This window comes from Photobacterium sp. 53610, assembly GCF_036409375.1.
Taxonomy (GTDB): domain Bacteria; phylum Pseudomonadota; class Gammaproteobacteria; order Enterobacterales; family Vibrionaceae; genus Photobacterium.
This window is the reverse complement of the sequence record NZ_JAXOFS010000007.1, coordinates 1-57,671: the sequence shown is the minus strand read 5'-3', so window position 1 is coordinate 57,671 and position 57,671 is coordinate 1. Positions and strand designations below refer to the sequence as shown.

The 57,671-nt window shown below is 52.3% G+C and carries 51 protein-coding genes (1 of these 51 running past the window's edge); 33 read left to right on the top strand and 18 right to left on the bottom strand.

What is annotated here, in order from left to right; genetic code table 11:
* The 3 genes in view from SPK40_RS16630 to SPK40_RS16620 are tightly spaced (at most 5 nt apart) and all read left to right on the top strand, a layout consistent with a single transcriptional unit that may run on beyond the window.
* A protein-coding gene (locus tag SPK40_RS16630) for an ABC transporter ATP-binding protein (protein ID WP_330961234.1) crosses the window boundary here: on the top strand, nucleotides 1–299 show its 3' portion. 400 nt of this gene lie to the left of the window's left edge; the window shows 299 of its 699 coding nt (coding positions 401–699); its start codon lies beyond the left edge, outside the window; its stop codon occupies nucleotides 297–299.
* A 5-nt stretch (nucleotides 300–304) separates the two neighbouring features.
* Nucleotides 305–2,665: an ABC transporter permease gene (locus SPK40_RS16625; RefSeq protein WP_330961233.1), complete on the top strand. Its 2,361-nt coding sequence runs from the start codon at nucleotides 305–307 to the stop codon at nucleotides 2,663–2,665.
* 3 nt (nucleotides 2,666–2,668) lie between these two features.
* A complete protein-coding gene (locus SPK40_RS16620; protein WP_330961232.1) occupies nucleotides 2,669–3,871 on the top strand; it encodes an efflux RND transporter periplasmic adaptor subunit in 1,203 nt (400 codons plus the stop codon).
* Nucleotides 3,872–3,927: 56 nt separating this feature from the next.
* Here the strand turns inward: SPK40_RS16620 and SPK40_RS16615 are convergent, their stop codons facing one another.
* Complete coding sequence (locus SPK40_RS16615; protein ID WP_330961231.1) at nucleotides 3,928–4,446, bottom strand: GNAT family N-acetyltransferase; 519 nt, start codon at nucleotides 4,444–4,446, stop codon at nucleotides 3,928–3,930.
* Between the two features lie 386 nt (nucleotides 4,447–4,832).
* On the opposite strand from SPK40_RS16615, the gene SPK40_RS16610 reads away from it, so the two are divergent.
* Entirely contained in the window at nucleotides 4,833–5,909 is a 1,077-nt protein-coding gene (locus tag SPK40_RS16610; RefSeq protein WP_330961230.1) for a hypothetical protein, read from the top strand.
* Between the two features lie 176 nt (nucleotides 5,910–6,085).
* Here the strand turns inward: SPK40_RS16610 and SPK40_RS16605 are convergent, their stop codons facing one another.
* Nucleotides 6,086–6,496 carry a hypothetical protein gene (locus SPK40_RS16605; RefSeq protein ID WP_330961229.1) on the bottom strand — a complete coding sequence of 137 codons (411 nt, stop codon included), beginning with the start codon at nucleotides 6,494–6,496 and terminating at the stop codon, nucleotides 6,086–6,088.
* Between the two features lie 191 nt (nucleotides 6,497–6,687).
* On the bottom strand, nucleotides 6,688–7,563 hold the full coding sequence (locus SPK40_RS16600; protein WP_330961228.1) for a LysR family transcriptional regulator: 876 nt from the start codon (nucleotides 7,561–7,563) through the stop codon (nucleotides 6,688–6,690).
* Nucleotides 7,564–7,759: 196 nt separating this feature from the next.
* Here SPK40_RS16600 and SPK40_RS16595 point away from each other — a divergent pair, with 196 nt between their 5' ends.
* The 3 genes from SPK40_RS16595 to SPK40_RS16585 are packed head-to-tail and all read left to right on the top strand — an operon-like array spanning nucleotide 7,760 to nucleotide 8,987.
* On the top strand, nucleotides 7,760–8,374 hold the full coding sequence (locus SPK40_RS16595; protein WP_330961227.1) for a glutathione S-transferase family protein: 615 nt from the start codon (nucleotides 7,760–7,762) through the stop codon (nucleotides 8,372–8,374).
* A gap of 17 nt (nucleotides 8,375–8,391) precedes the next feature.
* Nucleotides 8,392–8,769 carry a nuclear transport factor 2 family protein gene (locus SPK40_RS16590; protein ID WP_248143182.1) on the top strand — a complete coding sequence of 126 codons (378 nt, stop codon included), beginning with the start codon at nucleotides 8,392–8,394 and terminating at the stop codon, nucleotides 8,767–8,769.
* Nucleotides 8,770–8,780: 11 nt separating this feature from the next.
* On the top strand, nucleotides 8,781–8,987 hold the full coding sequence (locus SPK40_RS16585; RefSeq protein ID WP_248143183.1) for a tautomerase family protein: 207 nt from the start codon (nucleotides 8,781–8,783) through the stop codon (nucleotides 8,985–8,987).
* Between the two features lie 328 nt (nucleotides 8,988–9,315).
* Here the strand turns inward: SPK40_RS16585 and SPK40_RS16580 are convergent, their stop codons facing one another.
* Nucleotides 9,316–9,702 (bottom strand): hypothetical protein, encoded by a 387-nt coding sequence (locus SPK40_RS16580; protein ID WP_248143185.1) that lies wholly within the window; start codon nucleotides 9,700–9,702, stop codon nucleotides 9,316–9,318.
* 401 nt (nucleotides 9,703–10,103) lie between these two features.
* Here SPK40_RS16580 and SPK40_RS16575 point away from each other — a divergent pair, with 401 nt between their 5' ends.
* On the top strand, nucleotides 10,104–10,352 hold the full coding sequence (locus SPK40_RS16575) for a hypothetical protein (RefSeq protein ID WP_330961226.1): 249 nt from the start codon (nucleotides 10,104–10,106) through the stop codon (nucleotides 10,350–10,352).
* A 432-nt stretch (nucleotides 10,353–10,784) separates the two neighbouring features.
* Here the strand turns inward: SPK40_RS16575 and SPK40_RS16570 are convergent, their stop codons facing one another.
* The 3 genes from SPK40_RS16570 to SPK40_RS16560 form a co-directional block, all read right to left on the bottom strand.
* Nucleotides 10,785–11,870, bottom strand: coding sequence for an extracellular catalytic domain type 2 short-chain-length polyhydroxyalkanoate depolymerase (locus SPK40_RS16570; RefSeq protein ID WP_248143187.1), 1,086 nt, complete (start codon nucleotides 11,868–11,870; stop codon nucleotides 10,785–10,787).
* Nucleotides 11,871–12,054: 184 nt separating this feature from the next.
* Complete coding sequence (locus tag SPK40_RS16565) at nucleotides 12,055–13,248, bottom strand: acyltransferase family protein (RefSeq protein ID WP_330961225.1); 1,194 nt, start codon at nucleotides 13,246–13,248, stop codon at nucleotides 12,055–12,057.
* 247 nt (nucleotides 13,249–13,495) lie between these two features.
* A complete protein-coding gene (locus tag SPK40_RS16560) occupies nucleotides 13,496–14,392 on the bottom strand; it encodes a LysR family transcriptional regulator (RefSeq protein ID WP_330961224.1) in 897 nt (298 codons plus the stop codon).
* Between the two features lie 98 nt (nucleotides 14,393–14,490).
* Between SPK40_RS16560 and SPK40_RS16555 the strand changes: the two genes are divergently transcribed.
* On the top strand, nucleotides 14,491–15,009 hold the full coding sequence (locus tag SPK40_RS16555) for a lactoylglutathione lyase family protein (RefSeq protein WP_248143190.1): 519 nt from the start codon (nucleotides 14,491–14,493) through the stop codon (nucleotides 15,007–15,009).
* Nucleotides 15,010–15,094: 85 nt separating this feature from the next.
* Here SPK40_RS16555 and SPK40_RS16550 read toward each other — a convergent pair whose 3' ends face one another.
* The 7 genes from SPK40_RS16550 to SPK40_RS16520 form a co-directional block, all read right to left on the bottom strand.
* Nucleotides 15,095–17,071: a BCCT family transporter gene (locus SPK40_RS16550; protein ID WP_330961223.1), complete on the bottom strand. Its 1,977-nt coding sequence runs from the start codon at nucleotides 17,069–17,071 to the stop codon at nucleotides 15,095–15,097.
* Between the two features lie 391 nt (nucleotides 17,072–17,462).
* A complete protein-coding gene (locus tag SPK40_RS16545) occupies nucleotides 17,463–18,092 on the bottom strand; it encodes a DUF1190 family protein (protein ID WP_248143193.1) in 630 nt (209 codons plus the stop codon).
* 10 nt (nucleotides 18,093–18,102) lie between these two features.
* On the bottom strand, nucleotides 18,103–18,519 hold the full coding sequence (locus tag SPK40_RS16540; protein ID WP_330961222.1) for a DUF350 domain-containing protein: 417 nt from the start codon (nucleotides 18,517–18,519) through the stop codon (nucleotides 18,103–18,105).
* 43 nt (nucleotides 18,520–18,562) lie between these two features.
* Nucleotides 18,563–19,198, bottom strand: a complete 636-nt coding sequence (locus SPK40_RS16535) for a YjfK family protein (protein WP_330961221.1) — start codon at nucleotides 19,196–19,198, stop codon at nucleotides 18,563–18,565.
* Between the two features lie 17 nt (nucleotides 19,199–19,215).
* Nucleotides 19,216–20,244: an ion channel gene (locus tag SPK40_RS16530; RefSeq protein WP_330961220.1), complete on the bottom strand. Its 1,029-nt coding sequence runs from the start codon at nucleotides 20,242–20,244 to the stop codon at nucleotides 19,216–19,218.
* Between the two features lie 36 nt (nucleotides 20,245–20,280).
* Nucleotides 20,281–20,970 (bottom strand): PspA/IM30 family protein, encoded by a 690-nt coding sequence (locus tag SPK40_RS16525; RefSeq protein ID WP_248143197.1) that lies wholly within the window; start codon nucleotides 20,968–20,970, stop codon nucleotides 20,281–20,283.
* Nucleotides 20,967–21,365 carry a DUF2170 family protein gene (locus SPK40_RS16520; RefSeq protein WP_330961219.1) on the bottom strand — a complete coding sequence of 133 codons (399 nt, stop codon included), beginning with the start codon at nucleotides 21,363–21,365 and terminating at the stop codon, nucleotides 20,967–20,969. The genes SPK40_RS16525 and SPK40_RS16520 overlap by 4 nt, the downstream gene beginning before the upstream one ends.
* A gap of 348 nt (nucleotides 21,366–21,713) precedes the next feature.
* Here SPK40_RS16520 and SPK40_RS16515 point away from each other — a divergent pair, with 348 nt between their 5' ends.
* A complete protein-coding gene (locus SPK40_RS16515) occupies nucleotides 21,714–22,703 on the top strand; it encodes a hypothetical protein (protein ID WP_330961218.1) in 990 nt (329 codons plus the stop codon).
* A gap of 98 nt (nucleotides 22,704–22,801) precedes the next feature.
* Here the strand turns inward: SPK40_RS16515 and SPK40_RS16510 are convergent, their stop codons facing one another.
* Nucleotides 22,802–23,701, bottom strand: coding sequence for a LysR substrate-binding domain-containing protein (locus SPK40_RS16510; RefSeq protein WP_330961217.1), 900 nt, complete (start codon nucleotides 23,699–23,701; stop codon nucleotides 22,802–22,804).
* 90 nt (nucleotides 23,702–23,791) lie between these two features.
* Between SPK40_RS16510 and SPK40_RS16505 the strand changes: the two genes are divergently transcribed.
* From SPK40_RS16505 to SPK40_RS16450, 12 genes are all read left to right on the top strand, one after another.
* Entirely contained in the window at nucleotides 23,792–24,721 is a 930-nt protein-coding gene (locus tag SPK40_RS16505) for a DMT family transporter (RefSeq protein WP_330961216.1), read from the top strand.
* 302 nt (nucleotides 24,722–25,023) lie between these two features.
* Nucleotides 25,024–27,756 carry a nitrate reductase gene (locus SPK40_RS16500; RefSeq protein WP_442957589.1) on the top strand — a complete coding sequence of 911 codons (2,733 nt, stop codon included), beginning with the start codon at nucleotides 25,024–25,026 and terminating at the stop codon, nucleotides 27,754–27,756.
* On the top strand, nucleotides 27,753–28,652 hold the full coding sequence (gene cobA, locus SPK40_RS16495) for a uroporphyrinogen-III C-methyltransferase (RefSeq protein ID WP_330961214.1): 900 nt from the start codon (nucleotides 27,753–27,755) through the stop codon (nucleotides 28,650–28,652). Before SPK40_RS16500 ends, cobA begins: the two co-directional genes overlap by 4 nt.
* A 95-nt stretch (nucleotides 28,653–28,747) precedes the next feature.
* Nucleotides 28,748–29,305 (top strand): ANTAR domain-containing response regulator, encoded by a 558-nt coding sequence (locus tag SPK40_RS16490; RefSeq protein ID WP_330961213.1) that lies wholly within the window; start codon nucleotides 28,748–28,750, stop codon nucleotides 29,303–29,305.
* A gap of 214 nt (nucleotides 29,306–29,519) precedes the next feature.
* Entirely contained in the window at nucleotides 29,520–30,863 is a 1,344-nt protein-coding gene (locus SPK40_RS16485) for a CmpA/NrtA family ABC transporter substrate-binding protein (protein ID WP_330961325.1), read from the top strand.
* A 12-nt stretch (nucleotides 30,864–30,875) separates the two neighbouring features.
* The gene (locus SPK40_RS16480; RefSeq protein ID WP_330961212.1) at nucleotides 30,876–31,847 is read left to right on the top strand and encodes an ABC transporter permease; all 972 of its coding nucleotides are present in this window, start codon (nucleotides 30,876–30,878) and stop codon (nucleotides 31,845–31,847) included.
* Between the two features lie 25 nt (nucleotides 31,848–31,872).
* Nucleotides 31,873–32,733 (top strand): ABC transporter ATP-binding protein, encoded by an 861-nt coding sequence (locus tag SPK40_RS16475; RefSeq protein ID WP_330961211.1) that lies wholly within the window; start codon nucleotides 31,873–31,875, stop codon nucleotides 32,731–32,733.
* Between the two features lie 38 nt (nucleotides 32,734–32,771).
* A complete protein-coding gene (gene nirB / locus SPK40_RS16470; RefSeq protein ID WP_330961324.1) occupies nucleotides 32,772–35,300 on the top strand; it encodes a nitrite reductase large subunit NirB in 2,529 nt (842 codons plus the stop codon).
* Nucleotides 35,297–35,638 carry a nitrite reductase small subunit NirD gene (gene nirD, locus SPK40_RS16465; protein ID WP_330961210.1) on the top strand — a complete coding sequence of 114 codons (342 nt, stop codon included), beginning with the start codon at nucleotides 35,297–35,299 and terminating at the stop codon, nucleotides 35,636–35,638. The genes nirB and nirD overlap by 4 nt, the downstream gene beginning before the upstream one ends.
* Before the next feature lie 292 nt (nucleotides 35,639–35,930).
* Nucleotides 35,931–38,009 carry an NHL repeat-containing protein gene (locus SPK40_RS16460; RefSeq protein ID WP_330961209.1) on the top strand — a complete coding sequence of 693 codons (2,079 nt, stop codon included), beginning with the start codon at nucleotides 35,931–35,933 and terminating at the stop codon, nucleotides 38,007–38,009.
* Nucleotides 38,006–38,260, top strand: coding sequence for a hypothetical protein (locus SPK40_RS16455; RefSeq protein ID WP_248143218.1), 255 nt, complete (start codon nucleotides 38,006–38,008; stop codon nucleotides 38,258–38,260). Before SPK40_RS16460 ends, SPK40_RS16455 begins: the two co-directional genes overlap by 4 nt.
* Nucleotides 38,261–38,303: 43 nt before the next feature.
* Nucleotides 38,304–39,941, top strand: coding sequence for a methyl-accepting chemotaxis protein (locus tag SPK40_RS16450; RefSeq protein ID WP_330961208.1), 1,638 nt, complete (start codon nucleotides 38,304–38,306; stop codon nucleotides 39,939–39,941).
* A gap of 34 nt (nucleotides 39,942–39,975) precedes the next feature.
* Here SPK40_RS16450 and SPK40_RS16445 read toward each other — a convergent pair whose 3' ends face one another.
* Nucleotides 39,976–40,881, bottom strand: coding sequence for a LysR family transcriptional regulator (locus SPK40_RS16445; protein ID WP_330961207.1), 906 nt, complete (start codon nucleotides 40,879–40,881; stop codon nucleotides 39,976–39,978).
* 194 nt (nucleotides 40,882–41,075) lie between these two features.
* Between SPK40_RS16445 and SPK40_RS16440 the strand changes: the two genes are divergently transcribed.
* Nucleotides 41,076–43,055, top strand: coding sequence for an alkyl/aryl-sulfatase (locus SPK40_RS16440; RefSeq protein WP_330961206.1), 1,980 nt, complete (start codon nucleotides 41,076–41,078; stop codon nucleotides 43,053–43,055).
* Nucleotides 43,056–43,141: 86 nt separating this feature from the next.
* Here the strand turns inward: SPK40_RS16440 and SPK40_RS16435 are convergent, their stop codons facing one another.
* Complete coding sequence (locus SPK40_RS16435) at nucleotides 43,142–43,627, bottom strand: DUF2938 domain-containing protein (protein WP_330961205.1); 486 nt, start codon at nucleotides 43,625–43,627, stop codon at nucleotides 43,142–43,144.
* Between the two features lie 144 nt (nucleotides 43,628–43,771).
* On the opposite strand from SPK40_RS16435, the gene SPK40_RS16430 reads away from it, so the two are divergent.
* The 10 genes from SPK40_RS16430 to SPK40_RS16385 all read left to right on the top strand — a co-directional run bounded on the left by SPK40_RS16430 (nucleotide 43,772) and on the right by SPK40_RS16385 (nucleotide 56,163).
* Nucleotides 43,772–44,434, top strand: coding sequence for an ArsR/SmtB family transcription factor (locus tag SPK40_RS16430; RefSeq protein ID WP_248143225.1), 663 nt, complete (start codon nucleotides 43,772–43,774; stop codon nucleotides 44,432–44,434).
* 213 nt (nucleotides 44,435–44,647) lie between these two features.
* Nucleotides 44,648–46,084 carry an MFS transporter gene (locus SPK40_RS16425; protein ID WP_330961204.1) on the top strand — a complete coding sequence of 479 codons (1,437 nt, stop codon included), beginning with the start codon at nucleotides 44,648–44,650 and terminating at the stop codon, nucleotides 46,082–46,084.
* Nucleotides 46,085–46,339: 255 nt separating this feature from the next.
* The gene (locus SPK40_RS16420; RefSeq protein WP_330961203.1) at nucleotides 46,340–49,714 is read left to right on the top strand and encodes a non-ribosomal peptide synthetase; all 3,375 of its coding nucleotides are present in this window, start codon (nucleotides 46,340–46,342) and stop codon (nucleotides 49,712–49,714) included.
* Complete coding sequence (locus tag SPK40_RS16415; protein WP_330961202.1) at nucleotides 49,714–51,360, top strand: GMC family oxidoreductase; 1,647 nt, start codon at nucleotides 49,714–49,716, stop codon at nucleotides 51,358–51,360. Before SPK40_RS16420 ends, SPK40_RS16415 begins: the two co-directional genes overlap by 1 nt.
* Complete coding sequence (locus tag SPK40_RS16410) at nucleotides 51,347–52,123, top strand: thioesterase II family protein (protein ID WP_330961201.1); 777 nt, start codon at nucleotides 51,347–51,349, stop codon at nucleotides 52,121–52,123. Before SPK40_RS16415 ends, SPK40_RS16410 begins: the two co-directional genes overlap by 14 nt.
* Complete coding sequence (locus SPK40_RS16405; protein WP_248143230.1) at nucleotides 52,120–53,256, top strand: acyl-CoA dehydrogenase family protein; 1,137 nt, start codon at nucleotides 52,120–52,122, stop codon at nucleotides 53,254–53,256. The genes SPK40_RS16410 and SPK40_RS16405 overlap by 4 nt, the downstream gene beginning before the upstream one ends.
* A 10-nt stretch (nucleotides 53,257–53,266) precedes the next feature.
* A complete protein-coding gene (locus SPK40_RS16400; protein ID WP_330961200.1) occupies nucleotides 53,267–54,145 on the top strand; it encodes a GNAT family N-acetyltransferase in 879 nt (292 codons plus the stop codon).
* Between the two features lie 20 nt (nucleotides 54,146–54,165).
* Nucleotides 54,166–54,669, top strand: coding sequence for a group II truncated hemoglobin (locus SPK40_RS16395; protein ID WP_248143233.1), 504 nt, complete (start codon nucleotides 54,166–54,168; stop codon nucleotides 54,667–54,669).
* Between the two features lie 17 nt (nucleotides 54,670–54,686).
* Nucleotides 54,687–55,511 carry a metallophosphoesterase family protein gene (locus SPK40_RS16390; protein WP_330961199.1) on the top strand — a complete coding sequence of 275 codons (825 nt, stop codon included), beginning with the start codon at nucleotides 54,687–54,689 and terminating at the stop codon, nucleotides 55,509–55,511.
* A 79-nt stretch (nucleotides 55,512–55,590) separates the two neighbouring features.
* Nucleotides 55,591–56,163: a flavoprotein gene (locus SPK40_RS16385; RefSeq protein WP_330961198.1), complete on the top strand. Its 573-nt coding sequence runs from the start codon at nucleotides 55,591–55,593 to the stop codon at nucleotides 56,161–56,163.
* A gap of 40 nt (nucleotides 56,164–56,203) precedes the next feature.
* Here SPK40_RS16385 and SPK40_RS16380 read toward each other — a convergent pair whose 3' ends face one another.
* Nucleotides 56,204–57,166, bottom strand: coding sequence for a LysR substrate-binding domain-containing protein (locus tag SPK40_RS16380; RefSeq protein WP_330961197.1), 963 nt, complete (start codon nucleotides 57,164–57,166; stop codon nucleotides 56,204–56,206).
* Nucleotides 57,167–57,671 lie beyond the last annotated feature (505 nt).

Genomic DNA, 57,671 nt, shown 5'->3' with positions numbered 1-57,671 from the left:
TTCCTTCACAGCTTTCTGGCGGTGAGCAGCAGCGTGTTGCCGTGGCCCGGGCGCTGGTGAAAAAACCGAAGGTGCTTTTGTGCGATGAGCCTACCGGTGCGCTCGACAGTACAACAGGGATTAAGGTGCTGGACGCGCTTGTCGGAGTCAATGAAACGCTGGGCGCCACAACGATCATCATCACGCATAATGCATCGATAGCGGCGATTGGCGACCGGGTGCTGCATTTTGCCGACGGCAGGATCGTCAAAGAAGAACGGAATGAAAAACGGCAGCCCGCTTCGGCGCTGATGTGGTAATCGCTATGCGTGCGTTGGAGAAAAAACTGATCCGCAATCTCTGGCAAATCCGGGGTCAGGTGCTGGCGATTGCCCTGGTCATTGCCGCTGCTGTTGCCATGATCGTGCTTTCCTCCGGGACTTACCGCTCCCTTGAGCTGACCCGAAACCTGTATTACGAGCAATACCGTTTTGCGGATGTCTTCGCCAGCCTCAAGCGTGCTCCGGACAGTACGCTGGCCGAAATCGGACAAATTTCCGGCGTGGTCAACGCAAGCACCAGCATCCGGGAATATGCGTTGCTGGACATGCCGGGGGTCATTGAACCTGTCCGGGGTCTGTTTATTTCCCTGCCGGAAGGGGTGAACCCACTCAATCAGCTGGTGCTGCGGTCTGGTCACTGGCCCGAGGCTGATTCAACGGAACAGGTGCTGGTGCATGAAGCCTTTGCTCAGGCCCACGATTTGCATCCGGGTGATCTGATCCATGCGACAATTTACGGAAAACAGCATCATTTTAAGGTCGCGGGTATCGCCTTATCCCCTGAGTTTGTCTATGCGCTCGGTCCCGGTGATTTGATTCCGGATAACAAACGTTTTGGGATTTTCTGGATGAACCGGGACGCGCTGGCGTCAGCAGGGAATCTGAAAGGTGCATTTAATGAAGTTGCGCTGAAACTCAGCCCCGCCGCCAATCCGGACGAAGTGGTTGCCGGGCTTGACCGGATCCTCAGGCGCTACGGGGGGACCGGCGCCTTCACCCGGGAAGATCAGCGATCTGATTCCTTTATCAGCAGTGAGCTGAAGGAACTGAAATCCATGACCCGCATTATGCCTCCGATTTTTTTGGGGACCGCGGTTTTTCTGCTGAACATTGCCATCGGCCGACTGGTGGAAACGGAGCGCGGACAGCTCGGTCTTCTGAAAGCCATCGGTTACAGTGATAACGCGATCGGATTTCACTATTTGCAAACGGCGCTGGTTATAGCCTGTGTCGGGATTCTGATTGGTTGGCCCTCAGGGCTGTGGATGGGGCACGGCATGGCGGAATTGTACATCGCCTATTTTAAGTTTCCCGTGCTGCGTTACCATATCACCCCCGGTGTTTTTCTCGGGGCGGCCACAATCAGTCTGGCCGCGGCTGGTCTGGGCGCCCTGGCTGCGATTCGCAAGGCGGTCCGGCTGCCACCGGCTGTTGCGATGGCACCGCCGCCCCCGCCGCTGTATCAGACCGGGCTCGGCGAAAAAATAGGGCTGTTTCGCGGGATCACACCATCCGGCCGAATGGTGGTGCGGCATCTTGTGCGCTGGCCGTTCCGTTCGGGGTTAACTGTGCTTGGGGTGACACTGTCGATCGCTTTGCTCCTGTCGACGCTGAATTTTTTCGACTCGATTGATGTCATGCTTGAATCGTTTTTCCATCGCAATAACCGTCAGGACTTGACGATCAGTTTTACGGAAATCAGGCCAGACAGCGCCGCAGCAGATATCCGCCATCTGGATGGTGTGCTGAAGGTTGAGTTACAGCGCAATGTCTCTGCCCGTCTGGTGGCCGGGCATCTTTCGAAACGGACGGCCATTCAGGGGCTGGATCCGGACGCTGAACTGAGTCAGCCACTGGACATTGACGGTCGAAAAATCTTTTTGCCTGCACAAGGCGTTGTGCTGAATGAATGGCTGGCCCGGTACCTGAATATCCGGCAGGGCGACTTGATGCGCATTGAAATACTGGAAGGCCGGATGCCGGAATTCCGGGTTCCCGTCACCGGCGTCAGCAAGGAATACGTCGGGTTGTCCGCATACACCAGCCGGACGACACTCAATCGTTATCTTCGTGACGGACCGGTGGCGAATACGGCGATCGTCACGGTCGATGCCTCTAAACTAGAATCTATTTACAGGAAAATCAGAGAGATGCCTTTTGTGGCCGGTGTTACGGCGCTGGATGTGTCAGAGGCACTGTTTCGCAGGTTGATCCAGCAGAACCTGTTCACCATCGTGACATTTTATGTGCTGTTTGCATCGGTGCTGGCGTTTGGGGTCGTGTATAACAATGCGCGCCTGACCCTGATTGAACGCTCCCGGGAGTTTTCCCTGCTGCGTGTGCTTGGTTTTCATCAACGAGAAGTCGCATGGATTCTGGGCGGCGAAGTCGCGTTGCTGACTCTTCTGGCACTGCCTTTGGGATGCATTCTCGGATACGGACTGGTCCGGCTGATAGTGACTTTTTTTGCGTCCGATCTTTACCGTATTCCGTTTGCGATCGAACCATCAACTTATGGCTATGCCGTGCTTGTGATTTTGATTGCCGCCATTTTCAGCGGCCTGCTGGCGCTCTATCGTCTCGGAGAGCTTGACCTGCTCAGCGTGCTCAAGGAAAGGGAATAGCCTATGCCGTTCAGGAAATACCGCTGGACTTTACTGTTTATCTTGCTGCTGGTTGCTGGTCTGACCTTCGCGTTCTGGCCCCGAGCGATCGACGTTGAAGTCGTGATGGTGACGGAAGGGCCGATGACAGAAACCGTCGATGATGATGCCATCACCCGCGTGAAAGAGGTCTATACCCTGACCGCGCCGGTATCCGGCCGTTTGTTGCGGATTGAAAAAGATGCCGGTGATGACGTGACCACCGGTGCTGTATTGGCGGTTTTGCAGCCTGCAGTATCACCGTTGCTGGATGCCCGGACGCAACTTGAACGTGCATCGGCCATGCATGCGGCGGAAGAGTCAAGGGATGCAGCCAGGGCACAGGTGAAAAGCGCCTTAGCCCGTCTTGAATATGCCCGGATTGATTTTAAGCGGGCCGGGAAGCTTGCGCAGAAGGATGCGGTGTCGATCGACAGGCAGGATCAGGCCCGGCAGGTTTTACGTGCGGCGGAAGCGGGACTGACGACGGCAGAGTCGGTTCTGTTGCAAAAAGAAGCTGAATTTCAGCAGGCGAAGGCTGCACTGCTGCAACCTGGTGAGGCAGCAGCAGTCCGGCAGTCTCAAGTCGAGATCATCGCACCGGCCGATGGAAAAATTTTGCGGATTTTTCAGGAGAGTGAAGCCGTCGTGGCGGCGGGGACACCTTTGATGGAAACCGGCGATCCGGACAATCTCGAAATCGCTGCTGACCTGTTATCGCGCGATGCCGTGCGGATTCAGCCCGGTGATCACGTAGATATCGATAACTGGGGTGGCGCAGGCGTCTTAAATGGCACTGTTCGCCGGATAGAACCGGCAGGCACCACCAAAGTTTCTTCGCTTGGCATCGAGGAGCAGCGCGTGAACGTGCTTATCGATTTTTCTGATCCAAAGGACAAATGGGCGGCGCTTGGCCACGGTTTTCAGGTGGATGTGCGCATTGCAGTCTGGCATGGCGATCACGTGCTGCGTGTTCCCATTGCTGCGATTTTCCGTCATGGCCGTGACTGGGCCGTATTCAGAGATGATGATGGCCGCGCGCGTTTGCAGGCCATTCAGATCGGCCATCTTACAGGTCAGTATGCCGAAGTGCTGGCAGGGCTCTCTGTCGGCGATCAAGTGATCGCCTATCCCAGTGACCGGGTTCAGGACGGTGTGATGATACGCACGGTGATACAGACGCCATGAACCCGCGTGGGCACCAACGGTGGGATGTGGCAGAAAGCCCGTTGATACCCGCTGACTCAGGCCAGGGCTTCGGATGCTTCCCACTCCGCTTTACTCATATGAAAAAGCAAACTTGCCGGCGCATCTTTGACATCCTGAATGGTTTGTTCGTTTCGGAATCCTGATTTTTTCAGCACTTGCAGGGATGCGAGGTGGTTTGCCCGGACTCGGGCTGAAATTTGTTCAAGCTCTAAATCGACAAAACCGAATGACAGCGCCCATTTTGAAAATTCCGTCGCATACCCTTTTCCCCAGGACGCTGTGCTCAGCCGGTAGCCCAGGTTATTCATCGTTTTTCCCTCAAACTCAAAGAGACTCAGGCCACCAAAACCAATCACGCTTTCTGGTTCTTTTCGGGTTGCGATTGCCCACATACCAAAACCGTGCGCGTTCCAGTGCTCAAGCCAGCGGCACATTACAGATACAGCATACTGGATATTCGGAAATGGCCCGGCAGGGTTGAAACGATTGGTTTCCGGGTCGCCATAGATAGCGAATAAATCTTCAACATCGGTCTGACTTACGGGACGCATCATGAGTCTTTCTGAATACAACACAATGATTTCCTTATAATTTGTGTGATATGCACAGAGGCCTTGAAAGGCATTCATCCTACTGGGTTGTTGAATATGTGTAAATTATCATTAGTTGAATGCAATCAATCGGTTAAGTGCCCTTGCAGCGCCGCTGAGCATGGCAAAACCAATGGGGAGGTTTGAAATTGGGCTCTGAGATTGAAGCCGAAGCACATCAATTACGCGAAATTGGAATACAGGTTAAGAAATTGGCTTTTTATGATTTGAATCATGGCCTTATGCACTGAAGATAGGGCAATGAAAAAGGCGGTTGAAACTGATTTTAATGTCACCTCATGTTTAGCCTTTTCATTGTTCAACATTGACTCCAGAACTGCAGGTATCGTGTGAAAAAACTCAAATTCGTCCTTCCCATGTCGCTCCTTTTGAGCCTCTCTCCGACCGTTTCCGCATCGACATTCGCACCGGCTGGTGTGTGGTCCGGTACGATCGGTAAGTCTTCCATCAAAGTGTGCTTTCAGGATTCAGGTCAGCAGGCGATTTACTATTATCAGCGCTATAAAACGCCGATTACGCTGACCCTGAAAGATGGATTCTGGATCGAACAGGGTGATACCGGCCGCTGGGAACTCACCGGTCAGCCAGGCAATCACATTTCAGGGCAGTGGTCTACCGTATCAGGGACCTCGTCTTTACCTTTGTCTCTGAAATTTGAATACCATGATCTCGATAAAAATTGCGGGGAAGAGGAATTTCTTTCTGCGCTGCAAAAAACACTCAAATGGAAGAAAGGAGAGTGGAAAGACTGGTTCGGCTGGCAATACAGGGACGTCGCTTATGGGGGAGACAATTCAATTGAACTGGCTGCCAACTTTCCGAGCAGCCAGGCGATCAATGCAGCTTTAAATGCACGTGTCACCTCTGAGGAAAATGTCGAACGGCAACTGGAGACGCTGGAGAGTTTTTTGCAGGGGAATGGTTTAGCGAAGTACGACGAAACATCGGTCAGCCCCGTTTTTCTGAATGGCTTGTGGCTGGGCGTACGTTTCTACTCGTGGGCGGTAGGCACAGGATCGAGAGGCATCAGCTACCATACAAGCTACTTTTCACTGGCGACCGGCGAGGAAATTAATCCCTGGCGTTGGTTTATGGCAATACCGGTGAATCAATCACGTTATGACAATCCATATTCGCACCCGCTTCCTGAAACGATACAGGCGAAGTATGGCCGAAAGGAATCAGAAGCCTCAGAATTTGAGGAGTGTAATCTTTCTGAGCATGGTCATTACCAAATCAGCCTAAGAAATGATGGCCTTTTGTTTTGGGAACGAGCCATTGGTGATGGTTGTGAACGGGAGTTTTTCCTGACGCCTGAAGAAGCGATGTCGTTCGCCAATGCTGAGGGGAAAAAAGCCCTCAGCGTGTTTGCAAAACTGATGGAGCAAAATCAGCGGGATTATTAGTGGTCATGATGGTGTGATTTCGAAAGGGGTGTGGCCAGTCACTGGTGGCTGGCCACAGACAAAAATTGGAGAACGGTCACTGATTGAGTTGCGAAGTCACTTCTGTCAGTGTGCCGTTTTCCTGATGCTTTTTCTGCCAAGTGATGAATGTGGTGAAGTGGAATCGGTACAGTCTGTTATCTCTTGTTATATCGATAATATTGCAATAATAAAGTGATCAATAATGAGGCGGACTGGAACAAAATATAGGGGTCTTTCAGTTTTTTAATCTCATCAATATCACTGATGAGATAATATTCAGCAGCAATGATGACACCACAGATTAATGCTGTCATCGATAATACATCACTTAATTTTTTTGTGTTTGAGAAGTTCCAGATTCTTTTCGAGATAAATAGTGTTAGAAATGATCCAGAAAGAAATAAAGTCATTGCTATCGGCATATCATCGCTATTATTGTTGAAAATCCCCTCTGCAACAGTCATTGAAAGGAAAAGCGTTAATGCGCCGATCACATTAAAAACAATGAATCCTTGCAGGGTAAGCATCAACATTTTTACTGGATTTTTTGTATTGACGTTTGTCACATGATCTCCTTTTGTGAATGATTGCTAGGTGCCAGATACAGAGATGTATTCCCTATGAAACCTGATGTTCTATAGCGACTGTGGCTGTGTAACTCTTTAATGATCAAATGTATTTTTATTTATAGAACGAAGGTCATGGCTGGTTATAGTCGAAGAATAAAATTGAAGGCCATTTTGGGGCGTAATATTAGTCATGGCTCTGAAAACCATTGCTCCAGAAACGCAATACATTGAATGACGGTGGCTGGAACGAAATGTCTGGCTGGGTAGAGGGCATACAGTGTGAGAGAAGGCTTTTGTACGTCTTTCAGGACTTCGACTACTTCTCCGTTTTTTAACGCGTCCCGGCACACGAAATCTGGCAGAAATCCGACGCCCTGATCGGCCTTGATCACCTCTAACATAAACAGGGTGCTGTTCACGCGTAATGACCCTTTGATGGGAATCCCATCTTCGATGGGCCAGACATTTTTCCCTTTGAAGTAGGCGTATTCAAAGCAATTGTGGTGGAGGAGATCTTTGGGGTGCTCAATGCTGCCATGGCGATCCAGATATCGTTGGGATGCGCAGATCCGGTACTGAAACGTTGTCAGTGGCCGACCCACGTAACTGGAGTCAAACGGACGGCTGGCTGCGCGAAATCCGAGATCAAACCCCTGCTCAACCAAGTCGACATCTTCATCGCCAAGGTGAATGTCTAAATCAATGTCGGGGAACTGGCGCATAAAATCGGCAAACATATCTGCCAGATCGGTGATCCCCAGTACCATCGGCGCATTGACCCTGAGCTTGCCCCGGGGTGTCTGTTGCAGCGATTGCACAAAGGCATCGGCTTCATTGATATCCGCCAGGATTTTCCGGGCCCGCTGTAAATACGCTTCCCCTGCATGGGTGAGCTGAACATTGCGCGTTGTTCTGTGCAGCAGGCGGACCCCAAGTTCATCCTCGAGCCGACCAATTTCTTTACTGATCATAGATTTGGACGTGTTGTTTTGCTCGGCAACCCGCGTAAAACTGCCTAAATCTGCCAGACGCACAAAGAGCGCCATTCCCCGGAGTTTATTCAAAGCTTTCGTATTCCCTGTTGATGTTGACTGTTTCCATTTTGCGAACATTCAGTTCACATTGTCACTATATATAAAGCACCTTCATCACCATACACTTTTCTCCATCGTCCGGTTTGATGTTTAAGTGGCTGTGCGGACGAACTGAGTTCAGGGAGCCGGAATGGCTCACATCACCAAACAGAACAGGAGAAACACCATGTATACGCTTTATTTCGTGCCAGGCGCTTGCTCACTGGCCACTCAGGTTGTCCTTCGTGAACTGGGTCAGGACGTCACGCTCATTCAGAAACAACAGGTCGCCGATTTCACGGCCATCAACCCGGCGGGCACAGTGCCGGTCGTGATCGATGGTGACAGAACCTTAAGCGAAGGGGCTGCCGTGATGATTTATCTGCTTACAAAACATCAAAGCCCGATGTTACCGGTGTATGACCTAACGGCGAGACAACAGGCGATTCAGGACATCATGTTTGCCAATGCAACCATGCATCCGGCCTATGGCCGATTGTTTTTTGCCTTAAGTGCAATCGAAAATCAGACGCAGCGACAAGCTTTTTTCGACAGTGCGGCGACTGCAATTAATCAGCTCTGGCTGGTGGTTGAGAAACGGCTGGAATCGTCGCCATTTCTCGGCGGTGAACAGGTTTCGGCCGCGGATATTATGCTGGCCGTTTATTCTCGCTGGGGCGCCAGTTTTCCGGTCAGCATTGTGATTCCGGAGAAAGTACAGTTCATGATTGACCACGTGATTGCCATGCCGAACTTCCAGAAAGCACTCCAGGCTGAACAAGCCGTTCCAGAGTTTGCATGAGCCAGAGGAGCTTGCCCTTGAATTTGCACAACATCCGTCATCGGGATCTCGATCAGGTCACGGAAATCATTCAGACCTATTTTGAAGGGATTCATCACGGCGATACCGAAAAACTCAGCAGCATTTTTCATGCGGATGCAGTTCTGAAAGCACCGGACTTAAGACGAAGCGTCGAAGTATGGCTTGAGGTTGTCCGCTCACGCGAGAAACCCCATACGCTGGGTGCTGAATTTGCTTACCGCATTTTATCGGCCGATGTGATCGGTGATCAGGCCATGGTGAAAGTGTTGTGTCCGCTGCTGGGTCACACCTACATCGACTTTCTTGGCTTGCTGAAAGAAAACGGCCAGTGGCGTATCGTCAACAAAATGTACGCTGATCTGGCATCAAACTGAGGAGAAGGCACATGCCTTATATCAACATTAAACTGACCGATGAAGGCGTTACAAAAGCCCAGAAACAGGCGCTGATTCGAGGCGCGACACAACTGGTGGTTGAGGTACTCAATAAGAATCCTGAAACCACGTTTGTGGTGATTGATGAAGTGAGTACGGACAATTGGGGTATTGGGTATGAGCAGGTGACTGAGTTGCGGAGAAGCGTGGGGCGGTAGTGTTGATTTTTTGGGGCTGTCGGCGTGTTGGGCGCCGACAGCCTAAACATTCACCCATGAATTTTTCCCAGGGGGTTGTGTGAATCTTGGTTTTTAAACTCGTGGTCAGACAAAAGTGTGTCAGGGGTTTTGTTCATTTAGTATTTCAAGCAATGTCTCAAGTATAGGAGGATGCGATAGGTAAAAAGCAATCCCTGCCTCCTTGAACAGCGCCTAATTTAAAACCGCAGAAACAAAAAAGCGTTAGCAAACCCTACTCTGCTAACGCTTTGAATCAACGGAACATCATGTTACTTATGACGAACATGTTTAAGTTGAACGATTACGCTTAGTTTGACTCTTCATCAATGTCGCAATCAGTACAACTTTGGAGTGCGATTTCGTGTTCAAAGACTGCTGAATCGTTACCTTCTGCCAGTAGTTCTGCTATTTCATCCGCGACTTCTTGCTCATCTTCCGCTTCAACTTGATCCGCGAGTTCTTCTTCTGAGTAACCATAGAAATTCAGCAATAAGTAATCACGCGCTTCCTCTTTCGTACAAGTCACGTTCACCGAAAGATCTGGCTCAACGTTGCCTTGCGCGATAATCGCAGCCACTTGCGCTAGGACATCATCTTTCATCGCAACCGTTAACCAACCCAGATCAGTGCTTACGGTGGTTTTTTTACAGTTAAAACAAGGCAATTGATGAAAGTAATATTGAAAAGCAGTCATAGATAATTTCTTCATTGAGTGTTGTATAGCAAGATTATGCGCGTTTTCTAGCAAAATACTATCTCTATTGACATTGAAGAGTGGATTGCGCTGGATGATGTGGGGCAGGGTGCAGATCGGGGAACACTGATCACTCCGTTAATGCTAAAGACATGGTTTATAGGCTTACCACCGCCATGTTAATCTGTAGCGGCCTAAAAGATAAATGGACATAAATGTGCCAGTACTTTTGCTAATTCAGCAAACCACCATTAACTACAGGTATTGCAAAGAGAGTTGTGGACAGCTAGCGCGAGCAGTAGACTTGCGCTAGCTAGAACGCCTGACTTTGGGTGCGCACTAAATATGAACCTTTGATTCTGCTACCGCAAAATCGATATTTAATTTGATGGAGATAGATAATGAACGGCAGTTGGGCTAACTTCTTTCCGTACTTTGCTGGAGCTTTTAAGCTTATTGTATTAGCTATTGGAGCCTACTTCGCTATTAAATGGCATTTTGATGAAGAGAGGAGGGTGAGGAAAGCTGAAGGCGTGGTATTTGATAAACAAAGCTCCATGAAAAAGTTGGCAATGATGCTCGCCCTCCCAGTCCTTCTCACTCTTCTCGTCCTTCTAGTGATTTATGCGACGAACTGGTATCTCGACTGACGGGCTTTATTGATACGATCAATGTTTAGCGATTTCAAATAGTGTACTCACACTGTTAAGAGGCTTGTCCGATAAAATAGATCATGCTTCTGCTTTACCCAAGGATACTTTTTCCAGACCCAGTTAATGTTAGCCATCAGATAAAATAGGTCAATCAAGATACAAAATGTTGGATCAGCTTTTAAGCTCTAAATTGGTTTGGGGCAAATTACGAGTTAGAGTTTAAGCAAACCCACACCCCAGGGAAAAATTCATGGGTGAATTTTTAGGTTGTCGGCGATGGGAGGCCTACACCCGGCCCGGTCAACATTAGAGAACCAAAAGGCATGTCTGGGTACGCTTTGTGCCAGCAAAGCGTATCTGGCGCGCCCCCAAATGCTGAGGGGCACTGCAGAAATGATACGAGACATGCAGAGCCCTCAAATGATTGCCTCACATCACCTGCGTCAGCCGCGAAATCATCCCCTGAATCGCCCGCATTTGCGGCGCATCTTTGGTGTAGTAGTTATACGGTGGTTGCCCCATGGTGCCGTAGCCCCAGAAATCCCAGCAGCCGCGGGGGTTGTAAGGGACAAACTCAGACTTTTTCACCTGCGGGAAAAGCACGATGATGTTGTTAGTGTCGGCGACTTCCAAATAGCCGGTTTCGGTGACATAAGTGGTGCCGATGACGGAAATCCCCTGGCGGCAGCCATGCACAGAGACATGAACTTTGCAGGATTCGCTGCGACAGCTTTTCGGAATATACACATAAGCCGTGTTGTCCATGCTGGTCAGGGAGGTATCGAAGAATTCGCTCTGATCAAACGCAATCAATTCGCCGGTAAGGCTGGTTGCCGGGGCTTTCAACGGGCCGTAGATGTGCTCCAGAATCCGCTGCGCCTGATGCAGGTTACAGTGATTGATGTAGGGCGACTGGGTGATATCACAGGCGGTATCAGCCGGATCGTTGGTGATAAAGGCATGTCCGGCATCCACACTCTTGTCATAGTGAATCTGTGAAAGCGGCACATCCAGCTTTTGATAAAACGCTTTCGCGGTGTCCACCACGCCCGTCACTACAGTTTCATCCAGTCTGCCGGAAAACAGGTAAACCTGGTCATCTCTGATATTGTTCGTGTCATCAATCCGGCCATTTTCTGCGGTGACTTTTGCCAGTTCCGACAGGTAGCTACTGTTGGGAAATAGCGTCGACGGACAAACACCCAGTGCGTTTTGGCACGGATTCATGCAGGTGGTGGTGGCGTTGACCAGCGGGTTGACGAAGGGGTTGTTGCCTGCGCAGTTCCAGGGGCCACCGGCGACAATCCCGACACCCATCAGTGATTCGGAATAGGCGATATGGAACTGGGCTGCCATAAAGCCGCCGGATGAGAGGCCGGAGATAGAGGTTTGATCGGTCCGGGCGTTCATGGGGGGCAGTTGCACGGTGGCTGCTTTGAGGTGGGCGCTGCAAAGCACGAGCATCAGCCCGAAGGTGAACAGAGAAAAGTGAATGGGGGATTGCTGTCCGAACATGGTGCCTCCTGCCGTTGTGTGACGTCCTGTCTGATGAGTCAATATGCGTTAGGAGTATAGGCTGGATTATGTGTGATGTTGCGTAAGTGTGAATTGCAGATATGTTGACAAAATGGGCAGCAAAAAAAAGTGGCTGATGATTCAGCCACTTTCAGTCCAGAAGATAATGGGAGATGCTCTGGGTTTACATCTGTGAAACCTGAATGGCTCTCTGGGTGCCGCCGAGACGGCGAAGCCATTTCATCACCGGGCGTTCGATCAGGTGGTAACTCATTGCGGAGACGGCCAGTAAAAGCACGGTGAAAGCCAGAATGCCCATGATGAGGGTCGGTCCATCGGTCTGGGCATACCACCAGGTTGTCCAGTCCGGATTGATGTGATGGATTATTTCTACACCAGCCAGCAGGATGACGGTGTGCCACAGGTAGATCGAATAGGAAATATCGCCCAGATACTGTGTGATCCGGTTATCCAGCACAGACTGCATGACGGATGGCCGCTGAATCTGATGTGCACCCGCCAGAACCAGCAGGGCAAACAGAACATAGGTGATCATCGTCGTGCTGTCAGTCGTGCTGAAATGCAGAACGGTCATCAGCGCTGCAATCAGAACAACAAGAAGGATATCCTGATTCATCCAGTGTTTGGCACGCACAGAAATTTGAATCCGGCAGAGCCACATCCCGAAAGAAAAACCGCACAGGCCGCGCAGGAAGGCTTGGTAAGTCGCTGTAATATCGAGGTTCCCTTTCAGGTACACCAATGTGCCAACCGTCATGAAAACTGCAAAAGGCACCCAGGCACTGCGTTTGGCGGACGGTCGCATCGCCAGCACCAGTAAAGGAAAGACCAGATAGCAGAGCCATTCAATACTCAGTGACCAGCCAGCAATATTCCAGCTCAGGGGCTGGCTGGTGATGCCGTTCAGTAACAGCAGATTCGGTAATATGGCTTCGGTGCGATTGAAAGGTCCGGCAAACGGCGGAATGCCACTGGCACCCCAGGCTTCGAATAAGGCACCACCATAGAACCCAATCTGGTGTTGCGATTTGTAATATTCCCAGAGGAAGAGCACCGTAAAAGTGATGAAGAACAGCGGGTAAATCCTGCTGAAGCGCAGCCACAAAAAGGCGCGCCATCTGGGCAGGTTGCTCCCGTTGGCAAATGCAGGCTGATAAACGTGCATCATCACAAAGCCGCTCAGCATGAAAAAGATATCGACCCAGAGATAGCCATTTTCCAGAAACTGCGTGACACCGGCGATCGCTTCTTTCCATTGCGGAAATAAGATTAAACGGGCATGGAAAAAAGCGACGATCAGGGCGGCGATGCCGCGGATCGGCGTCAGGATCGGGAGTTGTCCTTGTTTGGCCTGCATATGAGTGTCCTCGTGCTGCGGTCAGTACCCGGCTGTTGGCTGTTTTTGAAGACTGTTATTTTACGATGCAAAATCATAGGTGTCTTGTTGCATTTGTCTGTTCACAGGCCAGAACCGGGAAACTGTGTGTCTGACAGGATTGCGGTTGTAACAGCATGAAACATCATCGGTTTGACGGGAAAATTGAGATGTTTCAGTGAACTGAAACGGAGGCTTGGTTACCGCCGGTATGAACCGGCGAAGCGACTCAGCTGCGTTGCAGGGTTTGCCGGATACAGTCGATGAACCAGGGATAGCGGGACGCCAGTTCCCTGTGGCGCTTCCGGACAAGGTACAGAGGCTCCCTGACATTGACGGTACGGTGCAGAATGCTTAATCCTTTCGAATAGGGGGACTCCAGAATGGTGCTTTCCGGGAGAACGGTAAAACCAAGTCCGAGCGAGACCGGCAGCAGAATCTGGCTGAGCTGATTGATGTAGCCATGCACCGGCAGTGTATCCGGCTGTAAGGAGAAGGGCAGGTCCAACAGCACACTGTCGAGATAACGGCGCGCATTGGGGTGATCGATCAACCCGGTTTCTGTCAGCAGGGCTTCTGATAAAGGGGATGTGTCCGGCGCGGCGGGAAAGACCAGACACAGAGTCTCTTCACCAATTTTCTCACTGTGAAAACGTGCCTGTGACTGTGCTTGGGTCAGCGGTTCGGCCACGATGCCGAGATCGACTTCATCCTGTTCCAGCAAGTGCAGGATACGCTGATCCGGTGCGGATTCGACGGCCACAGATAATGCCGGAAAGGCCTGCTGGCGTTGCAGAAACAGCGGATAAAGCTGATTTGCCAGTGTGCCGGACATCGCGAAACGGCAGGGACCGGCTTCCGGGTTATCCTGTAACAGCGCCTGTTGCAGGCGTTGTTCCTCTGCGGCCAGTGTCTGGCAGTGTTGGTAGAGCACGGTTCCTGCGTGCGTCAGCTCAAACCTCTTCCCGATCCGTATGAGCAGTGCCTGCCCAAGTTGTTGTTCCAGCTTGCGGATGTGCTGGCTGACCCCGGGTTGCGTCATATGAAGCCGGGCCGCGGTCTCAGTGAACTGGCCGACGTCGACCAGCGTCGCGAAGGTATGAAGCCATTGCCTGTTGAGTTTCATGGATAACAAATCGTGATGAAAATAAGAATAAATGATAATTTTTAATTCACTTTTTGGCGAATTAAAGTGGGACGCTCAACAACAGGAGGATTCCACTGATGAACACTGAAGCACAAACGCCTTATCCAAGAACGTTCTCTCATATCGGCATTTCGGTGCCGGATCTGGAAGCGGCGGTGACATTTTATACCGAGGTGCTGGGCTGGTATCTGATTATGCCGCCGACGGAAATCGTGGAGGATGACAGCGCTATCGGCGAAATGTGTACTGATGTCTTTGGCGAAGGCTGGGGACGTTTTCGGATTGCGCATCTGTCGACAGGCGATCGCATTGGGGTGGAACTGTTTCAGTTCGACAATCAGCAACAGCCGGAAAACAACTTTGAATACTGGAAGACCGGTGTGTTCCACTTCTGCGTGCAGGATCCGAATGTCGAGGAACTGGCGGAGCGTATTGTTGCCGCAGGCGGGAAAAAGCGCATGAAAGCACCGCGCTATTATTATCCGGGTGAGAAACCCTACCGCATGATTTATATGGAAGATCCGTTCGGGAACATTCTGGAAATTTACAGCCACAGTTATGAACTGCATTATGCCAGCGGCGCCTACAGCCACTGATCCGGGATGTTTCTTTGATTAACCGGTTAACAAAAAAGCCAGCATGAAGCTGGCTTTTTTTATGGTTCGATTCGGGTTCAATGCCTCAGGAAGCTACGGCTTCTTCGACAATATTTTCCGAAGTCGCCAGATGCAGGAAGTGCATGTGACGTTCGTACTGGGTGACCGCATCGGCAATGATCTGGTCTTTGGTGTAACCCATCACGTCATATTGCTGGCCGCCCTGCAGCAGGAAGACTTCAGCCCGGTAATAATCGTCGTAGGACTCATTCGCGTAGCTTGGCAGTGCGAAGTGACGCAGACGAATACCATAGGCGAAATCTTCGACTTCTTCTTTCTCGACCACCAGACGAACACGGGACTCATCCAGCACTTGCAGCTTCGCAGCCAGCCCCTGTGCTTTCATTTCATCGACCAGCGTTTTCAGTGCCGGTGTTGCCGTAGCCCTGATGAAGTTCTCGGCTTCTTCTTGCTTCGGATGGCTGACCAGTGCAGAAATCCGGGTTTTCCAGCTGACACTGTTTTGCGTGTACTGCAAGGTCGTGTTGTGGTTCTGAATACTGTTTTGCAGCATGTAGTCGTTTCGCAGCGCCTTGAACAGACAGTAACAGAACAGCAGCATCAGAATCATGATCGGAAAGGCACTGGCGATCGTCATGGTCTGCAGCGCCGACAAGCCGCCTGCAGCCAGCAGGGCCGCTGCAACCACACCTTCAATCACGGCCCAGAAAATACGCTGCCAGACCGGTGGCTCCGCGGCACCGCCTGAGGTCAGGGTATCGATGACCAGAGAGCCGGAGTCAGACGAGCTGACGAAGAAGGTAATGACCAGCGCCACACCAATGACTGACAGCACAGAAGACATCGGCATGTGTTCAAAGAACTTAAACAGCGCGACCGGGACGTTCTCACTGACCGCTTTGCTCAGGTAGTCGGCGCCGTGATTCATGATGGCATCAATCGCCGTGTTACCGAATGCCGTAAACCACAGGAAACCGAACAGTGACGGGATCAGCAGTACACCCACCAGGAATTCGCGGATGGTTCGGCCGCGTGAAATCCGGGCAATGAACATGCCCACGAACGGCGACCAGGAGACCCACCAGCCCCAGTACAGCAGCGTCCAGCCGCCAATCCAGTCTTCTTTCGGCTGATAGGCATACAGATTGAAGGTTTTGCTCACGATCTCACTCAGGTATGAGCCGGTATTCTGAACAAAAGATTTCATTATCATCGCCGTCGGGCCAGCCAGAATCACGACAGCCAGCAGCAGGACCGCCAGGAACATATTGATGTTTGACAGGCGTTTGATCCCGCCGTCCAGGCCCAGTACAACAGATGCCGTGGCAATCAGGGTAATGGCAGCGATCAGCATGACCTGCACGGTCGTGGTCTGAGGCAGATCAAACAGGTAGTGAAAACCTGCGTTGACCTGTACCACACCAAAGCCCAGCGAGGTGGCGACACCGAACAGCGTCCCGATCACGGCAAAGATATCGATCATATGACCAATCGGGCCGTAAATCCGTTCACCAATCAGCGGGTACAGTGCTGAACGTGGCAGCAAAGGCAGCTTGTGGCGGTAGGCAAAATACGCCATCGCCAGCGCGACCAGTGCGTAAATTCCCCAGGCGTGCAGACCCCAGTGGAAGAAGGTGATCTTCATGGCTTCACGGGCCGCTTCTACGGTTTGCGGGTCGCCGACCGGAGGAGAGGTGAAGTGCATGACAGGTTCTGCCACGCCAAAGAACATCAGACCGATCCCCATCCCGGCAGAGAACAGCATGGCCAGCCAAGAGGTATAGCTGTAGTCCGGTTCGGAATGATCCGGCCCGAGTTTAATATCTCCCAAACGGCTGAACATCACAAAAATGAGGAAGATCAGGAAGATGGCGACAGCCAGAATGTAAATCCAGCTTGCCTGGGCAATGATCCAGCCCTGAACGTTTTTGAAATAGGCTTCCATGGCCTGAGGCCACATCACACCAATGAAAGACAGTGCAGCGATAAAGATCGCCGAGGTAAAAAATACCGGTTTATTTAAATCTGACTTAATTCCCATAAATCCTTCAAATACTACGGTTAAGCGTCCGCCTTTGAGCCAACTCAGTGGCTGCGGCCAAACTATCAGTGCATGCAGCGTGAAAATACGGACAGCAAAGTTATCTGCATGAAGAGCAATATTCTGCTGATTGGCCTGCGCTCAGACAGAAAGGTGAAACTATCTTCTGAGTCAAAAGTGTAGAGATGTTAACAATAAACCACTTAGTATTCAAAGTGTGATCTAGGGTGTGTTTTCTTGAAATGTCTGATTTATTGAAGCAACTTATTGTTTTTCATGAGTTGCTTCAGTTTTTTCGGTCGTGAATAAACTTCGTGCACAATTGTTTTGATCTGTAATCTTCAGGCAAAAAAAAGAGCGCCGCGGCGCTCTTTCTGTGCTGATGACGGAATCAGCCGCCCCAGCTCCGGCTGGATGAACTCGATGAACTCTTTGAGCTGCTCCAGCTGGATTTAGCTGCCGCACTGGAGCCAAAGCCACCGCGTGAGATCGTGCGGCTGACCGTTGGCTTCGGTTTCATCTGCTCTTTGCTGAGGATCACTTTGGAGTTCTTATAGCGGTAAGAACCGTAGTCATAACCATCAGCTGTGGTCCAGCGGCTGTAGTAACGGCTGCCCGGATAAGTCGAACTGAACATCGGCTGGCTGTAGTAGCCGCGGTTATTGTCCAGCAAGCGGGCGAACATAAAGCCGGCCATCGCAGGCATAAACCAGTTATTCTCAGGCGCACCGACACAGCTGTTCTGGCCGAATTCAGCGATACAGTCACGTTGGGTCATGAATTTTGGCGCTGTACGTGCCGCATCTTTCAATGCGGTCTCGTAGGCTGCCTCACATTGCGCTTCGAAGCCCGGGTTATCGCTTTTACAGTCGTATACCGTGTGGTAGAGCTTGGCTTCTTCTTTCGGGTCACTACAGCCAGCCAGCAGGCCTGCAGAAATCGCGGCAGTGACAGGTGCAATGGCAAAGGGACGCCATTGCTTACGCATACCGGGGAGATTGACTTCTTTGGTCCGTTTCATTGCGCCGCCCTCAGTATGTCATGCAGGCAGCGTTGAGCAGGCCCACAGAAACAGAAGTCGCAGCCATCAGCAGACCCGCAGGGATCTCACCCGCTTCAATGCGTTCAGCGATGCGTGGCATGAAGCCTAAACGAACAATCAGATAAGCCAGCATTTGAGCCAGCAGGGCAACCACACCCCAGATAGAGAAATCAACAAAGTTCACTGAGTTACTGGCAGCACCGGCAATGGCCAGTGAATAACCCAGGACAGAACCCGACAGGGTAATGGCTGCTGCGGTGTTTTTCTCTTCTTTGACCAGTTTCCATTCGTCATACGGCGTGATGCGGACGAAGATAATTTTGAACAGCATCAGGAACAGAATAGAAATCGCAAAATAGATGACAAAAGAGCCTAACCCTGCGAGAGATTGTGTTAATAGATCCATGGAAATCCCTAAAATATATCGTTTTTATGTATTGTTGCCTGATTCAGCCGATTAACTTGAAGTCGGTTGGACTGAGATCAAACCCTGTGCTCAGCACCAGGCTTCGTTCGGCCCGGTTGTTGAAAATTTTTTCTTCTGCGGCCACAAGCAGGACTTCAGCCAGTGATGGTTCGGCTTCCCTTTCATACACCATCAAAAACTGATCCGTATTGCTGGTGGTGCCATTCTGTAGCCAGGTGGTTTCGGTAACTGCAACCGGACGGCTGTTGTCCCAGATTTTCTCAAAAGTCTGGTCTTCCAGCTGCCACTGGCTTTTCACGATGCCGTGATCGAGCAGATGCTGCCATTCGCTGTCGGTGTCGACAGGCTTGCTTTCGTAGAAATAAAACAGTTTGACTTCGCTGACATCGGCGTCGCCTGTGCCATGGGTCAGCACCTGAACAAAGCCTTCGTCATCGGTATAGTAGCGGAGCAGGCGGGTTTGCTCATCCAGCCAGACTTCACCGACAGCTTGAATCAGCTGTGTGCGGGCAGCACCTTCGATCGTCAGCGACGGTTCTGTCAGGCGCAGTTTCAGATCATCGAGCTCGAATGCGCCGCCGAGGCGCAGGCCCAGAATTTCCGGGGCGGTCGGGCCACTGGCTTCAGGCTCTTTACGTTTTTTAAACCAGTCGAACATACGTTCTCCTTATCCGATTATGCAGGCCAGTTAAAGTGGTCTACCCGCTCATCGGCGATGTAGAAAATATTGGTGCCGGGTGTGACGTCCAGATTCAGCGGTGGATTCAGCTCAATGCCCTGACCGCGGTCGATAGCAATCAGCGTGGCATCATGCTGTTCTTTAAACTGGCTGAACAGTTTGCTGATGGGCGTGGGCGCCATGCTTTCCGGGAAGCGCACCGCGTACTGTGTCATGCCATGGTGGGTGCTGAGCAGTTCGTGGTGTAAGCCGCTGGAGCCGGGGTCGACGGCCGCTTTTGCGAGCATCTCGACAGCCACGGAAGGAATACACTCGGCATTCGGACAATGACTTTTCAGCAGGTCACTGAGTGCTTCATCATTGAAATAAGCCAGCAGGTGAGCGTTTGGGTTACGGCTGGCGCAATACAGCGCGGCTGCCAGGGTGACATCATCTTCAGCGTTATCAATGATGATACAGCTGGCTTTGCTGATCCCGGCTTTGTCCATGCTCTGGGTGTCGGTAAAGCTGGTGACGCGGACAAAGTCGATTTCGCCCGGTAGCGGGTTTTCCATTTCAGGACGGACGCAAAGCACGATATGGCGGCGAGTGCGCTCTTCGTGCTGCAACATCTGGATCAGGTGCAGGGTGCGCTGGTTGTTCCAGCCGAGTACCAGAATATGGTTCTCCACGTTGATTCTCCGATTGCCGAGCAGACCGCTCTTCCAGTAACTCATAAACATCGTGGCCAGACGGCCAATGCCAATGGCGAATAACCCCAGGCCGCCCGGAATCACAAACAGGGCGACGACCCACTGACCCGCAGCAGATTCCGGTGAATAGTCACCATAACCGACGGTGGACGCGGTGACGACCAGGTAGTAAACGAAGCGGCTGAGTGAATGTGTAAGTGCTTGCTCTCCAGCCAGTTCAAGGAGTAACCAGCTTGCTCCGATGTAGATGAGCAGCGTGATGAGCAGGTTGCGACCAGTGAGTTGATTGAATTGTTGATGGGCCCAACGGCGGACCCACAACCAGATTGACATGCCTTTCTCCTCAATCCTTTGGGGAACGTTGTTCCCTTATTGGCGACCGAGAATGCGAGCCAGCTCATCTTCAGCAGAACCTTGTCCGCCGCTCTTGAGACCTGCGTCGGCAAGTTTTTTCTCCAGTGCACTGCCGGATTGTTCTGCTGCCATTTCAGATGCAGCTTCCAGCTGTGCGGCTTTTTCAGTCTGGCGCTGTTTGATACGCTCCAGAGAGGAAACCGCGGTGTGCATTTTCGTGTTGGCGCCGACCTGACTGGCAGAAACGGAGGACTGTGCCTTCTGAACCGCTTCGGTTGCCTTCACGACATCTACTTGCTGTTCCAGCTGACGCAGTTTGTCTTTGGCCTGAGCAATGTTTGCACGCAGGGACTGTTCAGAACGGGAGAACTGTTCCAGATAGGTTTGCTCGGTCTGCTGCTCGTTACGCAGATTTGCAACTTTCTGAGCACATTCCAGTGCCAGATCCTGCTGGCCTTTTTCCATGGCGTTTCGGGCATAACCTTCGTATTCAGCGATACCCAGGTTGAAACTTTCCACTTTCTGCTGGGAAAGCTTGCGCTTGGCAACAATACCCACCAGTGCTTCGTCGGAACGGCGCAGTTCAGTTTTGGCGTCACGAATCTCCTGATCCAGGATACGCAGCGCCTGGCTGTCTACAACAGCTTCAGCCGCTTCGTTCGCACCACCTTTGATTGCAGTGAACAGTTTTTTCCAGACACTCATGCGGTTTGCTCCTTGAGGTAATCCTGATACAGATCGATAAAGGCTTCTACGTTGCGGAACAGCGTTGCCACTTCAATAACCACGCTTTCTGCTTTGGACTGGGAAGACAGTGAACCAAAGGCAATGTAGTAATCGTTACCGTTGATGCTGTTGATGCCGATGGTCGACAGCGGGAACATCTTATGGGTCCGCAGGATTTCGTTGTTGAGTGCGTCTGTATCTTTGACTTGAGCGGCATCGAACAGAACAACCTCGACCAGGATCTGTTCACCGGAGACTGCCAGAAAGGCTTCGATGTTATCTTCATTGCGGATCAGCAGTGCCTGACCCTGTAATTCGACTTGCCAGCCATCATGTTCAGACAGCAGGGGAGCCAGATCGGAAAGTTGCCACATAGTCAGCATCCTTAGGTTAAGAAAAAAGAAACCTTGTGACCGAGTCACACAAAGGCTTTCGACTGATTTCACCCGATGAAGTTCCTGACCCGCACAAAAGTGAGCCGGATTTTTCGGATGATAATAAGCTCACCGTTAATATAAAGGTGTTTGGGCGACAGATTATGCCTTTGAACACATAAACTAAAGCCGTTTTTTTACAGGTAAAGTGTTGTTTTGTGATGTGTAGCTGAACTTTTAGGGCGTGAAAGAGCCATTTGGCCTGCTCCTTCCGGCCATGAAGTCGTATCAATCGCATGAAGCTATACTTAGCAGCAGTTTCCGTGGTCTGTCTGCTGAGTGATCGCTATGACCAAAAAAAATCTGCTGTTGCGGTTCATCTTACCGCTCATCATTGCCATGATCCTGGGTGCTGTGGTGCTCAACTACTATACCTATCATACCCGGCCCGCAGAACTTCATCTGACCAGTATTGAACTGGCTCCGTTTTCCGATGATAAGTCCGTCTTCCTGAAGCCGGAACTGATTGCCATGAGCCAGAAAGAGTACGATGCGCTGATTGCAGAGCGTTCCGATGGCGGAGATGAAACGCTGGGTGGTGAGTGCCAGCGCTGGACGTCTATGCTGCCAGCCTGGCTGCTGTGCGGCGATCCCGGTTATCTGCAGCATACGGATCTGACTGAAGGCTTTCAGCCGCCGTCAAAACTGGAAGTGTCGGGGCTGCTGAAGGCGAATCCACTGAACAATGCGCTCTATATTTACCGGATTTCCCTTGACCCGCAGGCAGAAGGGAGCCTGATCTCCCGGCTGGACGTTTATACCCATGATGACGGGATTGCTCACTACTACCGCTATGACGAGAAGGGCGCTTTAATCAATATGCCGTTAAGTGATTTGCCTCAGCCCGTCGTGTACGTGGAAGAGGTCATCAATACCGGTTTGCAACCGACGCTGCGGTTCACTTTTTCTAACCGGGGCGCGCGTAAGGCGACGCTGAATGCGTTGCGGAGTGAACGGGTCTTTGTTGTAACTTCACCGCCACAGAACGATTACCAGGGTGAGCATCTGCCGTCCAGACTGGCAATCCCTGCCAATGGATTTAGCCTCGGACCGGACGAAGATAATCAGGTGTCACTGACCGAACCGGTTACATTGGGCAGCCAGCATGATAAAGCCATTGAAGTCCCGCTCAACATTCTGGACTTGGGCGCGGGAGACGCTGCCGGTTATTTACTGGTGCGGTTTTATCTGGATTATTCCGACGGCAGCAAAAATCAGTCAATGCTGTTGGGCAGCTTCCTCTTTTCAGATCATGTTCATCTGATCTTGGGGGAATGAGTGGAAAAGAACCGTTGCGGCATTTTCAAAGTGCGCTCAAATAACCGGACACAAGTTCAGGCCGGGCGCAATTCAGCTTCGTTGTGTGGCAAAGTGAATCAACTGTCTTTGTGCTGAAATTCGCTGCGCAGCCAGGACCGCAGAGTCAGAACGCTTTCCTGCGTCAGTTTCTCTTTGGGGCAGACGAAATGATATGCCTGACTGGGGTTGAGTACGGCGGGCCCGATCTCCTGCAACAGACCTTGCCGGATGTCATCTCTGACAAAGAGTTTGTGCGTCACCAGTACACCGAGGCCGCGTAATGCGGCCTGGATGGCATGCGCAGATGTGGTGAAGCACAGGTTGCGTTGCCGGGAAGGAACTGCCTGTTGGCTGGCGTCGCACCAGATTTGCCAGTCGTGCTGGCGTCTGGGATTGGTGACAAAAATCGGCGGAAAGTGTGACAGGATGTCCTCTGGCGCCTGAAACTGCTGTCCGTTGAGCAGCGCAGGCGCACAGACCAGAATCAACTCGTCATCCCCTAATTTTTCGCAGTGATAGCCTTTCCAGTCATCGGGGCGACCGTGAATGAGGGCGGCATCAACCCCTTCTCTTTCCAGATCAAACACATGGGTTAAAGTCGAAATCCGGATATCAATATGCGGGGCCAGCGCCTGAAATTCGGGCACGCGCGGGATCCACCAGTGCAGTGCCAGCGAGTTCACCATATTCAGGGTCAGCCGATGCTGGTGCTGCTGTTGTAAAGCCTCGCCGGCTGCCACAATCTGTTCCAGTGCCGGGGCGACCTGACGGTAATACTTACGGCCGTTCCGGTTCAGTTCCACCCGGCGTCCGACCCGCTGAAATAAGGGCAGTCCGAGCTGACTTTCCAGTGATTTAATCGCCTGGCTGATCGCGGAATGGCTGACGCTCAGCACTTCGGCGGCCTCGGTCATGCTGCCGGTTTCGGCAACGGCGACAAATGCATAAATGGATTTCAGGGGAATGTGCTTTTTCATCTGTAAGTTTTTCTAACCATTTTGGTTAATATTATTCGCTTTTTTCTCAATTGTAACCCCGTTAGACTCCTCACCAGCTAAGGAGTCCTCATGAACACAGATTTACGTCCCCTCTTTTTGATGCTGGCTTCCACCTTTAGCCTGTCGGTGAACGGGCTGATTACCAAATTGCTGAGCGAGCATTTCAGTATTGAAATGCTCAGCCTGCTGCGCTTTGCACTGCCCGCTGTGTTGTTTTTCTGGCTGATGTCACTGACGCAGTGGGCCGTACCCGACAGCAAAAAACTCTGGCAGTCTCTCGCCATTCGCGGCTTTTGTGTTGCGGCGGCACAGCTTTGTTTCCTGTTTGCGATCAGCCACCTGAGTCTGGTGGAAACTGTGGTGCTGTTCAGTACCGGCCCGCTTTTCATTCCAGTGTTAGAAAAACTGTTATTTCAGGCTCGGATTCCACCTATGACGGTCATGAATCTGACCATCACTTTTCTGGGGGTTGTGCTCATGGCGGGTCAGGCGGGCGGGTTTACCCTGCGGCCTGAACTTCTGGTCGGAGTCGCCGCCGGGGTGTTCAATGCCGGTTCGCAAGTCAGTCTGTACCGGGTCAGCAAAGGCACGATGTCTGCAGTCGGGCTGAATGCCTGGTGCTTTACGCTGGCAAGTTTGATGCTGTTGCCGCTGGTGCTGTTTACCCATGACTATCAGCAGCTGGCAACAAGCTGGCAGCTGATCACCGATATGCAGTCGATGATATTGCCTGCGCTGCTATTGCTAACCGTGTGCATCGTGAATACCCAGGTGTTTCGCGTGAAAGCTTATCGTCTGGTGGCCTCAGGTTCGGTGCTGGCCCCCCTGATTTTCACAAATCTGATCTTCGCACTGATTTGGCAGGTGCTTTTCTTCGAGCAGAGTCTGGCATGGAATAAGGTGCTGGGGATCAGCCTGATTGTATTGGCGACATTGATGAACACCTTTGGTCCCGTATGGCTGAAGCAACGGGAGATGCGGCTGAATCAACACGGCTGACACGGATAAACCCGCCATGATGGTTTCACCAAGGCTGTGCAGGGATGCACCGGATCAGGTCTTATTGCAGAGCGGTGACGGCGATTGGAATGACAGGTTTTTGTTTATCTTGTTGATTTTTAATGAATTAAGCATTAACCCTGAATCTGGCACACATCATGCAAGTTTAACACCGTACACGACATTCAACACTTAATACTTTGGTTTTAGGCATTGCTGCCACGTCCTTTCCCGGGGACGTGGCTTTTTTTATGCCTGCAGGTTGCGGTGGCAGTACCGCGAAGGAGACGCGTATGAGCAGCATGGCCGAGCCGTGTTCAGGTTGCCGGCAGCAGCCGGATGGGAAACCGGCGGTACAATCTGCCTGCCCTTATTGTGGCGTGGGTTGTGGGGTCAGCATTCAGTACCGGCACCCGTCGGGCAATCTGAAAATGATAGCGGAGGTGTCGGGCGATCCGTTCCATCCGGCCAACCGGGGCGCTTTGTGTGTCAAGGGAGCGGCGCTGAAAGAAAGTCTGAGTCTTCCGAACCGCTTGCTGTATCCCCGTGTTCACGGGGAGGAAGTGAGCTGGACACAGGCCACTGCGGTGATTGCTGAAAAGCTGATGCAGACCGTTGCTGAGCATGGTCCGGACAGCGTGGCCATGTACGTTTCCGGCCAGTTGCTGACCGAAGATTATTATGTCGCCAACAAGCTGATGAAGGGGTTTATCGGCACTGCGAATCTCGATACCAATTCCCGGTTATGTATGTCTTCTGCCGTTGCTGCGCATAATCGTGCATTTGGGGAAGATCTGGTGCCTGTGCATTACGAGGACATTGATAAAGCAGGCTTGATCGTGATTGTGGGGGCGAATACGGCCTGGACACACCCGGTGCTGTTTCGCCGGATTCAGCAGGCCAGAGAAGCCAATCCGGATTTAAGGCTGGTGGTGATTGATCCCAGACGCACCACAACGGCGGCGCAGGCCGATTTACACTTGCCGGTTGCGAATGACGGCGACGTGCTGCTGTTTCACGGCCTGTTGCGTTACCTGATGGATCATCAGGCGCTGGATCAGACATTTATCGAGGCGCACTGTCAGGGATATGAAGCTCTGGCAGAGGAACTTCGCCATGAACAATACCGGCTGATGGCCTGTGCCGACACACTGGGCCTGAGCCGGACGTTGCTCCATGATTTTTTCACTCTTTTTAAAGACGCCCCCGAGACTCTGACACTGTTTTGTCAGGGCATCAATCAGTCGGCCAGCGGAACAGACAAAGCCAACGCGATCATCAACTGTCATCTGGCAACCGGCCGGATCGGCAAGCCCGGTGCCGGGCCGTTTTCGCTGACCGGACAGCCGAATGCCATGGGGGGCCGGGAGGTGGGCGGACTGGCGAATCAGCTGGCTGTCCACCGGGGCTTTGATGCGGATTCGGTGCAGGCGGTCGGTGAGTTCTGGCAGGCGCCGAAGATGGCGACCCGGCCGGGCCTGAAAGCCGTTGATCTCTTTGAGGCCATGTATGAAGGCAAGGTGAAGTTTGTCTGGGTGATTGCGACCAATCCAGTGGTGTCTCTGCCGGACAGCCGCAAAGTTGCAGAAGCCTTATCCCGGTGCGACTGTGTGGTGGTCTCGGATATTTCGCCGGATGCGGATACTGCGGCCTTTGCCGATGTGCTGTTACCGGCTTCCGGCTGGGGCGAAAAAGACGGCATGGTGACGAACTCTGAACGCATGATGTCTCGGCAGCGGGCTTTTCTGCCCCCGCCGGGCGAGGCCAAAGCCGACTGGCGGGCGATTTGTGAGGTGGCGCAGGCTATGGGGTTTCACGGTTTTGATTTTGCCAGCGTGGCGGATGTGTACCGGGAATACGCGGCACTGAGTGGGATTAACCGCCATGCGCCTTATCTGTTTGATATTTCAGAACTGGCATCGATGTCGGACGAAGATTATGCCAACTGGCAGCCGCAGCGCTGGCCGCTGGGAAGACCCTCGCATCTGTTCAGTGACGGCCGGTTTCCTACCGTCAGCGGACGGGCCCATTTTGTGCTCCCTGCGTTGACTCAGGATGCAGGGGGTGAGCTGGCAGAGCGCTGGTGGCTGAATACCGGGCGCCAGCGCGACCAGTGGCACACCATGACCCGGACCGGTCATATTGCCCGGCTGGCTGAAAGTGAGAGCGAACCGACGGTTTACATGCACCCGTTGTCGGCCCGGAAACATCAGTTCAACGCTGGGCAACTGGTCAGCCTGAATCATGCGGGACAGACCCTACAGGCGAAGCTGGCACTGGATGACGGCCTGTCGGCGAAGCAGCTCTTTATGTCGATGCACTGGGCCGGACGGTTCGGTTTTGACAGCCGGGTGAATCAGATGGTGGCTCCTGTGGTTGACCCGGTCTCGGGGCAGCCTGCGTTTAAATCAGCCGCCGTTTCCGTATCGGCTGCTGAAGTGGCCAGTTACGGGGTGTGGATGGGTCAGCAGCCGCCTCCGTTTGAGACCGACTATCTCAGTTTTCAGACCGGCGAACGGGTTCACTTCTGGCGGTTTGCCTGCAAGGTACCGCTCGCGAAAGCCCATCTCTGTGATCAATCAGAACAAATGCTGGTATTGGATGAAATCGGCTCAGGGCCCAATCGCTGGGCGGGGCTGCAGATGAAAGGCGACAGACTGAAAGCTTTCTGTCTGGTCAGTGAGCAGCCACTGTCGTTCGATCCCCAGCCTTATACTGCTTTGTTTGATGGGACATTTTCAGTCCGGATGTTTTTGCGTGCATTTGTGGCCCTGACGTCACAGGGGCAGACACCATCCAGACTGGTATGCAGTTGTTTCAGAGTCTCGGACCGGCAAATCCTCAAAGCCATTGAGCAGGACGGCATCACCAGTCTGCATGGTTTACAGACACAACTGAAATGTGGCACCAACTGCGGGTCTTGTCTGGGAGAAGTGCAATCGCTGTTGAAACAGCAAACGACAGACCAGCCAGAATTGAGGGCAGGCGCATTGCCGGTCAGGGCATCATCCGTCACAGAAGGAGAGCAGGCATGAGCACGGACAGCACAACAACGGTGAACAAAACACACGACACCATTACAAACGGCACTGAAATAAAGGGGACGGTCAGTGCTATTCAGCCGGTCCGTACCTGTTTCTCTGCTCATGATCAGCCAGCCGTCAGTCTGGTCGGCGCCGGTCCCGGCGATCCGGAGCTGCTGACTCTGAAAGCGCTGAAAGCGATTCAGCAGGCAGAAGTGCTGGTGTATGACCGTCTGGTCAGCGATGCGATTCTGGCGATGGCGAATCCGGAGGCTGAGCTGATCTACGTGGGCAAGCGTTGCGGGCAGCCCAGCATGAAACAGGAAGCGATCAATCAGCTCTTGATCGACAAAGCAGAGACAGGACGCTATGTCGTCCGGTTAAAAGGCGGTGATCCGCTGATTTTCGGCCGGGGGGGTGAAGAGGGTCTGGCGCTGGCCGCAAAAGCAATTTCCTTTGAATTCGTGCCCGGAATAACAGCCGCGATTGGATGTGCGGCGTCGACGTCGATTCCGCTCACCCACCGGGAAATGTCCCGTTCGGTCACGCTGGTGACCGGTCATGTGGTGTCCGGGGCGCTGCCCGCCTGGGCGCAGTTGATCGGGGCCGGGCAGACGATTGTCTTTTACATGGGGCTGGAACAGGCCCGGGAAATTCAGAGCGGTCTCACGCTCGGCGGTTTGCACAAAGACACACCGCTGGCTGTGGTCATCAAAGGCTGTACCCCCGATGAGCAGGTGCATGTGTCGTCATTGGGCAATCTCACCAAACTGGGGCAGATGCTGAAGGGACAGTCCCCGGCTTTGCTGATCATGGGCGATGTCGTTGCATTGCGCGCGACGCTGAATCAGGCACTTATGTGCGACGAAGCCAGAGGGGCTAACCCTAAAGGGGTATTTTACGGCTGATTCTGACGAACTGGCTGGTTGCTTGCTTCTTCATAACAGAACGGTGTGTTGAATCGTCGTGTACAGGGAAGTCGGTGATCATGGTGAAGCCAGACATGAAAAAGATCGTGGTGTGCAGTGACTGCACCCGGGAGCAGGCCAGTCTGACGGGACAGCTGGCCGCTGCTTATGATGACGTGACTGGCTGTGGTTTCCGTCAGTTTGCAGCGCTGGTCAGTCAGGCGCAAAGCGGAGTTCTGGTGATCAGCTGGGCCAGAGCAGATGCCGAATTACGGCAGATGGTGGAGCAGGCCGGTTGTCTGGGCTGGCCGCTGGTGGTCATGGTTCGCCAGCTGGAACCTCAGGATATTCACCGGCTGCCCGGACCCAATGGTTATGTGCTTTTACCCGGTGACTCGGCAACGGCGCTGAGTGTGTGGGTAGAAAGGGCATGGCAGGTCCGGCAGGCACAGTGTCAGCTTAAAAAGGAGCTGGTCACTCTGAACCGACGGCTGGAGGAGCGGCGCTTGATTGAGCAGGCCAAAGGGCTGCTGATGAAGCTGCACGGGCTGGATGAATCCGAGGCTTACAAACTGCTTCGCAATGCGGCGATGCAACAGAGTCAGAGTCTGGGACAGATTGCGAAGAACTTACTGATCAGTCTGAACCGATAGCCGGTTGAGGCTGCTGATGGTACGTATTGTCGCCATCTCTAAGCAGGTCAGCCTGCAGGCCAGACAACAGGCGACACAATAAGCAAATTGAGACACAGAATTGATGAATCAGGCAACGCTGCTTCCCCGCCGGGGAGCGGCGTTTTTTTGTTTTGAGCGAATTGGATTTCACAAGTATGGAAGAGGGTGAACGATGAAAAGCGTGAAACACTGGATGATTGCTGGCACTGTCAGTGCCAGTCTGCTGTCGGTGCCGGTACTGGCCAAGGTCGGACCGCCGGAAAAAGATGAGCTGAAATTCGGCTTTATTAAGCTGACGGACATGGCACCGCTGGCGGTAGCCTATGAAAACTTCTTTTTTGAAGACGAAGGACTGTACGTCACGCTGGAAGCACAGGCGAACTGGAAAGTGCTGCTGGACCGGGTGATCGACGGTGAACTGGACGGCGCCCATATGCTGGCCGGGCAGCCGATTGGTGCCACCATTGGCATTGGCACCCAGGCTAATGTGGTGACCGCGTTCAGTATGGATCTCAACGGTAATGCGATCACGGTGGCCAATCACGTGTGGGAAGCCATGAAACCGCAGGTGGCGAAAACCGCCGACGGAAAGCCCAGGCACCCGGTGAAAGCGGATCTGCTCAAGCCTGTGATTGCGTCTTATCAGGCGGCGGGCAAGCCGTTCAAGATGGGCATGGTTTTCCCGGTGTCGACCCACAATTATGAGCTGCGTTACTGGCTGGCCGCAGGGGGTATCCACCCCGGCTATTACGACCCGACTCATGGTGACAACAGCGGTCAGCAACAGGCGGATGTGCTGCTGAGTGTGACACCACCACCGCAAATGCCCGCCACCCTCGAAGCGGCAACCATTCAGGGCTACAGCGTGGGTGAGCCGTGGAATCAGCAGGCCGTTTTCAAAGGGATTGGTGTGCCTGTGATTACGGATTACGACATCTGGCGGAACAATCCGGAGAAAGTTTTCGGGGTCAGTCAGGCCTGGGCAGATGCCTATCCCAACACCCATATCCGGGTTGTGAAAGCGCTGATCCGTGCGGCTCACTGGCTGGATGAGAAGAACAATGCCAACCGTGAAGCGGCTGTCAGGATGCTGGCTCGCAGCCAGTATGTCGGTGCCGATGCGAAGGTGATTGCCAACAGTATGACCGGCACCTTTGAGTACGAAAAAGGAGACAAACGCCCGGCGCCGGACTTCAATGTGTTTTTCCGTTACAACGCAACGTATCCCTACTACAGCGATGCCGTCTGGACACTGACGCAGATGCGTCGCTGGGGTCAGATCCCTGAAGCCAAACCTGACGACTGGTACCAGTCCATCGCGAAGCAGGTCTACCGACCGGAGATTTACCGGCAGGCTGCCGAAGCCCTGATTGCCGAAGGCAAGATGAAAGCGGCTGATTTTCCTGATTTCGAAAAGGAAGACGGTTTCCGGCCGCCGCAGAACGGATTTATCGATCAGATCACCTTTGACGGCCATCAGCCCAATGCGTACCTCAATCAGTTCGCGATTGGTCTGAAAGGCAACGACAAACTTTAAGGAGGATGGCTTATGGCTTCCATCATCACGTTGTCTGCACTGCCGAAACCGGCGCGGGTGATCCAGCACAGCCGGTCGCTGGCGCTCCCGCTGTTGGGCATTGCCGTCTTCCTGCTGCTCTGGCATCTGGCGGCCAGTCAGGTGCAGACCTCTCTGGGCACACTGCCGGGACCGGTACAGACCTGGCAGCAGTTCACCAATCTGGTCGCGGAACACCAGCATGAACGGGATCGTGAGGCTGCATTTTATGCGCGTCAGGATAAGCGCAATGCCGCAAAGCTGGCTCAGAACCCGCAGGCTGAAGTCCGTGTCCGGGAATACACCGGGAAACCGACCTTCTTCGACCAGATCGGCACCAGTTTACTGACCGTGATGGCCGGATTTCTGCTGGCGACTGCGATTGCCATTCCGGCGGGCATTGTGCTCGGACTGAACCAAGGGCTGTATGCCGTATTGAACCCGGTGATCCAGCTGTTGAAACCGGTCTCACCGCTGGCCTGGCTGCCGATTGTCACCATGGTGGTCAGTGCGCTGTATGTCAGTGACGAGCCGCGGGTTGCCAAATCTTTTCTCAACTCCCTCTTTACGGTGGCGATGTGCAGTCTGTGGCCGACGCTGATTAACACGGCTGTGGGTGTGACAGGCGTGGATCAAGATCTGCTCAATGTCAGCCGGGTGCTCAAACTTTCACGCTGGCAGCATGTGCGCACCATCGTGTTGCCGTCCTCCGTGCCGATGGTGTTTACCGGTCTGCGTTTGTCGCTGGGGGTGGCCTGGATGGTGCTGATTGCTGCTGAGATGCTGGCGCAGAATCCGGGGCTGGGCAAGTTTGTCTGGGATGAATTCCAGAACGGCAGTGCCGCATCCCTGGGCCGGATCATGGTGGCCGTGGTCACCATCGGTTTCATCGGTCTGCTGCTCGATCGGAGCATGCTCAGTTTACAGCGTCATTTTTCATGGAATCAACAGCTGAGCCAGCACTGAGCCGGCTGAGCACAAGGAGAAAAGCATGTCTCGTGAATATTTACTACTCAGTTATCTGGGGATGCGCTTCCCGACGCCCAACGGTGAGTTTGTGGCACTGAAAGACGTGAATTTCAGCATTGAGAAAGGCGAATTCATCTCTCTGATTGGTCACTCAGGCTGCGGTAAGTCCACGGTACTGAATCTGGTCGCCGGGCTGCTGGATGCGACGGATGGCGGCGTCATTCTGGAAGGGCGGGAAATTTCCGGTCCCGGTCCCGAGCGGGCGGTCGTGTTTCAGAATCACGCTTTACTGCCCTGGCTGACGGTGTATCAGAACGTTGAACTGGCGGTGAAACAGGTCAGCAAAGGTAAAACGTCAGCAGCGGTTCGGGATGAGGTGATGCACTACCTGCAACTGGTGCACATGGACCATGCCCATGATAAACGGCCGGATGAAATTTCCGGCGGCATGAAGCAACGGGTCGGTATTGCCCGGGCGCTGGCGATGCAGCCGAAAGTGCTGCTGATGGATGAACCCTTTGGGGCACTGGATGCCCTGACCCGGGCGCATTTACAGGATGCGCTGATGGCGATTCAGGCTGAGCTGAAGAACACCGTCATCATGATCACTCACGACGTGGACGAAGCCGTGCTGCTGTCGGATCGCATTGTGATGATGAGTAACGGCCCCGAGGCCACCATTGGCGAAGTGCTGGAGATCAGCCTGCCACGTCCCCGGGATCGGGTCGCGCTGGCGGATGATCCGGATTATCAGCGTCTTCGGCAGAGTGTGCTGCGTTTTCTGTATGAGAAGCAGCGTAAAGTGGCGCCGATTCCGGAAACGGTTCCGGATTCGGTTTTAAAGCCGGTGTCAGCGAAAAACCGCAACGAAAAAGTGGCCTGATTCGGGACTCAAACACAGTTCAGGAGAGCATGATGTTGATGCAACGCGAAAAATTACTGGTGGTGGGCAACGGCATGGTCGGCCATCACTTCATCGAACAGCTGGTGGCCCAAAATGCGCATCAGTCTTATCAGGTTATTGTGCTGGGCGAAGAACGCTTTGTCGCTTACGACCGGGTTCATTTGTCGTCCCTGTTTTCCGGCAGTGATCATCAGGATCTGCTGCTGAGCAACGAGCAGTGGTATCAGGACAATGGGATTGAGCTGTTGCTGGGAGAGCAGGTGGTCGGCATTGACCGCGAAAAACAGCGTGTCACGTTAGCCAGTGACAGTCAGCTTGCCTATGACAAACTGGTGCTGGCGACCGGCTCTTATCCTTTTGTGCCACCGGTGCAGGGCAGCGACAGAGACAACTGTTTTGTTTACCGGACGCTCGATGACCTGTCTGCCATCAAAACAGCCTGTGCCGGTGCGAAAACCGGCGCGGTCGTCGGCGGCGGGTTGCTGGGGCTGGAGGCGGCTAATGCGCTGCGTCTGCTGGGGCTTGAAACCCATGTGGTGGAATTTGCGCCACGACTGATGCCGGTTCAGATTGATGATGCCGGGAGTGCACTCCTGAAAAGTAAAGTCAGTGAATTAGGCGTGCAGGTGCACACCAAACGGGCAACGACAGCGATTACGGACGGTGAAACCGCTTTTCACCGGATGAACTTTCAGGAGCATGCGCCACTGGAAGTGGATGTAATTGTGTTTTCCGCCGGGATCCGCCCGCAGGATACACTGGCCCGTCAGTGCGGACTGGCGATTGGCGAGCGTGGCGGCATCATCATTAACGATGCCTGTCAGACCAGCGATCCCAATATTTACGCTATCGGCGAATGTGCGTTGTGGCAGCAACGGATTTTCGGGCTGGTGGCACCGGGTTACAGCATGGCGCGGATTGCAGCGGATCAGATCTTAGGGGGCGACCGCACCTTCAGTGGCGCGGACATGAGCACCAAACTCAAACTCATGGGCGTGGACGTGTCTGCCATCGGGAACTCGCTCGGTCAGGGCGAAGGCTGTCAGGAAATGGTGTTCCGGGACATGCGTGCCGGGGTGTACAAAAAACTGGTGGTCAATGACACCGGAGACAAGCTGCTGGGCGCGATTCTGATCGGGGACAATCAGGATTATGATGCCCTGCTGCAATGTTACCTCAACGGCATGCCGCTGCCTGCACATCCGGCTGAGTTGCTGTTTGACTGTTCTGCGTTGCAGGGCAGCAAAGATGCCGGGGCGATTGTCTGTGCCTGTCATCACGTGACCCGGGGAGAGATTACGGCTGCGGTGCAGGCAGGGACTCACGACCTGTCTGAACTAAAAAGCTGCACCAAGGCCGGGACAGGCTGCGGTGGTTGCAGCACCATGGTGAAGTCGATTCTGGATGAGGAACTCGCGGCACTGGGCATGGAAGTCAGCAACCATCTCTGTGAGCATTTCGCTTATACCCGTCAGGAGCTGTTCCATCTGGTGCAGGTGGGACAAATCAAACAGTTTGACGACTTGATCGCCCGGCACGGTCAGGGCATGGGCTGCGATGTATGCAAGCCTGCGGCCGCCTCGATTTTTGCATCGTTGTGGAATGAACATGTGCTCGAACCTCAGCATCAGCCATTGCAGGATACCAATGACGCTTTTCTGGCCAACATTCAGAAAGACGGCAGTTATTCTGTGGTGCCCCGGATTCCGGGCGGGGAAATTACGCCGGAGAAGCTGATTGTTTTAGGGGAAGTCGCCAGAAAATACGATCTCTATACCAAGATCACCGGTGGTCAGCGGGTTGATTTGTTCGGGGCACAGCTCGAACAGTTGCCGGATATCTGGCAGGCCCTGATTGATGCCGGATTTGAGACCGGCCATGCCTACGGGAAATCGCTGAGAACGGTGAAATCCTGCGTCGGATCGACCTGGTGTCGGTATGGCGTCGACGATTCAATCGGCCTGGCGATTATGCTGGAGAATCGCTACAAAGGGCTGCGTTCGCCGCACAAACTTAAGTTTGCGGTGTCCGGGTGTACCCGGGAATGCGCTGAAGCACAGAGTAAAGATATCGGGGTGATTGCGACCGAAAATGGCTGGAACCTTTATGTGTGCGGCAATGGCGGGATGCGGCCGCGCCATGCCGATTTGCTGATGTCGGATCTCTCAACTGATGCACTGGTGACCCTGATCGACCGGGTGCTGATGTTCTATGTCCGTACTGCCGACCGGCTGCAACGGACATCCGTCTGGTTACAGAACCTTGAGGGCGGGCTGGACTATCTGCGCAGTGTGGTGGTGGACGATAGTCTGGGCATCAACGCTGAGCTGGAAAAGCAAATGCAGCATGTGGTGGAGACTTATCAGTGCGAATGGAAAACCACGTTGTCGACGCCGGAGAAACTGGCGCGGTTCAGACGCTTCGTGAATGAAAGCGGTGACGTGGTCTCGCCGGACTACCGACGTGAACGCGGACAGCGGATTCCGGTTCAGATGATTGAGCCGTCCCCTGAAAATACCCGCCAAACTGAGCAGGAGGGCGTATGAGCTGGTTGAACGTTTGTCATCTGGATGATCTGATTGTGAATTCAGGCATGGGTGCGATGGTCCATGATACACAGCTGGCGCTGTTTTATCTGCCGTCTCAGCAGCCCGGCATTTTTGTACTGGATAACTGGGACCCGATTGGCCGGGCCTTTGTGATTTCGAGGGGAATTGTCGGGGATATCCAGGGTGAATTGAGTGTGGCATCGCCGCTTTATAAACAGCACTTCAGTCTGCACACGGGTCAGTGTCTTGAACAGCCGGAAGTCCGCGTCCGGGTCTGGCCGGTCAGGGTCGAAGACGGCGAGGTGTGGGTGAACACTGCAGCATTATCAATGTAATCACTGACAGCGACCTGCCTCAGTCAGACGTCAGCTTCTATGCTGATCCAATGCCAGCCGAAACCGCTACCGGTTGGCATTTTTATATTTAGCTGTCAAATAATTGACGATTTTATCTGATCATAAGTTCCGCAAAATACCAGAAACCCTCTGCAATTTTGTTGAGATCTTGTATGAATTTTGAACACTCTCAAAATTTCGAAAGTCCTGTTTTCCATTACATCCCGGCTCATCTATCCATACAGTGAGTGATTTAAAAATTAACGCATCTTTTTGTGAGCAGGGAAGCCATATGGGTATCCATTTTCTTTCGACGATTGGCACGGTATGCACGGCTTTACCTGAACTGCCATGTCTTGCTTCAGGCAATGTGTCTCTGAATACACCGGTGGGGAATTGCATCGATCATTACGGACATATCTGGCTGGCCGATACCGCGCATAATCGCCTGCTGATTTTCGATAAAGAGATGGCGCATCTGCTTGTTGTGTTCGGGTCGACCGGCGACGGTGAACAGCAGTTCAATATGCCTTTCCGGTTGCTGGCTCATCCGGAACAAAACTGGATGTATGTCAGTGACATCGGCAATACACGTATCCATATTCTTGAATATGATCAGGCGTTATCCATTACGTCTGTGAAACGATTCGGCAATGAAACAGATGTGGCTTTGAAAGGTCCGAATGGCCTGGCTTTCTGGCAAGGTGAGTTGTGTGTGGCCGATGAATTCTATGAAGGTCCGGGCGGCGCCAGCCGACTGGTGATTTTTTCAGAAGATGGTGAATACCGCCGTTCATTACATGCGGTGGAAACTGAGAATGGTCCCATCCATTTTCTCTGGCCGCAGGGACTGAGCCGGGATGAGCAGGGTTCTCTGTATGTGGCGAATACGGGATTCGCGACGGTGGTGCGTTGCGACTGGCATGGTCAGGGCATTCCGTTTCCGGCGAATGGGAAATGCTATCTGGATGGTCTTGAGCTGGCGCGTGATGTGTCGGTGACCCAGAATCGTATTCTGATCCCGGGGGCCAAAAACAGTGCTATTTCGGTCTATGACATGGCGGGCCACTATCAGGGGGATTTGGACGGTTTCTTCTCGCCGATTCAGGTCACGGCTGTGCCGGACACCCGCCGAATGCTGATCACTGAGCCGATTCTGGCGACGTTGCAAATGCATGAGATTGACTTGTCCCGTGTGCGCGACGGCAACGTGGCATCCACCCGGGTGCTGAGCTCCGTGGGGGATGAACGGGATAATCCGGGTCAGTTTCATTTCATCACTGCGGTTGCCGGCGCACTGGATGCTGCGGTCAAAGCTGTGGTGCCGTCTCCTTTTGTGGCGCTGTTTGAACGCTGGTTTGCGCATCAGTTGTCCCTGCAGGAAACCTGGATCAAGGCGGTTCAGCCAACCGCGATGCCTGCCTGGTGGAATCTGGCCGTCACCACTCAGTTGGAATGGGTGCAGCGTTGGCAGCAAACCTGGCTCCGGGTGATGCTCAATGACAAATTTGATGATCCTAAGGATGTCCTCTGGATGGTTGATGCCGGGAACTTCCAGTTGCAGGCCAGTGAAAATGGCAAACAGGATGCGTCTTTGCCCGTCAGCCTGCCATTAATGCCCGGCTCGTTAGGCATTGCCGCTTACAAGCCCGTGCAGCCATTACCCGGACAACTGGATCCGCGTGTACCGATGATTGTCGTGAGCAATTATCTCAGTGGCATCATCACTGTTTTTCAGTATGACAACCGGTTGGGTGAACTGGTGCCTTATACCAACTTCGGGGGCATGGGCCGTGAGCCGTGGCAGTTCAATAAACCACAGGGTCTGGCCATCGACCCGGTCAGCAACGATATCTTTATTGCTGACTCCGGGAATAACCGGATTGCTCGCTGGCGTCTGAGTGCATCAGGTGTGGCGGGGTTGGTTGAAGTGTTTGGTGAACTGGGGCAGGGCAATGGGCAGTTCCACACGCCGACCGATATTACAGCCTGCGAACAGGGCCGGCTTTACGTTACGGACCAGAATAATAACCGGATTCAGATTTTTGATAATGGAATGAAGTGGGTTCACAGCTTTGGTCAGCCGGGTTACAGCATCGACAGCGATCATTTTCTGCTGCCTACCAGCATTGACTATGACAATCAGCATCTGTTTGTTTCAGATCTGGTGAACCGGGCGATCAAAGTTTTTGACCTGAATGGCAATATTGTCGACAGTTTCAGCAGTTTTGGCGCAGATGCCAGCAAAGGGCAACTTTGGATGCCATATTTGCTGCATGCCAATAATAACCATATTTACCTGCCGGATTGTGCGTTAAACCGAATCAATGTGTACCGTTTTGAGCACCATGAGCAAGAAGGAACCAGATGATGGAAAACGTCTTTCAGTTAGCCCAGAACAAGCGAATCAAACATGCCAGTGGCCGCGAAACTCCGGAACAGCAGGAAAAGCATGTTGCTCAGTCTCACGAATTACTGGCTTCGCTTGAAGATGCTGTGAACCATTTTGTTGCGAATCAGGGGGAGGATCTGAAGCAAAGTCAGGCGAAATTACGCGATCTGCATCAGCAGCACCATTTATGCCTCAAGGCTCGCAGACTGAATACACCTCACGAAAGCTAAGGTTCACGATAGCTATGGATCACGAAACCTAAGGAGAAACAGAATGAGAACCTGGTTGTCTGGTTTCAGCATTGCAGCACGAATTTGGGTGCTGCTGGTGCTGTTTGCGCTTGGTTTGCTGGTCAATACGCTGGTGAATGCCAGCAAGACGCGTGAGTTCATGCGAGGAAATTATGAGCATGGCGTCGCGAATCTGGTGGATAGTGCGATGGGGGTGATCAGTCATTACCACGGCCTGAGTGTTTCGGGCGAAATGACTGAAGCGGAGGCGAAGCAAGCCGCACTTCGGGCCGTTGCAGCCATGCGTTTTGATCACGGAAACTATGTGTTTGTGGGGGATAACCAAGGGGTGCAGCTCGTCAGTGGCGTGCAGGCGCTCATTGGTAAAAATACGCTGAACCTGAAAGATGGTGCCGGGGTGTACTTTGTGCAGCAACTCTATGAGAAAGCGAAGCAGGGCGGTGGTTTCGTTGACTATGAGTGGCCTTCCGCCAGGGATAAAACGGTCCTGGAGCCGAAAACGAGCTACGCGGTGCAATTTGTGCCCTGGCAATGGCTGGTGGGCAGCGGGATGAATATGGTCGCGTTGCAGGAAGATATCCGCCAGGCTGAAATGATGTCAATGATGAATGCCGGCGGGATGTTGCTGGTACTGTCTGCGCTGATTGCATTGATTATCCGTTCTATCACTTCGCCGCTGAAGCAGACCGTTGCCGCGATGCAGGCGCTCTCCCGGGGGGAAGGCGATCTGACCCAGCGTCTGAATGAGCAAGGTGCTGATGAGCTGTCCGTTTTATCCCGGTACTTTAATCAGTTTGTGGCTTCGGTACAGGGGATCATGCTGCAGATCAATACCGCCGGTTCTCAGGTTGCTGCGGCTGCGAATCAGGTGTCCTCATCGATTCACACCGTGGACAGCAATCTGAACCAGCAGCAAAATGATGTGGAGCAGCTGGCAGCGGCCATGACGGAGATGCTGGCGACTGTTGAAGAAGTCAGCCGCCGCACGGTTGAAGCCAATGATGCCAGTTTGTCTGCTGCGAAAGGGACCAAAAGCGGAAAACTGATTGTCGATAAGAATGTCGAGGAAGCCAACGCGCTGGCTGAGAATATTGATCAGGCCAGTCAGGTGGTTGAACAGCTGGCAGCAGACAGCCGGAATGTGGATACCGTGCTGGAAGTGATCCGGGGCATTGCCGAACAGACTAACCTGCTGGCACTGAACGCAGCGATTGAAGCTGCCCGGGCCGGTGAAGCAGGGCGAGGCTTTGCTGTGGTGGCCGATGAAGTGCGGACATTGTCGCAACGGACACAGGAATCGACGCTGGAAATTCAGAAGATTGTCGAGCAGTTACAGCTTGGTGCTGGAAATGCCGTGAAAGTGATGGAAACAGGGACGGAAAAAGCAAAAAATGCTTCCAAAATCTCTGAGGATGCCGGTGAGGCGCTGAATGTGATTAATGGTGAAGTGCAGACCATTCAGGCCATGAATCAGCATATCGCAACGGCAACCGAGCAGCAGACACTGACACTGAACGACATCAACAGCAATGTTGTCAGTCTGAAAGATATGTCGCTGTCGGTTGCATCAGAGTCGAATCAGATGGCACAGGCCAGCGATGAACTGATCCATGTTTCATCGGATCTGATGAAGATGATTCACCGGTTTAAACTGGCTTAACACTAGCTGTTTCAGCGAATACGCAGCGCCCGGTTTATCGATGTGATGCCGGGCCTTTTGATTTGGATGAAAACACTTCAACTAATTTTTTATGGAGGAAAAGGTGTAACGGATTGGAGCGATTGGCCAGTGTGGTGTAACTCGATAATTTGACCTGCAACCGGGATGCGTCCGGTGTCGGAATGCGCTTCAGGTCATCAGGCATATTCTTCAGCGTCGTCAGCATGGCCACTTTTTCTTTGCTCATAAATTGATATGCAAGTTGCGGGCTATCAAGTTGGTATTCAAAATTAAAGGTAGTGCCTAAATTGACGAATTTTTCGTAATAGGGAGAATGGTGATCATTCCAGCCGCTGCTGCGTAACATAATAAATGGCCAGGTTTTCACTTCATTAAAATCCGATGCGGCATGACTTTTCGCAATGGCAACCACAAACTCATCATCTGTGATATTTCTGAGATGAATTTCGCCCGGAATATCTGAATTCCAAAAGTGAACGCCCATTATTATTTCACCATTGATGATGGATGAGAGGGTTGTCGAATTCCAGGTAGAAAGAATAATTTTACTTTGCGGTAAAGCCTGCTTGAGGGTTTGAAAGAGTTGTTTGCCAAATTTATCGAGCGTGATTAATGGCAAAGCGATTGTCAGCGTGCCTTGGAATTGTCTGGGGTCAAACGTCTTTTTGTTCAGTGCAGTCTGAATACTTTTGAGTGCAGATTGAATGTCAGGTAACAGCAATCGTGTGTAAGCGGTGGGTTCAAGACCATTTGGTGTTCGCTCGAACAACACTTCGTTCAATTGTTCACTCAGACGTGACAGCTGCTTACTGACAGCGCTTTCAGTTACGCCCAGTCTCACCGCGGCGAGTTTGAGGTTCTTTGATTCGCAGACGATCACTAAAGTGCGCAGTAAATTTAAATCGACACCACTTTCCATTCTTTCAACAGCACCTTTCCGACGGTTCAATGCGAAGCCGATAGACTAAACACACTGTCAAAGAGCGTCAACTTGTCTGCGGTATCTCTGACGTTGATTCACTGTTTTTGAATTTTATATTCGGTCAAAAAATGCTGCGGCTGAAAACATAGAAATAATGAATGTTTGGGCTGTTGCAAGAAGAGGTTTAATTGATGAAGTTCAGGAAGTCTGTCGTATTTCTATCCATTGCGCTGGTGTCACAATCTGTATTCGCGTCCATGGGAATTACTCCCGAAAGTAAACCTGCCAGTGCTTTTACCATTGAAAAAAATGATGCATTGCTTCAATACCTGAATTTTGAAGACCGTGAGGACTTCAATTCTGCCAGCAGAGGCTACATTGCAACCTGGCCCTATCAAACGATTCAGGACAAAGATGGTCAAGTTGTCTGGGATTTTGATGCTTTTCAGTTTGTGAATTCGAAGCAACAGATGGATACCATTAATCCCTCGTTGCTCCGCATGGCCCAACTGAACAATAAAGCTGGGTTGTTTCAGGTCACGGAAGGTATTTATCAGATCCGGGGATTTGACTTATCGGTCATGTCTTTCATCCGGGGTGAAAAAGGCTGGATTGTGGTCGACCCATTAATTTCTGAGGAAACCGCACGGGCTGGCCTGGTGCTGTTGAATCAATACGTCGAGAACCTGCCCGTGACTGCAGTCGTGTTCACACACTCTCACATTGACCACTTCGGTGGTATCTGGGGCGTGACGACGAAAGACGCGTATCAGCATGGGCAGGTTGAAGTGGTTGCCCCGGAAGGTTTCTTTGAACATGCCATTTCAGAGAATGTTCTGGCCGGAAATCTGATGTCGCGACGTGCAAGTTTCATGTATGGAAACCTGGCTGAACGCGGACCAAGAGGCTTGGTGGATGCCGGTTTGGGTAAGACAACGTCGACAGGTATACCGGGAAATGTAGAACCCACTTTACTGATTCATAAGACCGGTGAAAAACACCGGATTGACGGTATTGAGTTTGATTTCCAGATGGCGAACGGGTCTGAAGCCCCGGCAGAATTTATGGCTTATATGCCGAAGTATAAAACCTTGCTGGCATCTGAGGTGATGACGCATACCATCCACAATATTTCTACATTACGGGGGGCGCAAACCCGTGACGCCAGTAAATGGGCTGCATATGTGGATGAGACCATTCACCTGTATGGCGATAAAGCCGATACCATGATTGCTTCACACCACTGGCCGACCTGGGGGCAGGCGAAAATTAAAGATCAGCTTGAGAAAACCCGGGATATGTACAAATACGTCCATGATCAGACGCTGCGGCTTGCAAATATGGGTTATACCCCCAATGAAATTTCATCAAAAATTCAATTGCCGGAATCTCTGGATAAAGCGTGGTTTAACCGTGGCTATTACGGATCGGTATCGCACAACGCACGAGCGACGTACGACTTTTACTTTGGAGCATGGTGGGATGGCAACCCGGCGAACCTGAATCCGCTGCCGCCAGAGGATGCGGGGGCGAAGTATGTTGAGGCAATGGGAGGTGCCGGACAGGTAATTGAAATCGCGAAGAAAGCTGTCGAAAACGGTGAATATCGATGGGCAGTCACGCTGTTGAATCATGTGGTGTTTGCCGATCCAACCCATAAAGAAGCGCGTTACCTGGAAGCAGATGCGATGGAACAATTGGGTTATCAGTCTGAGTCAGGACCCTGGCGCAATTATTATCTGATTGGTGCGAAGGAATTGCGTGAAGGTTTCAAGTCTGCACCAACGCCGGATACGACAGCAATTGCGAAAAACATGCCTGTAAGTTCTGTGCTGGAAGCAATGACCGTGCGGGTGAATCCGGAAATGGCGGCAGGTAAAACCTTCACGATAAACCTGAAAGTAACAGGCGACACGGATTCAAGGTCAGGGGAGTATTCAATGCTGTTATCAAACGCTGTGTTGAAAACGTATCAGGATCGCCAGCTGGAAAACCCGGATATGACATTGGTTATCGAAAAATCTGACATGGTGGATTTACTGACACGCAAAGCATCACTGGAATCACAAATAAAAGCCGGAAAGCTGAAAGTGAATGATGGTCAGAAATTTGCGGATTTCATGGCAATCTTTGATACCTTCAGAAGTGACTTTGGTATTGTCACACCTTAAAGGGACGCCAAAAGCGCTCCAATAAAGTAAAGCCCCTGACGTTGGTCAGGGGCTTTGTGCTTCAAGGGGGATAAACAGAACACTGCTTAAAGGGGAAGCACCAATGCGGTCAGATAAAGTCCGACGCCATAGGAGGTATGAGCCAGCAGGCTTCGGAATCTGGCGGTATTCGGTTGGGGTGTTTTTGACGCGGCCACGCCGGCTCCCATGCCTGGCTGTAAGATGAAAAACGGCGCTGCCACGGTCACGATACCAACAATCAGTGCAGGTAACAGGGTTGGCGAAGCTGTCCATTCCAGTCCCCATCCCCACAGCAATACAAACGCAAAGGCAATCCCAATCAGATAGTGGGCTGTCCAGCCAATGACGGCTTCACCGGTAACAGGCGCAGCTTTTCCGATATTTGGATGGGTGAATTGTCCTTTGGGTAAATGTCCGATCCAGCGACCGACCATGGCGTAATTCAGAGATGGAATGTTAAAGCAGACTTTCAGGAATAAGGCCCACAAGTCCATGACCAGGGTGGCGCCGATTCCCAGTAAAACAGCGTGAATGATGAAGCCTGGTTCCATACAGTTTCTCCTTTTTACTCTCAGGCTGGTATGTATTTGGTATAACTATAAAAATGTCAGCAAATGAGGCACGTACCATACCAATTCACTGATAAAGATATATAATTCAATAAATCGATTGAATGATGAGGCAGAACTATTTTTATGTCAATGATAAACAATCAATATCATATTTACGCGGAGTTGGCAGATCTTGCTCGGCCCCTGGGGAATGCACACCGGCTGATTTTGCTGGAGCATATTGCTCAGGGGGAGAAACCGGTAGAAAAGCTGGCGGAGCTTGCTGAACTGACGGTAGCCAATGCTTCTCAGCATCTGCAACAACTCAAGCGGAACGGGTATGTGCAAACACGACGGGAAGGAAAACACGTTTTCTATCGTCTGGGGGATGCCCCCATCGTGGAGTTATTGATTGCATTGCGACAATTCGCAGAGTTCAATCACTCTGAAATCAAAAAGCTGGTGGTGAGCACCTTAAATGATCAGAAAGATGCGGAAGCAATATCGCGTGAAGAGCTCTTAAGCAGGATGCATGAAAACAGTGTGACTTTGCTGGATGTCCGTCCTGAAGAGGAATTTGCTCAGGGTCATCTGCCGGGCGCTGTTAATATTCCGCTGCCGGAGCTGGAAAAGCGCTTGTCTGAGTTGCCGGAAGAGCAGGATATCGTTGCTTATTGCCGTGGGCCTTACTGTTCCCTGTCTGTCAAGGCTGTCGCCGCGCTCAGAGAAAAAGGTTTGTCAGCCAGGCGCTTCAATGAAGGGGTTCCGGAATGGAAAGCCGCGGGATATCCGGTTGACAGAGCGTGAATTGATTTTTCACTCAGCCATCAGCTCCGAGTCGTTGCAGGGGGAAGTTCTCAAGATATTTCATCCAGTTTGTATCTCCCCATTTTTTGAATCATTTTCATGTTGACAGATATGAGATTACTCACCTATGCTATCCAACATTCAATGATTCAATTGAATAATAATTTTAAAATATAACAATGTCAGTTGGCTTTTTATCTTAAGGATCCTGTCATGACCGAAATGGGGGAACAGAAAGTGCAGACAACATCTGCTGAAGTAAAACCACAGTTCAAGCTTGCCTTTACCTTGCTCGCTGTGGTGCAGGCAACACTGATTTTTACCATTGTCATGATAGGAATTCCTTTACCGGATATTGGTGTGGAGTTTGGGCTGAACGCAGCTGATTTGCTGTTGGTCAGCACCGCATATGGTTTATCGTTCAGCGGACTGCTGTTATTCGGCGGACGATTAACAGACAGGTTTGGCGGCAGAAAACTTCTGACCATCGGACTTTGTATCTTCGGCCTGGCGTCTGCTGGTGCAGCTTTCTCTTCGAATTTTTCCATGATGGTTGTCATGCGGTTTCTGCAGGGTGCCGGTGCAGCGATGACAGCACCGGCAGCTGTGGCTGTTTTACGGACTTTGTTTCCTCTGCCAGGTGATTTCATGCGTGCCATGGCAACCTGGGGGGGCGTATCCGTTCTTGGGGGAGGTGTAGGCTTTCTTGCATCTGGCGTGGTGACGACATGGGTTTCATGGCGATGGATGTTTGTCGCACCTGTGCTGGTTGCTCTGATTGGCTTGGCAGCCGTTGCGTGGCTCTTGCCGAAGGATAACGCGCAATCTCTTCCTCAGGAATCCGGGCTTGATCTCATCGGTGCTCTGCTTGCAACCCTGGGTATTGCACTTGGAAGTTATGGGTTGATCGCCAGCGGAGAGTTTGGATGGTCTTCAGCGATGGTCCTCGGGCCGCTGATCTCTGGTGTCTGCCTGCTCAGTTTGTTTTTTTGGGTGGAACGACGTGTCAAAGCGCCTCTTCTGCCGCCGGGTTTTGTTCGTGAACCTTACCGCATTGTCGGGTTGATCGGTATTCTTCTGGCTTCGGCCAGTATGGGACTGGTTACTTTCTTGTTGTCTCTGTTTCTTCAGATACAGCAAAACTGGACTCCGCTCGAAACTGCTGGTGCTTTTGTCCCCTATACCCTCACGCTGCTGCTGATGAATCGAGCAGCCAGTAATATTGTGAGCCGCTTGGGGCCATTGAAAGTCACTATCTGCGGGCTTTTGATTGGTGCCGCTGGCTTGACGCTGCTTTCAGGAATTCATCTGCAGGTGATGTATACCTCAGGACTGTTGCCTGGCATTGTGACACTGACAATCGGCACCTCAATGATGTTCGCTGGTTCTGCTGTTCTGTCGACAATGCATGTTCCCCAGCAACAAGCCGGTCTGGCCGGAGGAGTGATGAATACCTCTATGGAGTTAGGCCCGACATTTGGTCTGGCATCTCTGATGGCTGTCGCAGGATTTGCCCCTGATGTCGTGAGCGGATATGGGCTGGCTTTTGGCACTGCGGCAGGCGTTTATCTGTTTGCTGCCGGGTTGGCATGGTTTCTGACACGGCGCAAGTTCCAGCGAATGGAGACTGCAGTCGCTGGTGAGGCCTGAAAAATGTGACGGTAAGCAATATTTTGCTATAGATAGACAGCATTATTTCTATGAGGAATTGATATGGATCCAGTGAATTCAAATAAAGCATAAATTAATCAATTGATTTCTTTATTGAGTGGTTCTTTTTCTTCTAGTTTGTAACGTGCGCTCGAGTTGCATAGCAATCGAGTGCATTTAATTTGCGTTTCTACATACCAATAATTTTTCGAAACGCAGACTTTATACAAACGAACGAAGGACACATGACCCACTATGAACCTTGATCACGTTGGCACACAGATAGTCAAAAAACATGGAAAGTTGGGATTCCAGAACACTGAGCAAAAGTCACTGATTGACTGGCAATCAGATGAACACCTCGACGCACTATACCTCGGAAACCTGCCTTTACACGCCCCATTTTCTGAAAAGATCACCCTTGCCGAAGGGGAGGAACAACCGCTGACAGATATTCAGTATGCGTATCTGATCGGCAGAAATACCGGATTGGAACTCGGGGGATTATCCAGTAGCTATTATCTTGAACTGGATATTGAAGCGCTGGATTTAAGCCGTTTTAAACACGCAGTCAATCAAGTGATTTCACGGCACAGCATGCTCAGAGCGGTGACTGTCGCTGGCGGTAACCAGAAAGTTTTTCCGGCTGGCACTTTATACAGCATTAAAACAAAAGATATTTCTGCCTGGGAGCCAACTGAACAAGCTGGCTTTCTCGCGACTCTGCGTCATGAAATGGAAAAACAGTTACTTCCTCTGGACGAAATCCCAGCCTTTGAAGTTCGGGTGACCCGAATGTCAGAGAGCAACTGGCGCCTGCATTTTCATTTTGACCTGATGTTTCTTGATTTGATCAGCGTACGCTTGGTCTTGAAAGACATGTGGCGTGAATATCTGCAGCAGGCCCAGACCTCACTGTCCAGATTACCTGATTTTCTGGAATATATTGCGGCAGAGCGTGTGCTCCAGGGAGAGCCGCAAGGCCGGGAGGACCAGCAATACTGGCTGGAGCAAATTGAAAATCTTCCCCCGGCACCTGAACTACCACAGAAAATATCTCCGCAACAAATTGAATCACCCTCAATTAAACGTCTGTCCAGACTGATTCCAAATCATATTTTAAGCGCACTCCGAACCGTTGCAGATCAGCATGGCCTGACAGCAGAGTCGGTTTTGCTTGGGTGTTATACAGAAGTGATCCGCCAGTGGTCGAAACGTCAGGAATTTACACTGACGCTGACGCAATTGATGCGCAGGCCTTTTGAGGAAGGCATTGAGTTGACCGTGGGGAATTTTCTTCAGCCGCAATTGCTGCCAGTTGCAGGTCATCAGGAAAGCACGGTTGAGCAGCGTTTATTGCAGTTGCAAACCACCCTGTACCAGGGACGTTTGCACGGCACTTTTAACGGAATTCAGGTCTTACGTGAACTGACCAGCCGTAAACAGGAAAACCGTGCTGTGTCGATGCCTGTGGTTTTCAGTAATACCCTGACTTCAGAGCTGGAAGAATGGGTGTCTGACTGGTGTGGTCCCAATAGCAAGCAGGCCTATGCCAGCAATCAAACGCCGCAGATCTGGCTGGAAAACCAAATCGATCTTCAACCGGAAGGCTTGGGGATTCACTTTAATTATGTCGACGGTCTGTTCCCCAATCATCTGATTGAAGACATGTTAACTGCTTACGTCAACTTACTGGAAAAAATGGTCAGTGAACCGTCACTCTGGCAGCAAACCGGCTCCGTTGTCGATTTACCTGAATCAGACGCGGCAGAACGTCAGGCGGCCAATCAGACTGTAGTTGATTTTACCCCCCGCTTGCTGCACGACATGATTTTGGAAGCTGCGGCGAGTCGTCCTGATGCAATTGCAATAGAACAGGGGAACACCCGTCTGACTTTCGGCCAGCTGGTTTCACAGTCGACCCGCTTAGCGCAGCAATTAAGAGCATCGACCCGGATCGAAGCGGGCGATTTGATTGCCGCCTCCTTGCCACAGGGTCCAGATTTGATTGTCGGACTTCTGGGGATATTGCAGGCAGGGGCAGCTTATGTGTCGATTGATCCGGCTCTGCCCCGGGAACGTCGTCTGCACCTGCTGCAACGTTGTCAGGCAAAGGCTGTCGTGACGGATACGACGACCTTCGCTGATCCTGAGGAATATCAGCCATTTCTGAGGGTCAATCTGGATCATTTACCGGCTCAGACTGAATCTGCAGAACCGCTCAGCTCGGTGCAAAAACTGGATGATTTGGCTTACGTGATTTTCACCTCCGGTTCAACAGGTGAACCGAAGGGAGTCATGATATCGCACCGAAATGCGGCCAATACGGTTGAGGACATCAACAGACGTTTTCATGTCACTGCGGATGACGCGGTGCTGTCTATTGCACCGGCGGGATTTGATCTGTCTGTCTACGACTATTTTGGTGTGCTGGGTGCAGGCGGCCGTCTGGTATTTCAGGAGGCCGATGCCAGCAATGATCCAAAAGTCTGGTGCGAGACGCTCATCCGACATGGGGTGACCATTTGGAATAGTGTGCCTGCACCAGTCAAGGTGATGGTCGACCGCGCCAGCGAGCATCTGGCAAACAGTTCGCTCAGACTGATCCTGATGAGTGGTGACTGGATTCCGGTTGATTTGCCGGATGGGATCCGCAGTGCATTGCCAGAAGCGAAGGTGATTAGCCTTGGCGGCGCAACAGAAGGTTCCATATGGTCGATATGCTATCCCATTGAGCAGGTAGAAAAACATTGGGTCAGTATTCCTTATGGCAAACCACTGGCTAACCAGCGTTTTCATGTCCTGAATTCGTGGCTTGAGTCTTGTCCGAAGTGGGTGATTGGTGAGTTATACATTGCGGGTGACGGAGTGGCGCAAGGTTACCTGGCCGATCCGGAAAAAACGGCACAACGCTTTTTTGTGCATCCTCAAACGGGTGAGCGGCTTTATAAAACAGGTGATTTAGGCCGGTATATTTCTGATGGCCTGATAGAGATTCTCGGTCGGGATGATAATCAGGTCAAAATCAATGGCTACCGGGTTGAGCTGGGAGAGGTTGAGTATGCCTTACTCAAGCTGGATGAAATCAGTCATGTGGTGATTGATGCGCCCGCTCACCCGCATTCCGGGCAGCGCCAGTTAGTTGCGTACCTGGTGCTGCATGAGCAGGCAACACATATCGATCAGGACATCATTCAGCAGCGTTGCCGGGATCAGGTACGTCAATCGTTGCCGCCTTACATGTCGCCGACTTACTTCATTGTGCTTCCGCATATGCCTCTGACTGGCAATGGCAAAATTGACCGCAAAGCATTGCCGGCCCCCTGGCCTGAGGAAACTGCGCTAGCTGCCGGAGAAGATGCTGCGCCGGTGTCAGAGACTGAACAACGTCTGCTCAGCTTGTGGCGTGAACTGCTTCAGCATGACGATGTGGACGTTAACGCCGGTTTCTTTGACGTCGGAGGTGATTCTCTGATTGCCGTTGCATTGCTGAGTACCCTTCGTGAAGCGTTTCATGTGACTGCAGTTCAGGAGCAGGATCTGATTGAAGGACTCTTCATGAACACCAGCATCCGTCAGTTCGCGCAAATCATCGAGTCGATGAAACAACCGGACGGAGTCAGCCTGTGATGAGCTCAGAAGAACAGAACGCACTGGCGCAGGGCTGGTTTGATTACATCGTGGTCGGAGGCGGGGCGGCTGGCTGTGTGCTGGCAGCCCGGCTCTCAGAAGACAATTCCAAGCAGGTGTTATTACTCGAAGCCGGGCCGGCATCCGATACACATTTGCCGGACAGTCCGCTGAATGATGCATCCCGCCTGGTTCTGGAAAATTATAACTGGCATTACCAGGCCCGGCTGAAAGGGGAATATACGCCAGCCAGCGAGGTCATCCGTCAGGCCGCTGAAAATCCGGTGCAAGAGACACGCCCTCAGTATTTCGACTACCGGGTGGGCAAGGTGATGGGCGGATCATCGGCTGTGAATGGTGCCGTAGCACTGCGGACTTTTCCCCGGGATTTCGCCGCATGGGCTGAGATGGGGTGCACGCAGTGGACCTGGGACAAAGTACTACCCTGGTATTGCCGATCAGAAACCGACATTGATTTTCCGGACTGTCCGCAGCACGGCGATGCCGGGCCGATGGTGTTGCGTCGCCCGGCGGCGGAAAGCCTGCATCCGCTGGATGCAGCGTTTTCTCAGGCTTGTCAGGATCTCGGTATTCCTTATGCAGCAGATCTGAATGAAGGTGAAGCCCCGGCGGTCGGTCTGGTCCCAGCCAATGTAACGCAGCTGTCTCGTCGGGTAGATGTGTGCCAGTCATATCTGATGCCTGTGATGGACCGCGCCAATCTGACCGTGCTGACCGAAGTGCTGGTGTCCGGCATCCGGTTTGACGGACAGACCGTGGTCGGTGTTGACGTTATCCGGCAGGGGCGTTCGCTTTCCTTTGACTCAGGTGAAGTCGTTGTTGCCGCGGGGGCTATTGGCTCCCCGGCACTGCTTCAGCGTTCCGGGATCGGTGATCCTGAGCACTTGCAGGCGCTGGGTATTCCGGTTCGTGTGGCGAGTCCTGCGGTGGGCAGAAACTTGCAGGATCATGCTTCACTCGTGTTGTGGGCGTTGCCTAAAACCGGAGTCTGTCATCCCGGGCTGCCCTGGCGACAGATTGCTGCCCGGATTGCCAGCGGCGTGGATGCAGAAAGTGATGTCCAGATCGGTTTGCTTAACAATGTGGAAAGCAGCACTGTGCCGAAGTTCAGAAACCGCGTCGATTATCCGATGCTGGTTGGTGCTTCCGCGATGCTGATGCAACCGGCTGCCCGGGGACAAGTCTTTATTACCAGTCGCGAGCCAGAAGTACTGCCGTCTATCCACCTGCCGCTGCGGGAAAATGATGATGACATAGCCAGGATGGTGGGTGCTGTCCGGCAGTTATGGCAAGCACTACATGCCCCTCAGGTCGCCTCGTTTCTTGACGGGGTCCAGTTCTGGTCTGAAGCCATGATCGGAAATGACCGGGTGATGCACAGCGCGGTGAAAAATATGCTGAATCCGGGCTGGCACGCTTCAGGTACGGTCAGGATGGGACCCGAGGGCGATCCGAACTGCGCTGCGGCCGAAGATGGCCGGGTGTATGGCGTTTCGGGCCTGACCGTAGCCGATGCCTCGCTGTTTCCGTTGATCCCTTCAATGCCAACCAACCTGACCACGATTATGCTCGCAGAGCGCATCGCTCATGCCCTGAAAACAGGAGGCCTCGATGACATCGCATAAAACACGGGTGATTTATGCTTTCCCGCATGCCGGTGCGAGTGCTTCTGTCTATCGTCCGTTCTGCAAACAACATGAAGCGGAAGGCACGACCTTGCTGCAGCCGGTTGAAATGCCGGGACGAGGCGTGCTGGCCCGGGAGCCGGAGGTCAGCAATCTGGAAGTGCTGGCCGGGCAACTGGCCGACACAATATTCAGGGATTTCAGACTGAAACAGCAGCAGGGCATTCATGGCTGGGCAACATTTGGCCACAGTTTTGGCGGTGTGCTGAGCGTGGTGGTGACCAGGGTTCTGTCTGAAAAGTACGGCATGCATCCGGCATTCAGCGTTGTGTCCGGATCGGTCCCACCCAGCGAACAGCCCTATGACGATCTGCATTTATGGTCTGATGAATCTCTGTTGCAAAAAATGCGTGCGGATCAGGGGACGCCGGACACCGTGCTGAACGAGCCGGTTCTGGCAAAACGCTTTGTCGGTCAGATACGGACAGACTTTCAGATCCGCAGTCAGTTTCTGCAACTGAAAGAGATGCGGGTCGCGCAGCCGCTGGTACTGGTTTCCGCCTCGGACGATCCGCATGTACCTGAAGAGACGATTCAGGCGTGGCAGCGCCATACCACAGGCGGTACGACCCTGATCAGGCTGAATGGCGATCATTTCGCGGTTTACCAGCATTGGCCGGTGATCCGGCAGGCCATGGAAGCTGTTGAGTCTGACCGGCTTGAACAAGAAAACAGAATGGACAGTTGGAGTGTGTTTCAGTGAGTACGATTACAGAGGAACTAGCGCGTTTTCGGCTGTCTTGCCGGGAGTGTTTTGAGCATCATGCAAAACCCAAATTAGCAGCCTGGGAAGCTCAGGGACTGGTGGACCGGGATTTCTGGCTCACGATGGGGGCACATGGTTTGCTGGGTATGGGGGTGAGTCCGGAGCTCGGCGGTCAGGATAAACCTGATTACCGGTATGCGCTGGCGCTGACGGAGGAGATGATCGCGGTTGGCATGACGGCACCGATTGTCATTTCGCACAATGATGTGATTGCCAGTTACATCAACCTGTTGGGAACAGAGGAGCAAAAGCAGCGCTGGCTGCCGGATCTGTGCAGTGGCAGACGCATAGCAGCTATTGCAATTACAGAACCCGGTGGCGGTTCTGATTCAACGGGACTCACCACGCAGGCCATTTCAGAGGGCGACCACTATATCCTCAATGGCGGCAAAGCGTTTATCACCAATGGCGTGAATGCGGATCTTTTTGTCGTTGCGGTGAAAACGGATGCCGGTGCGCGTGGGCAGGGGATCAGTCTGATTATCGTCGAAAGAGACATGCCCGGATTTACCCGGGGACCGGCCCTGAAAAAGCTGGGCTGGCATGCCAGTGATACGGCTGATTTATATTTTGATCACTGTGTTGTACCGAAAAGCAACTTGCTCGGTCGCGAGAACCTGGGGAGTTATTACTTTATGACTGCCATGACGCGTGAGCGGCTCAGTATCAGTACTGTCGCGATTACCAGTGCGGAAGCCATGATGGCTGAAACGCTGGCCTATGTGAAACACCGCAAGGCGTTTGGTCAGCCGATCGGCTCCTTCCAGTACAACCGCTTTTTACTGGCGCAGCTGGATACGCAAATCAAAGTAACCCGCAGTTATCTGAATGAGGCGATTGAACAGTTTAATGCAGGTGCGCTGAAACTGGAGGATGCTGCACGCCTGAAGTGGTGGGCAACGGAAGTCCAGAATAAAGTCGCAGATGAATGTCTGCAGCTGCACGGCGGCAGCGCATATCTGAGCGATTCATCCATTGGTAAGTTATGGGTCAACAGCAGGGTTCAGAAAATTTACGGTGGCACCAGTGAAATCATGCTGGAAGTTATCAGTAAATCCATGGGGCTTTAGAGAGGAAAAGATGGATATTGTTACAAATGATCAGGAAGTATTGAGTGCATGGCGTATCGAGAATGCGGATCTGACGCAATGGCAAACCGTGCTGGAATGGGCTGGTAATGAAGGCTGGGACATGGGCATCGGCGATGCGGATGTGTTCTTTGAGGTTGATCCGCAAGGGTTTTTCATTGGCTATCTTGATGATGAGCCTGTGGCGGCAATTTCAGTTGTGAACTTTTCCTCAAGTTTTTGTTTTGTCGGACATTATCTGGTTCCGCCGAAGTTCCGCGGACAGGGCCATGGCCTGAGACTCTGCCTGAGTGCGCTTCGTCATGGTGGTGACCGGGTGACAGGTCTGGACGGAATCCTGAATCAGGTTGAAAACTACGCCAAACTGGGCTTTGTCGGTTATCGGAATACTGAGCGCATGGTTGGTATGGTGCATCAGGATTACCCGTGTCCGGAAGAAATTGAACCGGTGCATGCCTCAGATGCAGACGACATCGTGGCATTCGATACCAGCTGCACCGGAGTGAACCGGGGCGCATTGCTGAAGCGCTGGTTTACCGGAGAAACCCGACATGGATTCCTGATCCGTCACGGTGGCGAGATCCAAGGGGTTATCAGTGTGCGTCAGTCACAGGATGGCTATCGCATTGGTCCGTTGCTGGCGAACTCTCCGGATCTGGTTGAGCCACTGTTGCAAGCGGCATTATCCGTGGTTTCTCCGGGTGGTCAGGTTGCAATGGATGTCCCTGAAAAGGCTGATCGGACACTCCTTCGTCTGGCTGAACAATATGGTTTTGAATCGGTGTTTCAGACACAGCGGATGTACATTGGTGAGCCGCCTCAGGAACAGGAACATCAGGTGTGGTGTATTGCATCATTGGAGCTGGGATAAACATGAATAAGGACATTGAAATGGACACAGCGACAGAAGTAACTGAGAAAGAACAGGTGAATCAACCTCAGCCGCCAACACTGTTGGAGTGGATGGGCGGGCGTGAAGCCATTCGTAATTTACTTAAGGTCTTTTATGCCAAAGTTGAGCAAGACCCTTTGCTTCAGCCTTTGTTTGAGCATATGCCGCCTGATCACCACGTGCACGTTGCCATGTGGTTTGAAGAAGTATTCGGTGGTGAGCCGCTCTATACCAATGAGAGAGGGGGTTTTAAACATATGCTCAAGAAGCATCGGGGCCGTTCGATCCAGTCTGAACAGCGGGACCGCTGGATTGCACTGATGATGCAAAGTGCCGATGAGGTGGAATTGCCTGGCGATCCTGAATTCCGGTCGGCCTTTATGGCTTACATTGAATGGGGCTCCCGAAGAGCGATGGCCAACTCGCAACCGGGGGCAAAACCATCGAAGCGCGATACAGTGCCGCGTTGGGGCTGGGGCGAAGCGCCTCCGGGCACCCTGTAAGATCTGGAGTTTCTCTGATGCTGATGGCTGCCAGTGACTTGCATGTGTCTCATCCTGAAAATAAACGGATCATTGAATCTGTCCGTGCTGACAACACGTCAGACTGGCTGATTCTGGCCGGGGATGTCGCAGATGATCTGTCCGAGTTTGAGTGGGCGATCCGCATGCTGGCAGCACAGTTTTACCGGGTGGTTTGGGTACCCGGGAACCATGAACTCTGGTGTACTGCCCGGGAGCCGATGGCGCTTCCGGGTGAATTGCGATACCGCCAGCTGGTGGAAATCTGTCACCGTTACGGTGTACTGACTCCGGAAGATGAGTATCCGGTCTATACCACCGCCGGCGGCCAGTCGTTTTTGATTGCACCTCTTTTTGTATTGTATGACTACTCATTTCGTCATCCGGCAGATTTTACACCGCAACAAAGCCTCGAAAGAGCGCGGCGTGCCGGCGTGGTCTGTGCGGATGAATACTTTCTGAAATCTTACCCTTTCCCGGATATATCGGGCTGGTGTGATGCACGTGTGCAGTTCACCGAAGCGCGTTTGAGTGCCTTAAGCAGAGACTATCCCCTGATCCTGGTGAATCACTTTCCCATGGTGCAACGTCTGACCCAGGCATTACAGCCGCAGGAGTTTGCGATTTGGTGTGGTACCCGGCGGGTAGAGCACTGGCTGACACGATTTCCGGTTTGTCTGGTGGTGTACGGGCATTTGCATTTACAGGGTTCGACCCTGATTGATGGTATTCCCCACGTGGAAGTGTCTCTGGGATATCCGAGAGACAGACAGGGGCGGCAGCCGTTTCATGTCATGACGGCACTCGATACTTTGCTGACCTGAACAAACCAGCTACAGGGTGCGCTGCGTCGAACAGCAATTTCCGGGATTGGAAATATAAAATGGCTAAAAGGACTGAATGATGGAAAAGCAGCAACAAACATCGAAGCCAAGAGTATTGATTGGCGCGTCTGGCTCCGTGGATATCATGCTGTTGCCAAGATACCTGCAAATGATTAAAAGCACGATCGACTGCGAACTGACTGTGCTCATGACCCCCACAGCGGAGACATTCATTCCGGCTTCCAGTATGGCGCTGTATTGTGACCGGGTGGTAGCCGGAGAGCGGCCGGGAGACTGGCCGACAGATAAACCGTCCCGCATCGTTGCAGATCATGATGTGCTGATGGTGATGCCGGCAACTGCAAATACGCTGGCAACGGCTGCCAGAGGTGGGGCAACCAACCGTTTGACGACTGTGATTCTTGCAGCAGATTTTCCGGTTTACTTTTTACCGGTGATGGGCTCAGTCATGTGGAACAAGCCAGCGGTACAACGGAATGTCAGCCAGTTGCGTGAAGATGGCTACGACGTTGTGGAGCCGGTGTGGCACGAAAACTTTGATGCGTCGCTTCAGCGTATGGTGGGACACCCATCTCTGCCAGCTCCGGAGGCAGTCGCTGAACTCATTCAACAGGCACTGGCAAATTCATAAAACAGTGACGGGGGGAGCTGCGGTGCAATCCGCTCCCCCGTTATTTTGTCTTGATGATCTGGTCACTGAATTGCCGGATTTCCTGGTCAGCTGGGAACGATTGCTGAAATTTATCGGCTTGCTGGCGGATCCAGTCAGTGAAGATCTTGACTTTCTCGCGCTTAAAATAACCTTCCGGAGCACACAGGTAGTAACTGAAATTGGGTTTCACCGCGATGTTACCAATGCGAACCAGAGTGCCTTCTTCAATATAGCGTTGTGCCAGACTGTGGCGTGCCAGCGCGACACCCTGGACGGAAAGCGCACCTTCCAGAACGTAATTGACGCCATCATATGCCAGCGAACTTGAACCGCCTTTGGCACCTACGGTTGCCAGCCAGCGTTCCCAGTTGATATCCGGCCAGATATCGCCAATCAAATCAGCCCGTTGTAAATCATGGATGGAATAAATCTGGTGCTGTGCCTGATAGAGCGGGTGGCACACCGGATACAGCAGATCATCCATCAGCCATTGACAATGCAGGTTCGGGTAACAGCCTTCCCCATAGCGAATACACAGATCCAGTGAAGACTGCTCGAAATCGGCCAGCTCGGTTTTGGACTCAATCAGAACCGAAATTTCCGGGTGTTCTGCTCTGAATGACGTCATTCGCGGAACCAGCCAATGCTGCGAAAACGAGGGCAAAGTGGAGAGTGATATACGTTGCGGGTCCGGGTCGTTGTTGATAAGCCAGACGCCACTCTGGATCTGCTGGAATCCTTTTTGTGTGTGTTCGAACAGGATTTGCCCTTCAGGGGTCAGAACGACTTTACGGTGCTGGCGATAGAACAGGGGGGTACCGAGCCAATCTTCCAGAAGTCTGATTTGTTGGCTGATTGCTGCTGCAGTGACGTGCAGGGTTTCTGCCGCCAGTTTGAAACTGCCATAGTGTGCTGCCTGATAGAAATAATACAAACCTTGCATAGGCGGCATGCGTTTATGCGGGTCTGTTGGCTTTAGCATAAGTTTTCCTTAACTGAGTGTCAGAATCTATCGTTTGAGCCAGATGCAGTCCTGAATAAAAATTAATCATAACTTTGATAAACACAGGCAGTAAAGCGATGATGACAATGTATGATCCTGTATTCCCGACTGTTCAGCAAGTTGTTACATCAGTTAAGAAAATATTTTCTAAACTTCGGATCTGGCAGTTGAAACGTCAATGCATCCGTTCCTTACAAGAGGTGCCGGAACACCTCAGAGCCGATCTTGGTCTGGATCAGAGCAACGAGCATTCGAGCACTTCTGCAAATGATGCACATTTCAATGATGCATTGAGATGGAAATAGCAGGAGAAGATTTTCAGATCGGTGTCGAGGGTATAAAAAACCCGGCCAAAGGCCGGGTTGATGATCTGGTGTCCGGAATTACGCCAGCAGTTCTTTCGCCGTGCTCACCACGTTTTCAGTGGTAAAGCCGAACAGTTTGAACAGCTCGCCAGCCGGTGCAGATTCACCGAAGCTGGTCA

Coding starts and splice junctions, on each gene's coding strand:
- SPK40_RS16520 (WP_330961219.1), bottom strand. CDS start 21,365: ATGTGGCAACTTTCCGATCTGGCTCCCCTGCTGTCTGAACATGATGGC.
- nirD (WP_330961210.1), top strand. CDS start 35,297: ATGAGCTGGTTGAACGTTTGTCATCTGGATGATCTGATTGTGAATTCA.
- SPK40_RS16565 (WP_330961225.1), bottom strand. CDS start 13,248: ATGCAGGCCAAACAAGGACAACTCCCGATCCTGACGCCGATCCGCGGC.
- SPK40_RS16390 (WP_330961199.1), top strand. CDS start 54,687: ATGCTGATGGCTGCCAGTGACTTGCATGTGTCTCATCCTGAAAATAAA.
- SPK40_RS16430 (WP_248143225.1), top strand. CDS start 43,772: ATGTCAATGATAAACAATCAATATCATATTTACGCGGAGTTGGCAGAT.
- SPK40_RS16440 (WP_330961206.1), top strand. CDS start 41,076: ATGAAGTTCAGGAAGTCTGTCGTATTTCTATCCATTGCGCTGGTGTCA.
- SPK40_RS16485 (WP_330961325.1), top strand. CDS start 29,520: ATGATTGCTGGCACTGTCAGTGCCAGTCTGCTGTCGGTGCCGGTACTG.
- SPK40_RS16555 (WP_248143190.1), top strand. CDS start 14,491: ATGAACACTGAAGCACAAACGCCTTATCCAAGAACGTTCTCTCATATC.
- SPK40_RS16435 (WP_330961205.1), bottom strand. CDS start 43,627: ATGGAACCAGGCTTCATCATTCACGCTGTTTTACTGGGAATCGGCGCC.
- SPK40_RS16425 (WP_330961204.1), top strand. CDS start 44,648: ATGACCGAAATGGGGGAACAGAAAGTGCAGACAACATCTGCTGAAGTA.
- nirB (WP_330961324.1), top strand. CDS start 32,772: ATGCAACGCGAAAAATTACTGGTGGTGGGCAACGGCATGGTCGGCCAT.
- SPK40_RS16415 (WP_330961202.1), top strand. CDS start 49,714: ATGAGCTCAGAAGAACAGAACGCACTGGCGCAGGGCTGGTTTGATTAC.
- SPK40_RS16480 (WP_330961212.1), top strand. CDS start 30,876: ATGGCTTCCATCATCACGTTGTCTGCACTGCCGAAACCGGCGCGGGTG.
- SPK40_RS16460 (WP_330961209.1), top strand. CDS start 35,931: ATGGGTATCCATTTTCTTTCGACGATTGGCACGGTATGCACGGCTTTA.
- SPK40_RS16410 (WP_330961201.1), top strand. CDS start 51,347: ATGACATCGCATAAAACACGGGTGATTTATGCTTTCCCGCATGCCGGT.
- SPK40_RS16545 (WP_248143193.1), bottom strand. CDS start 18,092: ATGAAACGGACCAAAGAAGTCAATCTCCCCGGTATGCGTAAGCAATGG.
- SPK40_RS16530 (WP_330961220.1), bottom strand. CDS start 20,244: ATGTCAATCTGGTTGTGGGTCCGCCGTTGGGCCCATCAACAATTCAAT.
- SPK40_RS16540 (WP_330961222.1), bottom strand. CDS start 18,519: ATGGATCTATTAACACAATCTCTCGCAGGGTTAGGCTCTTTTGTCATC.
- SPK40_RS16510 (WP_330961217.1), bottom strand. CDS start 23,701: ATGAAAAAGCACATTCCCCTGAAATCCATTTATGCATTTGTCGCCGTT.
- SPK40_RS16420 (WP_330961203.1), top strand. CDS start 46,340: ATGAACCTTGATCACGTTGGCACACAGATAGTCAAAAAACATGGAAAG.
- SPK40_RS16445 (WP_330961207.1), bottom strand. CDS start 40,881: ATGGAAAGTGGTGTCGATTTAAATTTACTGCGCACTTTAGTGATCGTC.
- SPK40_RS16525 (WP_248143197.1), bottom strand. CDS start 20,970: ATGAGTGTCTGGAAAAAACTGTTCACTGCAATCAAAGGTGGTGCGAAC.
- SPK40_RS16595 (WP_330961227.1), top strand. CDS start 7,760: ATGTATACGCTTTATTTCGTGCCAGGCGCTTGCTCACTGGCCACTCAG.
- SPK40_RS16575 (WP_330961226.1), top strand. CDS start 10,104: ATGAACGGCAGTTGGGCTAACTTCTTTCCGTACTTTGCTGGAGCTTTT.
- SPK40_RS16505 (WP_330961216.1), top strand. CDS start 23,792: ATGAACACAGATTTACGTCCCCTCTTTTTGATGCTGGCTTCCACCTTT.
- SPK40_RS16395 (WP_248143233.1), top strand. CDS start 54,166: ATGGACACAGCGACAGAAGTAACTGAGAAAGAACAGGTGAATCAACCT.
- SPK40_RS16450 (WP_330961208.1), top strand. CDS start 38,304: ATGAGAACCTGGTTGTCTGGTTTCAGCATTGCAGCACGAATTTGGGTG.
- SPK40_RS16515 (WP_330961218.1), top strand. CDS start 21,714: ATGACCAAAAAAAATCTGCTGTTGCGGTTCATCTTACCGCTCATCATT.
- SPK40_RS16550 (WP_330961223.1), bottom strand. CDS start 17,071: ATGGGAATTAAGTCAGATTTAAATAAACCGGTATTTTTTACCTCGGCG.
- SPK40_RS16570 (WP_248143187.1), bottom strand. CDS start 11,870: ATGTTCGGACAGCAATCCCCCATTCACTTTTCTCTGTTCACCTTCGGG.
- SPK40_RS16535 (WP_330961221.1), bottom strand. CDS start 19,198: ATGTTCGACTGGTTTAAAAAACGTAAAGAGCCTGAAGCCAGTGGCCCG.
- SPK40_RS16380 (WP_330961197.1), bottom strand. CDS start 57,166: ATGCTAAAGCCAACAGACCCGCATAAACGCATGCCGCCTATGCAAGGT.
- SPK40_RS16385 (WP_330961198.1), top strand. CDS start 55,591: ATGGAAAAGCAGCAACAAACATCGAAGCCAAGAGTATTGATTGGCGCG.
- SPK40_RS16400 (WP_330961200.1), top strand. CDS start 53,267: ATGGATATTGTTACAAATGATCAGGAAGTATTGAGTGCATGGCGTATC.
- SPK40_RS16500 (WP_442957589.1), top strand. CDS start 25,024: ATGGCCGAGCCGTGTTCAGGTTGCCGGCAGCAGCCGGATGGGAAACCG.
- SPK40_RS16560 (WP_330961224.1), bottom strand. CDS start 14,392: ATGAAACTCAACAGGCAATGGCTTCATACCTTCGCGACGCTGGTCGAC.
- SPK40_RS16455 (WP_248143218.1), top strand. CDS start 38,006: ATGATGGAAAACGTCTTTCAGTTAGCCCAGAACAAGCGAATCAAACAT.
- SPK40_RS16625 (WP_330961233.1), top strand. CDS start 305: ATGCGTGCGTTGGAGAAAAAACTGATCCGCAATCTCTGGCAAATCCGG.
- SPK40_RS16475 (WP_330961211.1), top strand. CDS start 31,873: ATGTCTCGTGAATATTTACTACTCAGTTATCTGGGGATGCGCTTCCCG.
- SPK40_RS16620 (WP_330961232.1), top strand. CDS start 2,669: ATGCCGTTCAGGAAATACCGCTGGACTTTACTGTTTATCTTGCTGCTG.
- SPK40_RS16490 (WP_330961213.1), top strand. CDS start 28,748: ATGAAAAAGATCGTGGTGTGCAGTGACTGCACCCGGGAGCAGGCCAGT.
- SPK40_RS16580 (WP_248143185.1), bottom strand. CDS start 9,702: ATGACTGCTTTTCAATATTACTTTCATCAATTGCCTTGTTTTAACTGT.
- cobA (WP_330961214.1), top strand. CDS start 27,753: ATGAGCACGGACAGCACAACAACGGTGAACAAAACACACGACACCATT.
- SPK40_RS16585 (WP_248143183.1), top strand. CDS start 8,781: ATGCCTTATATCAACATTAAACTGACCGATGAAGGCGTTACAAAAGCC.
- SPK40_RS16615 (WP_330961231.1), bottom strand. CDS start 4,446: ATGATGCGTCCCGTAAGTCAGACCGATGTTGAAGATTTATTCGCTATC.